This window comes from Candidatus Planktophila sp. (assembly GCF_040402315.1).
Lineage (GTDB): Bacteria > Actinomycetota > Actinomycetes > Nanopelagicales > Nanopelagicaceae > Planktophila.
Genome location: NZ_JBBAMU010000001.1, coordinates 1 through 57,033 on the forward strand (window position 1 = coordinate 1; position 57,033 = coordinate 57,033).

Here is a 57,033-nt window from a genome sequence, read left to right on the forward strand (position 1 = left end):
TTGTGAAGGAAGTTTCACTCATCGAGCAGGCTTTTGCTAAGGATGCCAAGAAGACCGTGAAGCAGATCCTCGATGAGGCAGGAACCGCCGTCAAGGCCTTCCACCGTTTCCGCGTAGGTCAGTAAACTAAATCTCAAGGATTTAAAACGAAGTAGAGCGAGGGGAGCACCAATGCCAGGTACAAGAGGAACGTATCAGCGGGTGCTCCTTAAGCTTTCTGGCGAAGTTTTCGGAGGTAAGAAGGGCATCGGTGTTGATCCCGATGTCTTGGCAGATGTTGCAAAACAGATTGCCGACGTTGTTCGAAGCGGAATTCAAGTAGCCATTGTTGTCGGTGGCGGTAATTTCTTCCGGGGCGCTGAACTATCTGAGCGGGGCATGGAGCGCTCAAGGGCTGACTACATGGGAATGCTCGGCACAGTGATGAACTGTTTAGCACTGCAAGATTTCCTTGAAAAAGAGGGCGTTGATACTCGCGTTCAAACAGCTATTGCGATGGGTCAAGTTGCTGAGCCATATGTTCCACGCCGCGCCATTCGTCACCTGGAAAAGGGGCGGGTTGTGATTTTTGGTGCAGGTGCCGGAATGCCGTTCTTCACAACAGATACTGTTGCCGCTCAGCGCGCACTAGAAATCGGAGCTGGCGCACTCTTGCTCGCAAAATCTGGCGTCGATGGCGTATATAACGCAGATCCACGTAATGATAAGAGCGCAAAAATGTTTGACACTATTTCATATGACGAGGTCTTGCAAAAGTCACTGGCGGTAGCTGATGCTGCCGCATTTAGCTTATGTCGCGAGAACCACCTACCTATCGTGGTCTTTGACTTGATGACCAATGGAAATATTGGCCGCGCAGTACGTGGTGAAAAGATTGGAACTCTCGTTTCTTAGAACGAGAGATACATAAGGAGTACAGACCATGGCAGATGTAACCAGCGCTCTTTCTGAGGCGACAGATAAAATGAATAAGGCAGTTGAAGTGGCCAAAGATGACTTTGGCGCTATTCGCACAGGTCGCACTCACCCTGCCATGTTTAACAAGATCATGGTCGATTACTACGGAACCTACACTCCACTTTCACAACTTGCATCAATTCAGATCCCTGAATCACGGATGGCGATCATCTCTCCCTTTGATAAAGGAGCAAGTGCCTCAATTGAAAAAGCAATCCGGGAATCAGATCTAGGCGTTAACCCCGCATCTGATGGCGCAGTTATTCGTGTTAGCTTTCCGCAGTTAACGGAAGAACGCCGTAAGGATTACATCAAGGTGGCAAAGACCAAGGCAGAAGATTCAAAGATTTCAGTACGCAACATCCGCCGCACCGCGAAAGAGCTGATGGAGAAGTTAGAAAAAGATGGCAATATCGGAAAAGATGATTTAAGTCGTGGTGAAAAAGAACTTGAGAAGATCACATCAGATCATGTGGCCAAGATTGACGACCTTTTAAAGCACAAGGAGGCTGAGCTTCTAGAAGTCTAAGACTTCACCGAGGTTCACTTACCGTGTCTGATTTACATTCGATTAACGAGGCAATTAATAAGCGCGCTGGTCGAAAACTTGGACCCTCAATTCTTGTCAGTCTCGGAATTCTTCTCCTTGTTTGGTTATCACTTTCTACCTACCGAGTTCTATTTGCAGTTCTAGTTACTGGCGCAGTCATTCTCGGAATCCGTGAGATCAATCGCGCCTTTACCGCTGTCGATATTCACATTCCACTCTGGTCGCTAACTACCGCCTCGATTGCACTTTGTGCATCAACCTGGTTTGGTGGAGTATCTGGTTTAGCTGTTGCTACCGCAATCTCCTTCCCGGCACTTCTTGTTCTTCTCTTGCCGCGCGGTACCGAAAACTTCGTCAAAACCGCTTCCGCTTCAGCACTTGCCTTGATCTATCTGCCATTTCTTGCAGGATTTCTCATTCTTCTAGCTCGCCCCTATAACGGACTTGAGCGCGTGATGACCTTCGTCATTCTGGTTTCATGCAACGACACCTTTGCCTATCTGACCGGCGTTCTGATTGGTAAGCATCCACTTGCACCGAAGATCAGCCCTAAGAAAACTATTGAAGGTTCTATCGGTTCACTTATTTTCACCATTCTTGGTGGTTCACTCGCTTTTCACTACATCATGGATTCAGATTGGTGGCTAGGTGCAGCCGCAGGTGTACTTACTGTATTTGCGGCAACTGCTGGCGATCTCATTGAATCTGCGTTAAAACGAGATGTTGCCATTAAAGATATGGGAACTCTTCTGCCTGGACATGGGGGAGTGATGGATCGCCTAGATTCTGTTCTCTTTGCTGCCCCTGCCTTGTGGCTCGCACTTGAAATTGTGCGCCGCGCACAAGACTCAGGGCTGTTATGACAACTAATTCAGAGTTGAAATTGGTTTTTGATGAACCAGTTCAACGCAAAAAAGCACCCAAGCATCTTGCAGATTTTGCACCAGCAGATCGCAAGGCATGGGCAAAGGAACTTGGCTTCCAACCATTTCGCGCTGCTCAAGTAGCAACTCACTACTTCACTCATCTTTCAAATACACCCGAAGATTGGTCTGATATCCCAGCGGCTGAACGGCAAGTGATTGCAGATGCACTGACCCCCAAGCTGATTGAACTAGTCACCACTCGCACGACAGACGGCGGAATGACTCGGAAAGACTTGTGGAAGCTCCACGATGGCGTGCTCGTTGAATCAGTCTTAATGCGCTACACCGATCGCACAACAGTCTGTATTTCATCGCAAGCCGGATGTGGCATGAACTGTCCATTCTGCGCTACGGGCCAAGCTGGTCTTACCCGCAATTTATCGGCCGCAGAAATTACCGACCAAATAGTTGCAGCAGCTCGTGCCTGTGCCAATGGTGAGCTGCCAGGAGGACCCACAAGACTTTCCAATATTGTCTTTATGGGAATGGGTGAACCACTGGCCAACTACAACTCAGTTGTGCGCACACTTCGCAACATTACAGATGCAAACCCTGATGGGCTCGGAATCTCTGCTCGTTCAGTAGTTGTCTCTACCGTTGGCCTTGTTCCAGGAATCGAAAAGTTGACGGATGAAGGAATTAACTGCACCTTAGCTGTTTCACTTCACACACCTGATGATGAACTCCGCGATTCACTCGTTCCGATTAATAATCGGTTTAATGTTCGCGAAGTACTTGCAGCAGCCGATGCCTATGAGAAGAAGACGGGCCGCCGCTACTCGATTGAGTACGCACTTATCCGCGATATCAACGATCAATCTTGGCGTTCAGATTTATTAGGAAGATTGCTTAAGAATCGAAATGCTCACGTGAATTTGATTCCGCTGAATCCAACCCCCGGATCTAAGTGGACCGCTTCCAGGCGGGAAGATGAAGCTGAATTTGTGCGAATTCTTGAGTCCTACGGTGTTCCGGTAACGGTCCGTGATACTAGAGGTCGTGAGATTGATGGGGCATGTGGTCAATTGGCTGCTAGCGAGAAGGAAAAGATTTAACTAGTATCTCTATATGGAGATGAAGGAAGCCGCAGCGGCATATGGAGCTGCAACACAGTATTTTCTTAATTTAGCGAGGGCAATCACCCCAGATTTGATGGATGTGCACGCAGAAAATGAATGGTCTGCTCGCCAATGTATTCATCACATGGCAGATTCTGAAGCACAGTCTTATGCCCGCTTGCGCAGGCTCATTGCAGAGCCAGAAGGTTCAATCATTCAGGGTTATGACGAATCGGCATGGGCTAATGAAGTAAAGCTTGGTTATGTCGCTGCTCCAGTTGAAAATGCAATTGCTGTTTATGCGGCCGTTCGGGCAAGTTCACTGGATTTAGTTAAGCGCTTAGAAGAAAGCGATCTCGATAAATTTGGTGAGCATAGCGAGTCCGGTAAATTCACTGTGGCTAGATGGCTAGAGGCATATACCAAGCATCCATATGATCATGGTGATCAGATGGTTAGGGCAACGAAGGGTCAGGCATAAGAAGTGAAGAAGTTACAGAATTTTATCAATGGTAAATCAGTTGATAGTGCATCGGGTGAAGTCACCACCCTAATTAATCCGGCAACTGCTCAGCCTTTTGCCACGGCACCGAAGTCCAATTCTGCAGATATTGATAAGGCGATGAAGGCGGCCAGTAGCGCTTTTCTTGATTGGCGAGATTCCACACCCTCTGAGCGCCAGAAAGCTTTGCTCAAGATTGCTGATGCAATTGAATCTAGAGCTGATGAGTTTGTTGCTATTGAGTCAGAGAACTGTGGCAAGCCAGTGGGGCTCACCGCTTCGGAAGAAGTTCCACCGATGGTCGATCAGATTCGCTTCTTTGCCGGTGCTGCACGTAATTTAGAGGGTAAATCAGCTGGTGAATATATGAAGGGGATGACCTCTTTTGTACGCCGCGAGCCTATTGGGGTGTGTGCACAAGTAACTCCGTGGAATTACCCAATGATGATGGCGGTCTGGAAATGGGCACCAGCTATTGCTGCCGGAAATACTGTTGTGCTTAAGCCAAGTGATACCACACCGGCATCCACAGTATTTATGGCACAGATCATGAGTGAGTTCTTACCTGATGGTGTTATTAATGTTGTTACCGGAGAGCGCGAAACAGGTGCGCTACTAGTAGACCATGCAACACCTGCCATGGTCTCTATTACCGGTTCGGTGCGGGCGGGTATGGAAGTTGCAGCAGGTGCGGCAAAGTCACTCAAGCGCGTTCACCTAGAACTCGGTGGCAAAGCCCCCGTTGTTGTCTTTAACGATGCCGACTTAGCGGCGGCGGCAGAAGGAATTGCGATCGCAGGATTTTTTAATGCGGGACAAGATTGCACCGCAGCCACTCGTGTCTTGGTGCAAGCCGGTGTCTATGACGAGCTGGTTAAATTATTAGCTGATCAAGCAACAAATCACATTGCTATGGGTATGCCTTCAGAAGATGTCTTGGTGGGTCCGGTTAATAATAAGAACCAATTCGATCGCGTCAGTGGCTTTATCGCTCGCGTGCCATCACATGCTCGGGTAGTGGCAGGGGGAGCGCCCACTAATTTAGCTGGCTACTTCATCTCACCTACTGTGATTGCTGACCTCAAGCAGGGCGATGAGTTGATTCAATCTGAAATCTTTGGGCCGGTGATTACGATTCAGAAGTTTGCCGATGAAGCTGAGGCGGTGGCAATGGCCAATGGTGTTGATTACGGCCTGGCATCTTCGGTCTGGACCAGAGACCACGGGCGAGCGATGCGGATGGCTAAGGCCTTTGACTTCGGATGTGTCTGGATTAATACCCACATCCCGCTGGTGGCGGAAATGCCACATGGTGGTTTCAAGCGCAGTGGATATGGCAAGGATCTCTCCAGCTATGGCTTTGAGGATTACACCCGCATCAAGCACGTGATGAGCAACCTCAACGCTTAAGCATCAGGGGCTTAAATCGGGTGAGAAAATCACCAAAAATTAACCGATTTATATTTGGCCTAGGGGGCAAAGAGTTACATAATGGGCCCTGCTAAACCGTCCCTTATTCCGGCAATTCAAAAGGAGCCTCAACCATGGCTAAAAAACTGCTATCTCCAGAAGCACGTTCAATAATCAATTCTAAAGTTTCGCGTCGCGCTGTTTTAGCTGGCGCTGGCGCAGTAGCTGGTGCAAGTGCGCTCGCTGCATGTGGTTCCGGTGGTGGATCTTCTGAGAACGCCATTCGTTGGGGCAACTGGCCGCTCTACCTCGATGTTGATGACTCAGGTAAGAACTATCCAACGCTGCAGGCATTTATAAAAGAGAGTGGCATTGATGTTAAGTATCTTGAAGATTACAACGATAACGATGAGTTCTTTGGAAAAGTTCAAGCACAGCTTAAGTTAAAGAAAGATATTGGATATGACCTAGTCTGCCCAACAGATTGGATGGCTGGCCGCTGGATTCGCCTTGGCTATGCGCAGAAGTTTGATTCCGCAAATATTCCAAATAAGAGCAATATCGTCGACACACTTGCCGCACCTTCTTATGATGCAAACCGCGATTACTCACTTACCTGGCAAGGCATCATGGGTGGTTTTGGTTGGAACACCACCAAGAATCCAAAAGGCATTCGAACCCTTGATGATCTCTTCTCTCCAGCTAATAAAGGAAAGATTGTGGTGCTCTCTGAAATGCGCGACACCATCGGAATCATCTTGATGGCGCAAGGTGTCAACCTACAGACAGTGACCGAAGCACAGTTTATGAATGGCGTTGACTTCCTAGCGCAGAAGATTGCTGATGGTTGGATTCGCGGAGTTAAGGGCAACGAATACGCAGAAGATCTCACCTCCGGTGATGCAACTGCTGTTATTGGCTGGTCTGGTGATATGTTTATTCTGAAGTCAGAAAATGAAGGAAAGTTTGACTTTGCCATCCCAGAGTCAGGCGGAACTATCTCTGGCGATAATATGTTAATTCCATCAACTGCATCGGCTGAAGCCAAGGCGAGCGCTGAAAAGCTTATTAATTACTATTACGAGCCAGCAGTTGCCGCAGAAGTTGCGGCATATGTGAATTACTTCTGTCCGGTCAAGGGCGCACAAGCTGAGATGGAGAAGATTGATCCAGATTTAGCATCCAGTGAGTTCATCTTCCCAACTGCTAAGACCATGGCCAACCTTTCGGTATTTCGTGCTCTTACTCCAACTGAAGAGACAACCTGGACTGAAGCTTTCCAGAAGGCTGCCGGCAACTAAGTGTCAGATGCGGCAAGTTCTGCGCGAGGAGATCTAGGGCTCTCACACCTGACAAAGAGTTACGGTGATTTCACGGCCGTTAATGATTTGTCCTTGATCATTCCTAAGGGCTCTTTCTTTGCACTCCTTGGACCATCCGGATGTGGAAAGACAACGACGCTTCGCATGATTGCCGGCCTGGAGGAACCTACGCAAGGAACTATCTCACTGGGTGCTACCGACATTACTTACACCAAGCCGTATCAACGCCCGATCAATACCGTCTTTCAGAACTACGCCCTCTTTCCACACCTGACTATCTTTGAAAACATTGCCTTCGGCCTTCGCCGTCGCGGTATTAAAGATGTCGATGATGCGGTCAATAAGGCGTTAGATCTAGTGGAACTTCCACATCTTGCCCAACGCAAACCAACTCAGTTATCTGGCGGACAACAACAGCGCATCGCACTTGCTCGCGCAATTGTGAACCGGCCGGCGCTGCTTCTGCTTGATGAACCACTGGGCGCACTTGATCTTAAGCTCCGTCGTCAGATGCAGATTGAACTCAAGTGGATTCAAAAAGAAGTGGGAATTACCTTCGTGCACGTTACTCACGATCAGGAAGAAGCTATGACCATGGCTGACACCATCGCGGTGATGAACGAGGGCGAAATTGAGCAGATGGGATCTCCGGCATCACTCTATGACAATCCCAAGACTGCATTTGTGGCTAACTTTCTTGGGCAATCAAACCTGATTAAAGGAACTATCACTGGCTCCGATGGAGCTAACCAAATTGTTGATCTATTTGGTCAGAAGATTTCACTGCAGAAAGATCGCTCACACGCAGTTGATAACTCAATCTTGGCAGGCATCAGACCAGAGAAGTTCCGTATTTCACGTCTTGAAACATCAACTTCGGGAAATATTCTTACCGGTGGCAAAATTGAAGATGTTTCCTATATCGGCGTTTCTACTCAGTACCAAGTTCTGATGCCGTGGGGACAAGAGCTGATGGTCTTTGAACAAAACGATGATGGCGTTGCACCATTTAGTGTGGGTGAGAACGTGAACATCTCGTGGGAGCCTGTCTTTACCTTCGCCCTACGTGGCGATGATGATGCCGAAGCAGGAACTGAAGTAAATCCTGAAGAGGATTTAGAAGAAGAATGAAAAAGATCAGCACCCCGTATCTCCTGTTAATTCCGGGGATGGGGTTCCTCTTCATCTTCTTCATCCTTCCCTTATTTAATCTTGCTCAGACTTCTACCCAGACTCCAGTGGGTGGGGGAGATACAGGTCAGTACGAACAGACCTGGCGCTTTGCTAATTACTTCGATGCCTTTGTGGAAAATAGAGAGCAATTTGGTCGCTCATTTCTATATGCCCTAATTGCTACCGTTCTTGCGCTAGCAATTGCTTACCCACTTGCCTACACCATTGCCTTTAAGGGTGGAAAATTTAAGAATGTCATGCTGGTACTCGTCATCGCGCCGTTCTTTACCTCCTTCCTCCTTCGCACCATTGCTTGGAAACAAATACTTGGTGAAGAAGGCTTTGTAGTTCCCACACTTCGATCGCTGCAGATCATCTCCGAGAGCACGACTCTTACCTCCAGCGCCTTTGCGGTGGTGATGGGTATGACCTATAACTTCTTGCCTTTTATGACCTTGCCGCTCTATGCCTCCATTGATCGCATCGACCCGCGCACCCTTGAAGCATCAGGTGATCTCTATGCCAATGGCTTTACTACTTTCCGCCGCGTGACCCTTCCGCTATCAATGCCAGGAGTTGTTGCCGGAACGCTTTTGACATTTATTCCAGCAGCTGGTGATTATGTGAATGCGGCAATTCTGGGTAGCCCGCAGACAAAGATGCTGGGCAATGTGATTGAGTCCAGATACTTTAGAATTGTTGATTACCCAACGGCTTCGGCGCTCTCATTTACGCTCATGATCTCGATCTTGATCCTGGTTACCGTCTATGTTCGCAAAGCTGGAACCGAGGAGCTGGTATGAACACACTCTCTCGCTGGTTTGGCCGCAACTTACTGCGCATCTACGCCGTGGTTGCCTTTACCTACCTATTTATTCCAGTTGCCTACACATTTGCCTTCTCATTTAATGACTCTGGCAAGAGCAATCTCATCTGGAAGGGTTTTACCTGGGCTAATTGGCAGAATCCGTGTGGTGCACCTGAAGTATGTAATGCGCTAGGAAATTCAATCAAGATCGGTTTACTTGCCACAATCTTTTCCACAATCCTAGGAACAATGATTGCTTTTGCAATTGGTCGCCATAAATTTAAGGGTCGTTCATCAACGAACCTACTTATCTTCCTTCCTATGGCAACCCCCGAGATTGTTCTAGGAGCTTCACTGCTCTCACTCTTCCTGGTCTTTCAAATAAATCCAGGCTTCTGGCCGACAGTCATTGCCCATGTTCTTTTCTGTATGTCATTCGTTGTTGTCACAGTCAAAGCTCGTATTGCGAGTTTAGATCCACGGCTAGAACAAGCGGCGATGGATCTCTATGCAAATGAACGCGAGACATTTCGCAGAGTGACTCTGCCGTTGGTAGCTCCAGGAATCGCGGCGGCTGCGCTGTTGGCTTTTAGTCTTTCCTTTGATGATTTCATTATTACCAACTTCAACTCCGGCACCATGACAACTTTCCCCAAGTTCATCTATACATCTGCCGCCCGCGGAATTCCGGCACAAGCCAATGTGATTGGTTCAGCTATGTTCTTCCTCGCACTTGCCATTGTGATTGTTGGGCAACTAGTTACACGTAAACGCAAAGTTTCATGACCCGCGAACTTGTCATCCTGGGATCCACGGGCTCAATCGGCGGTCAGGCGCTGGAGATAGTTGAGGCTAATCCAGCGCTCCTTACCGTGGTTGCTATTACTTCGGCCGGAACTCATCCGCAGCTAGTCATTGATCAGGCGAAGAAGTTTGCGGTGAAGCTTGTGGGAGTTACTAAGAATGCGCAAATAATTCGTGAGGCACTTCCTGGAGCTCAAGTCATTGATGGCCCCCATGCATCTACTGAGATAGCGGCAATCACCTGCGATGTAGTTCTCAACGCCATTACCGGCTCTATCGGTTTAGCCCCCACACTTGCCGCCCTGAAAGCGGGCAATCGCGTTGCGCTAGCAAATAAAGAATCACTTGTTGCCGGTGGAGATTTAGTGATTGCGCACGCTAAAGCTGATCAGATTCTCCCGGTTGATTCTGAGCATTCTGCAATCTGGCAAGCGCTGATGGGCGAAAAGAAATCTGAAATATCTAAGTTAGTTCTCACCGCAAGCGGTGGTCCATTTCGCAATCGCACCGATTTATCAACTGTGACTTTGCAAGAAGCACTTGCACATCCCACATGGACGATGGGACCGGTTGTGACAATTAATTCAGCATCCCTGATGAATAAGGGGTTAGAGATTATTGAGGCGCATTATCTATTTGGTGTTGCCTACTCTCAGATAGAGGCAGTAATCCACCCACAATCTGTGGTGCACTCCATGGTTGAATTTGTCGATGGTTCAACTATCGCGCAAGCATCGCCACCAAATATGAAGGGGCCAATTTCGTTGGCGCTCAGCCATCCGCATCGCGTTGCTCATGCAACGAAGCCAATCGACTGGAGCACTTCTCACACTTGGAGTTTTGCTCCCATTGATGAGAGTCGTTTTCCAGCGGTGGCACTTGCTCGCACTTGCGGTGAAATTGGGGGAGGACTCCCAGCAATTTTTAATGCATCCAATGAGGTTGCCGTACAAGCATTTATTGATGGGCAGATCTCATTTACTGACATTTTTAAGATTGTCAGTCAGAGCGTGGATCACCTTCGGTCAGCTGCGGCTAAAACTCTGCGCGATTTGGAAGATGTCAGTGCGGCAGAAGATGATGCTCGTAGCAAGGCCAGTGAATTAGTCAAGAAGGGAGCGCTCTGATGAAGGTACTTGGAATATTAGCTTTTGCAGTTGCGCTACTTCTCTCTGTCATGGTGCACGAATTCGGGCACTACCTCACTGCCAAGAAATTTAATATGAAGGTCACTGAATTCTTCCTAGGGTTTGGTACCAAGTTGTGGTCCTTTAGAAAGGGCGAGACCGAGTTTGGCGTGAAAGCGATTCCGGCCGGTGGCTACTGTCGCATCGAGGGTATGACGCCAAGTGACCAGATGCCGGCAGGTGAGGAGTCACGAGCATTCTTTACCGCTTCATCAGGCAAGAAACTGATTGTTTTAGGTGCAGGATCTTTTGCCCATTTCTTGATTGGTTTCCTGCTCATCTTCTCCATCTTCTTTGGAGTTGGTTACACCGCACTCCTGTCTAACGTTGCCCAAGTTTCTCCCAACTCTGCCGCCTCTGAGGCAGGCTTTCTGGCAGGGGATAAAATCATTGAAGTAGATGGCCAGATTGTTAAGGATTGGTATCTTGATTCGCGCAAGATTGCAGAGTCGCAAGGGCAGCAGATGCGATTTACCATCAATCGCGCAGGTGAAATCCTCACTCTCACAGCCAGACCCCAATACCTGCAAGACCAGAAGCGGTATGTGCTTGGTGTGGTTACAGAAATAGGTACTAAACGCGAAAGTTTTATACCCGCGATAACTGGTTCAGCTCGCGCAACAGCTACCCTGACTAAAGAATCAGTTAAATCTCTCTTTGCTCTTCCTTCTAAGGTGCCACAACTTATTCGCCAAACATTTATGGGCGAAGAGCGCAATCCTGATGGACTGGTCGGAATAGTCGGTGCGGCCCGAGTATCTGGCGATGCGGTGAGCTCTCAGAAACTTAATAGCAATGAACGGGTATCCACCTTCATCCTTATCGTTGCCAGTTTAAATATTTTTGTCGGTCTCTTTAACTTACTGCCATTTCTGCCACTCGATGGTGGTCATATGGCCATTGCTATTGCCGATGAATTCCGCGCCCTCTTTGCACGTATTCGCAAGCAGCCTCGTCCGGCGGGCATCGATGTCAATGTCATGACACCAATCACTATGGCCGTCTTTGGCGTCTTAGCTGTGCTGACGTTAATACTTCTTGTGGCAGATATCATCAATCCAATATCACTCAACTTCTAGCGCACACCACTCACCACCAAGAGCAAGATTGTGCAAGATAGGGCAGAATAAGCAGCATGGTTGATCTCGGAATTCCAAGTGCTCCACCACCAACGCTGCACCCGCGTCGCAAGACCCGTCAGCTCAAAGTTGGCTCGGTTGGAGTTGGGTCCGAATCACAAGTGAGCGTGCAATCGATGTGCACCACCCTTACCTCTGATGTAGATGCAACTTTGCAGCAGATTGCAGAGCTCACAGCGTCTGGTTGCCAGATTGTTCGAGTAGCCGTGCCTTCGCAAGATGATGCTGATGCACTGGCACAGATTGCCAAGAAATCTCAGATTCCAGTGATTGCCGATATTCATTTTCAACCAAAATATATATTTGCCGCAATCGATGCCGGCTGCGCTGCAGTGCGTGTGAACCCTGGCAATATCAAGCAATTCGATGACAAGGTCAAAGAGGTTGCAAAGGCGGCAGGAGATGCTGGCATTCCAATTCGTATTGGTGTAAACGCTGGTTCGTTAGATCCACGACTACTTGCAAAATATGGGAAGGCAACTCCGGAGGCCCTTGCTGAATCAGCGCTCTGGGAAGCATCACTATTTGAAGAGCATGGCTTTGGTGATATCAAGATTTCGGTGAAGCATCATGATCCGGTCACAATGGTTAATGCCTATCGAATTCTTGCCGCCAAATGTGATTACCCGTTACACCTCGGGGTCACAGAAGCCGGTCCAATCTTTCAAGGAACAATTAAGTCGGCAACTGCATTTGGAATTTTGCTAGCCGAAGGTATCGGCGACACTATTCGCGTCTCACTATCTGCTCCTCCTGTGGAGGAAGTGAAGGTCGGAATTTCTATCCTTGAATCACTTAACTTGCGTCAGCGTAAACTTGAAATTGTTTCGTGCCCATCATGTGGTCGCGCTCAAGTGGATGTCTATACCTTGGCTGAGAAAGTACAAGCAGGTTTGCAAGGAATGACAGTTCCACTGCGTGTTGCGGTCATGGGTTGCGTCGTCAACGGTCCTGGCGAAGCTCGCGAAGCAGACCTTGGTGTGGCATCTGGAAATGGAAAAGGTCAGATCTTTGTGAAGGGTCAAGTCATTAAGACAGTGCCAGAAGCACAGATTGTTGAAACTCTGATTGAAGAAGCGATGCGCTTAGCCGAAGAGATGGAAGCCGCCGGCGTTGCATCAGGAGTACCTTCCGTCACTACTTCGTAATCCTCCGGTAGGGTTCCCTTCATGTTGCGAATGTCCACTCTTTTCTTGCGCACGCTTCGCGATGACCCAGCTGATGCTGAAGTTCCTAGTCATCGCCTTCTAGTACGCGCCGGATATATTCGCCGAATCGCGGCGGGCGTCTACTCATGGCTCCCACTAGGTGTGATCACACTTCGCAATATCGAAAACATTGTCCGCCAAGAGATGGATAAAGCTGGCTTCCAAGAAGTTCATTTTCCGGCACTGCTGCCTAAAGATGCATATGAACAGACTGGGCGCTGGACTGATTACGGGCCAGATCTTTTTCGTCTGCAAGATCGTAAAGGCGCTGATTATTTATTAGGCCCCACCCACGAAGAGATGTTCACGCTGATGGTTAAAGGTGAGTACTCCTCTTATAAGGATTTGCCGCTCTCGCTCTATCAAATACAGACCAAGTATCGCGATGAAGCTCGTCCACGTTCTGGAATTATCCGCGGGCGCGAATTTGTGATGAAAGATTCCTATTCATTTGACCTCACCGATGAAGGATTAGTTGATTCTTACATGCGCCATCGCGCCGCCTATATTGCAACCTTTGATCGCTTGCGTCTTAAGTACAACATCGTCAGTGCGGTATCAGGTGCCATGGGTGGCTCGGCATCAGAGGAATTCTTAGCACCGTGTGAGACAGGTGAAGATACCTATGTTCTCTGTGAAAAATGTGGTTATGCGGCAAATGTGGAAGCAGTCACAACAGTGATAGCACCCAGTGACGCTTCTGGTGTTACTGCGCAAGAAGTCTTTGATTCACCTAACACTCCCACTATCGACACGCTGGTTGAACTTCTTAATGCGAAATTTGGCGGGGGATACGACGGGGCAAAGACTCTTAAAAACGTGATGCTGATGGCTGATGAGAAAGCGATTTCGATACTTGTGCCGGGAGACCGCGAAGTTGATCTCAAGCGCTTGCAAGCAAATCTTGCTGGCGTCAATGACTTGCGAGTATTTGAAGAGGTAGATTTTGCGAAGTTTCCAGGACTTGTAAAGGGTTACATCGGACCGCAAGATGCAAAGAAGAATGGGATCACCGTCTATGCCGATCCACGCATTGCTCCTGGCACGGCGTGGGTAACAGGTGCCAATGCCAAAGATAAGCATGCACGCAATGTGGTGAGCGGTCGTGATTTCACCGTTGATCATTACGTGGAAGCGGCACAAATTCGTCAGGGTGATGCATGTCCAAAGTGTGCATCCCCAGTTGTTATTGATCGCGCTATTGAAATTGGTCATATCTTCCAGTTGGGTCGTAAGTATGCGCAGGCACTAAACCTGACCGTCCTTGATCAGAATGGAAAATCACAAGTTGTCACCATGGGCTCTTATGGCGTTGGCGTCTCGCGCGCTGTGGCAGCCATTGCCGAACAGAGCTATGACGAGATCGGACTTTCCTGGCCGGTAGAAGTGGCACCTGCCAAGGTGCACGTTGTTGCCACAGGCAAGGAAGATAATATTTTCGAGACTGCCGAGAAGATTGGTGCAGAGCTGGAAGCTCGCGGAATATCTGTGATGTTAGATGATCGACGCGGCACTAGCCCAGGGGTCAAGTTTAAAGATGCTGAACTGATTGGAATTCCAGTCATTGTCGTTGTGGGCAAAGCGCTGGAAAATGGCCAAGTTGAAGTTCGGGTGCGCAAGAGTGGCGAGAAGTCAGAGATTGCCGTAGCGGGCGCAGTTGATGCAATCGCAGCTCTTCTTCCAACCTTGCCCTAATTACCAGATTGCTTACATTCACTGATAAAATCTCTCTTACAACTTAAGAACAATTAAATATGAAGGGCTAGAAATGGCAATCACAGATCAAATAGTTAAACTAGTTACACCTGCAGTTGAAGCTCAAGGATTCTTCCTTGAAGAAGTCCTACTTGTATCACCCGGCAAACACCGCATAGTTACCTGCATCGTTGATGGCCAAAGTTCCTTAAATATGGATCAAGTCACTGCAGTCTCACGCGCCATCTCAGAACTTCTCGATGAAGCCACCTTTATGGGAGAAGCACCCTTTACGTTGGAGGTCACTTCTCCTGGCGTTGATCGCCCGCTAACTAAACCACGTCACTTTGCCAAGAACGTAGATCGCCTGCTGAAAGTCATGCGCCATGATGGTGAGGTCGTTACTGGCCGAATCTCTGGCAATACTGAATCTGAGCTCACGCTTTCGGTGACCGAGAAGAAGGAAATAAAGGAATTAGTAATAGCGCTAGCTGATATTAAGCGCGCAACAGTTGAAATTGAATTTAACCGGAAAGATAGTGATAAGTAATGGGCGTTGATATTGAGGCGCTTAAGCAACTGACCGATGCCAAGGCGATGCCACTAGAGCAATTGATTCAGGCAATCGAAGCAGGAGTTCTCACCGCGTATGCCGAGACGCTAGAGCCAAACCGTTACGCACGAGTGCAACTTGATCGCAAAACCGGAGATATTGCGATATTTGTTCCCGAATTTAATGAACTAGGGGAGCGAGTTGCAGAGAAGGTGCTCGAGGTAGAGGGCTTTAGTCGCACCGCAACATCTACTGCTCGCCAAGTAATTAAACTTCAGATGCGTGCAACTAATGATGCTGAAATCGTGGGAGAGTTCACCGCATCTGTGGGTGATGTTATTTCCGGGATCGTGCAACAGGGGCGCGATCCAAAGATGATCAACGTAAACCTGGGTCGAACAGAAGGTCGTATTCCGCCACAAGAGCAGGTTCCTGGGGAAGTCTTTAACCATGGCGATCGCATCAAATGTTTTGTAGTTGAAGTAAAGCAAGGACTCAAAGGTCCAGAGATAATGTTATCTAGGAGCCACCCAGCGCTGGTCAAGCAATTATTTGCACTAGAAGTTCCAGAAATACAAGATCGCATCGTTGAAATAATGGCGGTGGCACGAGAGGCAGGACATCGCACAAAGATTGCAGTGCGTTCTCATCGTGCCGGAGTTTCAGCGAAAGGTTCACTGATCGGTCCGATGGGTTCTCGAGCACAGGCTGTGATGAATGAGCTACATGGCGAGAAGATTGATATCGTCGATTGGGATGAAGATCCAGTCAAGTTTGTCGCTCATGCACTGGCTCCGGCCAAAGTAACGAGTGTGACTATCGTTGATGAATCAATTCGTTCCGCAAAAGTCATTGTGCCGGATTACCAACTATCGCTGGCCATCGGAAAAGATGGACAAAATGCCCGTCTTGCCGCGCGACTTACCGGCTGGCGAATAGATATTCACCCCGATACTCCCGCGTGAAATAGGGATTTCTCACCTCATTCGCTAGACTCTGACCTATCGCACAAGCGCATACGCGTGAGTGCAATTACTGAAATGGATGCGAAAGATATGAAACTCAAATGAGCTCGTTTACATCATGAGGTCGAACAACTAGGGCTCGCATCCCACAAATTTTAATGCGGGCCAAGACAGGAGAAATGTGTCAAAGGTCCGCGTACACGAGTTAGCAAAGCAGCTCGGTATGGAGAGCAAGGAAGTTCTTGCAAAGCTCCAAGAAATGGGCGAATTCGTTCGATCAGCATCATCAACAGTTGAAGCACCGGTGGTGCGCAAGTTAGTTGCGCTATACCCAGATGCTAAACCGGCTTCCGATGCGAAGCCTGTTAAGAAGGCTGCGGCAAAGAAGACTGCCGCATCTAAGAAAACCGCTGAAGTAAATCCAGAACTTGCAGCAGAGTTAGCTGCTGAACTTGGTGTGGATCTTGCAGCGCTGAAGGCATCGCGTGATGCTGCCGCAACTGCCCACGAAGAGGCAAAGAGTGCTGCAGCTGCAGAAACTCACGCACCTGTGGCACCGACTACTCCTGCTACACCTGGTGCACCACGTCCAGGAAATAATCCATTTTCATCAGGGACGGCAGTTCCACGACCACCACGTCCTGGTAATAATCCATTTTCAACAGGTGGCAGTGTTCCTCGCCCACCTCAAAGACCGGCAGGTTCAACTGGTGCACCACGTCCCGGTATGGCAGGTGCTCGTCCCGGTTCTGTTCGTCCAGGTTTTGCAGCACGACCTGGTGGTGCACGTCCGCCAGGTGCAGGCGCTGGAACTGGAACTGGAAACTATCCACCACGTACGGGTGGCGCACCAACGTCATCAGGTCCGTATCGTTCGCAAGGGAATGCTCCAGCAGGTGGCGCACCTGGTGGTCCACAACGCCCAGGCGGCGGTGCTCCTAATCGCGGTCCAGGTCGTGGCGGAACTGCAGGTGCATTTGGAAAGAATGCGAGTAAATCTTCCAAGCGTAAGCAGAAGTCACGTAAGGCGCTGCGCGAAGAATTCGACAATATGCAAGCTCCACAATTAGGTGGAGCAGTTGTTCCTCACGGTGATGGAAAGACAAAGATTCGCATGCGCCGTGGCTCATCACTTGCCGATTTTGCAGAGAAGATCAATGCAGATCCAGCAGCGTTGGTCTCAGCCCTATTCCACCTTGGTGAAATGGTGACTGCAACTCAATCTGTTGATGCTGATACATTTGAAATTCTGGGTGCACAGCTTGGATATGTCATCGAAGTTGTTTCGCCTGAGGAAGAAGATCGTGAACTCTTGCAGGGATTTGATATCGATCTCGCTGCCGAAATGAGCGACTACGACGAGGAAAATCTCACTGCCCGCCCACCAGTTGTTACCGTAATGGGACACGTGGACCACGGTAAGACTTCACTCCTTGATGCAGTTCGTAAGACTGAAGTAATTAAGGGTGAAGCCGGCGGCATCACACAGCACATCGGTGCCTACCAAATTCACCATGATCACGATGGCGTCAATCGCGCTATTACATTTATCGATACGCCAGGTCACGAAGCCTTTACCGCTATGCGTGCACGTGGTGCCAAAGTCACCGATATTGCAGTGCTCGTAGTTGCAGCAGATGACGGCATCATGCCTCAGACAATCGAAGCACTTAACCACGCACAGGCAGCTGATGTGCCGATCGTGGTTGCAGTGAACAAGATTGATAAGGAAGGTGCGAACCCAGATAAGGTCCGCCAGCAACTTACCGAATACAACTTGATTGCCGAGGAGTACGGCGGAGATACAATCTTCGTAAACGTCTCTGCTAAATCAGGTGTCGGAGTCAATGAACTGATTGATTCAATCTTGCTGACAGCCGATGCTGCTATTGATCTACGTGCTGTTGCACTCGATGTTGCTCGCGGTGTTGCCATTGAAGCGCACCTCGACCGTGGTCGTGGACCAGTTGCCACAGTTCTAGTCCAGCGTGGAACACTCAAAGTCGGAGATGCAATCGTTGCCGGAGGATCTTTTGGTCGCGTACGCGCAATGCACGATGAAGATGGAAATACGGTCGAAGAGGCAGGGCCATCACGTCCAGTGCAGGTTCTCGGATTCACATCCGTTCCTAATGCTGGAGATACCTTCCTGGTTGCAGAAGATGACCGCACATCTCGTCAGATTGCTGAAAAGCGTCAAGCTGCAGAGCGCAACGCGCAATTGGCGAAGGCGCGTAAGAAGGTATCGCTGGAAGACTTCATGGAGCAATCCAAGATTTCAACTCTTAACCTCATCCTCAAGGGTGACGTTTCTGGTTCGGTGGAAGCACTCGAAGATGCACTGATGCAACTCGATGTCGGTGCTGAAGTAGATCTACGAGTTATTCACCGCGGTGTTGGCGCAATCACCAAGAGTGATATCACGCTTGCATCTGCCTCAACTGCTGTTGTTATCGGCTTTAACGTTAAGCCAGAGCCACAGACTGCTATCTATGCTGATCAAGAAGGCGTCGAAGTCCGCTTCTACTCAGTTATTTATAACGCAATCGAAGAGATTGAACTTTCACTTAAGGGACTCCTTAAGCCAGAGTTTGAAGAGGTCATACTCGGCAGCGCAGAAGTACGCGATCTCTTTAAATCTTCAAAGGTTGGAACTATTGCCGGTTCTGTCGTCAGCGATGGAATCATTCGCCGAAATGCAAAGGCACGCGTCCTGCGTGGTGGAGCAGTTATTGCCGAAGAGGTCACTATTGAATCTCTCAAGCGATTTAAAGATGATGCCACTGAAGTTCGTGAGGGCTTTGAGTGCGGTATCGGCGTAGGCAAGGGTGCTGATCTTGCCGTGGGAGACATCATTCAAGTCTTTGAGATGCGTGAGAAGAAGCGCGCCTAACGCTTCGAAAAGAGAACAAATGGGAAATTCACACCGCAGCCACAAGGTTGCAGACCGCATCAAGGTAGTAGTGGCACAGCTACTTGAGACAAAGATTAAAGATCCGCGTCTTGGCTTTGTCACTGTTACCGATGCGCGTGTGACCGGAGATCTACAGAACGCCTCAATCTTCTATACCGTCCTTGGTGGAGATGATGAGCGCGCTGCAACCGCGGCCGCCCTGGAATCTGCAAAAGGTGTTATCCGTAGCGCTGTCGGAAAAGATTTAGGTACTCGAATTACGCCATCACTTGAATTCATTCTTGATGGACTTCCGGAATCTGCAAAAGCCCTGGATTCACTACTCGAGCGAGTGCATCAACTAGATGCTGAAGTTGCGAAGGCACGCGAGAATGCAAAGCCAGTGGTGGAAGATGCTTATAAAGTCCCACGCGTCGTAGAAAACAAATTTGATAACTAATGACAGATGGATTCCTAGTTGTAGATAAAGCTGGGGGAATGACCAGTCACGATGTTGTAGCAGTGGGCCGTAAAGCACTGGGCACACGCAAAGTAGGCCATGCCGGAACACTTGATCCGATGGCTACCGGAGTATTGGTCCTAGGTTTCGGAAATGGCACACGTCTTTTGCAATACATCACCAATGGCGATAAGTCTTACATAGCAACAATTGTACTTGGAAGCTCAACAATCACTGATGACAAAGAGGGCGAAGTACTTACCAGCACTGATGCCTCAAAAGTAAATGATGCGGACATTGAAAAGATTCTGAAGGGGATGATTGGCACCATTGCCCAGCGTCCATCCTCCGTCTCGGCCGTAAAAGTTGGCGGAGAACGTGCCTATAATCGCGTTCGCGCAGGTGAGACATTCGAACTTGCGGCTCGCAACGTAACCATCACTCAACTCGATATCTTGGCGATACGCCATCTGGATTCAACAATAGAAGTAGATATTGACGTGACCTGCTCTGCCGGAACATTTATACGAGCCATTGCTCGTGACCTAGGGGAGGCGTTAAAAGTTGGGGGACACCTCAGCGCACTTCGTCGCACCCGAGTTGCTGGCTTTACTGAAAGCGATGCGGTCTCATTTGAAGATCTTAAAAATGTGAAATTCACACCCTTAAACCTGGCAGATGTGGCTCGGACAACTTTTTCTGTGCGCGAGCTCACTCTGGAAGAAGTCAAAGAGTTATCTTTTGGTAGATCTCTCTCTGAGAATGGGCATACTTCCATCACTGCTGCGATGTCACCAGATAATCGATTAATTGCCCTGCTCAAAGACGATGGAGAGCGCGCAAAACCGATATCTGTCTTTGCGGCCGCGAACTAGGTAAGGCAAGATTGGTGCATGTCCGAGACTAACGTTGTACTCATAGGGGTATTTGACGGGGTACATAAAGGACATCAACAACTGCTTAATCGTGCAAAAGAGATTGCAGCTGGGCGGTCAATCGTTGCCCTGACCTTTGATCCACATCCAACAACTGTTTATGCCCCCACGAAGGTGCCCACTGCTCTGACAACCCTGGCTGATCGGGTTGAACTCTTAAAGATTCACAACGCTGATCAAGTTGCAGTCATGAAGTTCAATGAGAAGTTTGCCGCAATGTCGCCCGAAGATTTTGTAGCCAATGTCTTGGTGGGCCAACTTCATGCCAGCACCGTGGTGGTGGGCAAGAACTTCACTTATGGTCACAAGGCTGCTGGGAATGTTGAATCACTGATTGCCGAGGGCCGCACACATAATTTCACAGTGGATGTGCAGGAGCTAAAAGCAGATACTGAAGTAATCTCTTCTTCCCGTATTCGCGCACTTGTGATTGCCGGAAAAGTTGAGGAAGCGCGTGCGTTGCTATCGCGTCCACACCGACTAGATGGTGTGGTGGTTCATGGGGAAAAGCGCGGGCGGGAAATTGGTTATCCCACAGCTAATTTAGGAAACATTGATGGACAAACTATTCCTGCCGATGGCGTCTATGCCGGGTGGTTGACCGTGGGAATTAATTTCTGGCCAGCAGCAATTTCGATTGGTACCAATCCAACATTTGAAGGAGAGCGCGGAAGGCAAGTAGAGGCTTACGCACTTGATCAAGAGGGGCTAGAGCTCTATGACAAGAATGCATCTATTGAATTTGGTTGGTATCTGCGGCCCACTCTGAAATTCGATAGCTTGGAAGAGCTATTAGTCCAGATGAAGAAAGACTGCGATAAAGCGCGCGAATTAACCGAGAAATAAGGGCAATTCAGCCTCAATTTCACTTATCTACACCCCACAGGTAAACTTTGTCCTGTCCAACGAGAAAGTGATTTCCCGTGATTCAAACCGGGAAGCCTCTTGAACAGTACTGATGTACTTAACATGAAAAGGAATACAGCACAATGGCATTAACACCAGAAGTAAAGAAAGAAATCATTGCGAAGTACGGCTCATCAGCTACTGATACAGGAAGCCCTGAAGCTCAGATCGCTTTATTGTCACGTCGCATCGATGACATTACGACTCACCTTAAGACCAACCCACATGATCACCACAACCGTCGTGGTCTGTTGTTGCTCGTAGGTCAGCGTCGTCGAATCTTGCAGTACCTCGCAAAGACAGATATCAATCGTTACCGCGGAATTCTCGAGAAACTCGGAATCCGTCGCTAATTAAGTAAGAACTACCCGCCGGGGGACTAATGGTCCTCGGTAGTGGTTTCCAGATGTTTGCATCTGTGAACTTCGATCGAAGATTCATTTGTTTCGCCTTGCGAGTAGTTACCGCTTCCAAGCTGTGCTCATGCACCTTGGAATATGCAACAAACGAATCAAAGGAGGACCCATGGAGGGTCAAGACGTAAAGACAGCAGTAGCCGTTATCGATAATGGAAAGTATGGAAAGCGCGAGATCAAGTTCGAAACCGGACGCCTCGCAAAGCAAGCAGCAGGAGCTGCAGCTGTTTATCTAGATGATCAGACGATGATTTTCTCAGCAACAACAGCTTCAAAGACACCTAAAGATCAATTCGATTTCTTCCCACTTACAGTTGATGTAGAAGAGAAGATGTATGCAATTGGAAAGATCCCAGGATCATTCTTCCGTCGTGAAGGCCGACCATCAGAAGAGGCAATTCTTACCTGCCGTCTGATTGATCGCCCTTTGCGTCCATCATTTATCAAGGGACTTCGTAACGAAGTACAAATCGTTGTGACAGTAATGGCACTCGACCCTGATCACATGTATGACGTGATTGCTATTAACGCAGCATCAATGTCAACCCAACTTGCAGGTCTACCATTTTCAGGTCCTATCGGTGGAGTGCGTGTTGCACTTATCGAAGGCCAGTGGGTTGCATTCCCAAATCACTCACAGGTCGAGAACGCTGTTTTCGATATGGTCGTTGCAGGTCGCGTAACAGCTGACGATGTAGCAATCATGATGGTGGAAGCAGAAGCGACATCACGCACAATTGGTCTCATCGCCGATGGCGCAGCAGCACCTACGGAAGAAATTGTTTCGCAAGGACTCGATGCAGCTAAGCCATTTATTCGCATGCTCTGTGAAGCGCAGTCAAAGCTGGCAGCAGTAGCTGCAAAGCCAACTGCAGATTTCCCAGTCTTCTTGGATTACCAAGATGATGTCTTTGCCGCAGTTGAAAAGGCTGCAAAAGATGATCTTGCAAAGGCGATGACAATCGCAGGTAAGCAAGAGCGCGAAACAAAGATTGATGAAATCTCTGCCTCAACTAAGGAATCTGTCTCGGCTGCCTTTGAAGGTCGCGAGAAGGAAGTTCCAGCAGCGTTTCGCTCACTGACAAAGAAGCTTGTTCGTCAGCGCGTATTGCGTGACAAGATCCGTATCGATGGTCGCGGTCTTCGTGATATTCGTGCCTTGTCTGCAGAAGTTGAAGTTATTCCTCGCGTTCACGGATCTGCAATCTTCGAACGTGGAGAGACTCAGATTCTTGGAGTGACAACTCTTAATATGCTCAAGATGGAACAGCAGCTCGACACAATGAGCCCTGAGACATCAAAGCGTTATATGCACAACTACAACTTCCCACCATATTCAACTGGTGAGACCGGTCGTGTAGGAACTCCAAAGCGTCGCGAAATCGGCCACGGAGCACTTGCAGAGCGCGCACTTATTCCAGTACTTCCAACTCGCGAAGAGTTCCCTTACGCAATCCGTCAGGTCTCAGAAGCACTTGGTTCAAATGGATCCACATCAATGGGATCAGTTTGTGCATCAACACTGTCAATGCTCCAAGCTGGTGTGCCACTAAAGGCTCCAGTTGCCGGTATTGCAATGGGTCTTATCTCAGATGATGTTGATGGCAAGATTGAATACGTTGCCCTCACAGATATTCTCGGTGCCGAAGATGCATTCGGAGATATGGACTTCAAGGTTGCCGGAACGAAGGACTTTATTACCGCCCTTCAACTTGATACCAAGCTCGATGGAATTCCAGCTTCAGTTCTCGCTGGAGCACTTCATCAGGCAAAGGAAGCGCGTTTAGCAATTCTTGATGTCATGAATGAAGCAATCGATACCCCGGATGAGATGAGCCAATACGCTCCTCGCATCATCTCGGTAAAGATTCCAGTAGATCAGATCGGTGCAGTAATCGGGCCTAAGGGCAAGATTATTAACCAGATTCAAGATGAGACTGGCGCAGATATCTCCATTGAAGATGATGGAACTATCTACATCGGTGCCACCGATGGGCCATCAGCGGAAGCAGCTCGCGCGCAGATTAACGCGATTGCTAATCCGCAAATGCCAGAAGTGGGAGAGCGATACCTCGGAACTGTTGTGAAGCTTGCAACATTCGGTGCATTCATCTCATTGATGCCAGGTAAAGATGGCCTGCTCCACGTATCTCAGATTCGCAAGATGCATGGTGGAAAGCGCATTGAAAACCTAGAAGAGGTCATGAAGGTTGGCGACAAGATTCAGGTTGAAATCGGCGAGATTGATCCAAAGGGCAAGCTCTCTTTGGTTTCGGTTCTCGAAGATGGATCGACTCCAGCTGCTGAATAAGTAGATGTCAGTTAAACGCTCAGTTCACGCAAGTGGCCTGCGTATTGTTACGGAAGAAGTTCCGTCAGTACGCAGCGCTGCTGTGGGAATTTGGGTCAATGTAGGTTCTCGTGATGAAGCACCGGCTACGGCTGGTGCTTCTCATTTTCTGGAACATCTGCTCTTCAAAGGAACAACAAGTAGAACCGCGTTAGAAATTTCTTCATCCATTGAATCAGTCGGCGGTGAGATGAATGCCTTTACATCTAAGGAATACACCTGCTTCTACGCCCGTGTAATCGATACTGATTTGCCAATGGCAATCGATGTGGTCAGCGATCTCATCACTTCATCTGTTGTCTCAGCCCTAGATGTTGATGCCGAGCGCAAAGTAGTGCTTGAAGAAATTGCTATGCGCGATGATGATCCCAGTGATCTTGTGCACGATCTCTTTAGTGATACTTACTATGGCGATACCCCCATCGGGCGCCCAATTCTAGGAACGATTGATTCAATCAATGCGATGTCTCGCAGCACTGTATTTAATTACTACAAGAAGAAGTACTTACCGCAAGATCTGGTTGTTGCTGTGGCTGGCAATATCAAGCATAAGCGCGTGGTCGCCATGGTTGAACAAGCCCTGTCGCGCGATAACTTCCTTGATGTCATGGCCGCGCCTGTTATTCGCCCCAATATTCCGATTAAGAATTCAAAGCAGCAATCTGTTGGTCTGATGTATAAAAAGAGCGAACAAGCTCATATGTTCTATGGGATGGAAGCTGTTGCTCGAGCAGATGAACGTCGCTTTGCGATGGGAGTTCTCTCTGCGGCCCTCGGCGGCGGCATGTCATCGCGCCTCTTTCAAGAGATTCGCGAAAAACGTGGTCTTGCCTACTCTGTCTATTCATATGCGCAACAATTTGCCGGCTCTGGGCTGATTGGTTTTTATGCGGGATGTAACCCAGCCAAGGCGGTAGAAGTCGTCGAAATTATTCGCAGCGTCTTAAATGATGTTGCAGTTAATGGAATGACCCAAGAAGAAATTGATCGCGCCAAAGGCGCCGTACGTGGATCCCTGGTATTAAGTCAGGAAGATACCGGTTCGCGCATGAGCCGCATCGGCAAGAATGAGATTGTGTATGGCCAAGTGATGGATTTCGATGACATTCTCACCTCAATTGACCGGGTGAGCGCTCAAGACATAGGCGAAATTGCCAGCGAGTTCTTGGTCAAAACGCCTACCCTTGCTCTTGTCGGTCCATTTAAAAATGAAGCGAAATTTGAAAAGGTGTTAGAGCGATGATCAAAGTTGCAGTCATTGGTGCGCGTGGTCGCATGGGTTCAGAGGTCGTTAAGGCTGTCAACGAAGCTAAGGATCTAGAACTCGTTGCGCAACTTGATCTCGGAGATTCACTCGACGCTCTGCTTACCAGTGGCGCTGCGGTAGCAGTTGATTTCACAACACCTGATTCGGTTATGGCCAACCTCGAATTTTTGATCTCTCACAACATCAATGCGGTTGTGGGCACAACTGGTTTTGATGATGCACGCATTGCAAAGATTAAGGCTGCATTGGTCAACTCAAAGTCAGGGGTATTAATTGCTCCCAACTTTGCTATTGGCGCAGTGCTCATGATGGAGTTTGCAACAAAGGCAGCTGAGTACTTTGAATCTGCTGAAATCATTGAACTGCATCACCCTAACAAGGTAGATGCACCATCAGGCACCGCCGCCCGCACAGCCGAACTCATGTCAGCTGCGCGCAAAGAGGCAGGATTACCTGCAATGCCAGATGCGACAAGTACTTCTTTAGCTGGAGCACGCGGTGCCACTGTGGGAGATATTCCAGTTCACTCGGTTCGCGTGCGCGGATTGGTTGCACATCAAGAGGTATTACTCGGTGGAATTGGTGAAACACTTTCAATACGACACGACTCGATAGACAGAGTAGGTTTCATGCCAGGAGTACTCCTTGGAGTGCGAAAAGTTGTGACACATCCAGGGCTGACTTTCGGCCTGGAAAACTTTATGTAAGAAAGAGGGAACTCTCATGGCACTTGCAGATATCACGATGTATGGAGCCGACTGGTGCGGTGATTGCCGTCGTTCCAAGCGACTCTTAGAAGAGCTAGATATTCAGGTCAACCACATTGATGTCGAAGTAGATCAATCTGCAGCGGCTAAGGTCCGTGAAATCAACGGGGGAGCGCAGTCAATTCCGGTGCTTGTATTTTCAGATGGCACACATATGACAGAGCCTTCAGATAATGACTTGAAGGCAAAGCTCACTTCGCTCGGAATTATCTAAAAGCGATATAAAAGCGCGGAAGTAAAGGCTGCAGAGATCACCACAACAAAGTAAGGCGCCTTGAGCATCAGCGCTATGAGCGCAACAGCAACACCGGCAAGGCGCTGATCAATAACCCAGCTGCCTTTTTCAGTCACTGTTTGAACTCCGACCAAGGCGCTCAGGAGCGCAACTGGTATCAGGGTGTTAATACGCAACATTCGCGGGTTTGTCAGATATTTCTCTGGGATTAAGTAACCTGAATACCGCAGGGCAAAGAGTGCGATGCTGGAACCGATAACACCTATCCAGAGCGCGTTCATCTGCGCACCTTCCAGCCAAAGATCACGGCAAGTACGACGGTGGAGATAATTGGTAGACCGGCGCTGAGTACCGGACTAAGAAGGACTGCCACTACAAGTGCGCTAACGGCAAGTGCGCGTTCTAATTTATTTGTCAGCCTTGGCCACACAAGTCCTAAGAAGGCGGCTGGAACTGCAGCATCGAGGCCCCAGGCAGAGGGATCTCCCATTGCCTTCGCACCGAGTGCGCCTAATAGTGTGAAGATGTTCCAGAAGATATAGACGCCAAAACCGGTTAGCCAGAAGCCTTGCTTCATTGCCTCAGTGCCTAGCTTCTCCTGACTTAAGGCAACGCCGGTTGATTCATCAATAGTTACTTGCGCCGCAATGACTTTTTTGAAACCAGAGACACGCAATAACGGGGCCATGCGAAGTGCGTACAACATATTTCTCACACCAAGAAGTGAAGCTGTTGCGATTCCTGCAATGGCGCTTCCACCTGCGCCCATGACGCCCACGACTGCAAATTGAGATGCGCCAGAGAAAGTCAGAAGAGAGAGTAAACAAGTCTGCAGAACTGAGAACCCTGCGGCGATACTGGCGGCGCCAAATGCAGTTCCATAAAGGCCCACCGTCAGGGAGACGCTCAAGCTTTGGGATGCGGTGGTGCGGTTCACTCTGGACACGCGGACATTCTGCCCTAGATATGCAGCAAGTGGAGGGGGGTTGATAGATAAGGTGCGACCATGTCTGAGACCATAATTTATAGAGACGATGTATCGGTAGAGCTTGTTAAATCAAGTGCAAGTGATGCTGATGTCATTTGGGCCGCTCGAGTATCAACCGCCGGTGAGCAGTCACTTGATGAAATAGGTGAAGATCCAGCGCGATCTGCTGGGCTGATTAACTATCTTGCTCGCGAACGCCATGGATCACCTTTCGAGCACACCTCGATGACTTTCTTTGTTTCAGCGCCCATCTTCGTCTTCCGTGAATTTATGCGCCATCGCATTGCTTCCTATAACGAGGAATCAGGGCGTTATCGTGAACTCAAGCCAGTTTTCTATATCCCTTCTAAAGAGCGCAAACTTATTCAGGTTGGTAAGACTGGTGCCTACACATTTGAAGATGGAACAGCAGAACAATTTGAAATAACAGTCAAAGCGATGAAGGATGCCTATGTCATTGCCTATGAGTCATATGTGAAGATGTTAGAGGCGGGCGTTGCCCGCGAAGTTGCGCGAGTAGTTTTACCGGTCGCAACGTACTCATCTATGTATGTCACCATGAATGCCCGTGCATTGATGAACTTTTTATCCTTGCGTACCGCACGTGAAGGTTCGCACTTTCCAAGCTATCCGCAGCGAGAAATCGAGATGGTCGCCGAAAAAATGGAAGCCGAGTTCGCGAAATTGATGCCTTTGACATACGGAGCCTTCGAAAAATCTGGTCGTATTGCGCCTTAAGCGATAAGATGCGCGGATGAGTATCCAGCCTCCTTTTGGTCGATTAATCACCGCAATGGTGACCCCATTCAATAGTGATGGTGCAATCGATTGGGATGGCGTTGCAACGCTGGCGCAACATCTAGTTGATACCGGACATGATGGAATCGCAGTCAACGGCACAACTGGTGAAGCTCCAACAACAAAGTCATCCGAAAAGCTTGAGATCATCAAAGTCGTCAAGAGCGTCGTTGGTGAGAAAATCTGTGTGCTATCAGGTGCTGGCGATAATGAGACTGCTTATACGGTTGAACAAGCTAAACGTTCCCAAGATGCTGGTGCAGATGCGCTCCTGGTTGTTACCCCTTATTACAACAAACCTCCACAAGCTGGAATCGAAGCGCACTTTCGCGCAGTAGCCGCCGCAACCGATTTACCCATCATGATGTATGACATCCCAGGCCGGACCGGTGTTGAAATCGAATCTGACACGATTGTGAAACTCTTTGAAACTGTTGAAAATATTGTTGCGCTCAAAGATGCAAAGGGAAATGTCGCAGCGACATCATGGGTAATCAAGCGCTCGGCAATTCCGGTCTATTCCGGTGATGACATCCTCAACCTGCCTTTCCTTTCTGTTGGAGCTGTCGGCTTCGTCTCTGTCTGTGGTCATACCGTTGGCTTAGAACTCAAAGCGATGCTTAATGCCTGGTTCGCTGGAGATGCACCACGCGCTCTTGAAATTCACCAGAAGCTCCTTCCAGTCTTTACGGGAACATTTCGCACACAAGGTGCAATTTTGACCAAGGCAGCGATGTCTCTCCTGGGACTCCCAGGAGGAACTACTCGTCTGCCACTCGTTGATGCCACCAAAGCACAGATCGAACAATTACGTAAAGATCTTATTGCTGGTGGAATCACGTTGAAAAAATAATTTGGCTGTATGACTCAACACCCGCATCCAAACCTAGGAACTCCGAGCAAGCTCGTTGCTGGCGGAGTTCGCATCGTCGCCCTTGGTGGAATCTCTGAAATCGGTCGCAATATGACCGTCTATGAAACAAATGGAAAGCTACTGATCATCGATTGCGGGGTTCTCTTCCCGGAAGATAATCAGCCTGGAATTGATTTAATCTTGCCAGATTTCTCCTACATCAGAGATCGCCTTGCGGATGTGGTTGGAATTTTTCTAACCCATGGACATGAAGACCATATCGGGGCAGTTCCATACTTACTGCGCGAACGTGGTGATATCCCGGTCTATGGCTCGCCGCTGACTATCGCTCTCATTGCCGCTAAATGTAAAGAACATCGAATTTCACCACTGATGCGCGAAGTTCGGGAAGGGCTGCGCGAAGATGTCGGACCATTTGAATTAGAGTTTATTGCAGTTAATCACTCGATTCCGGACGCACTAGCAGTAGCGATTCACACACGTGCTGGAACAATTCTGCACACCGGTGATTTTAAAATGGATCAACTTCCCCTCGATGGTCGCATCACAGATCTGCGAACATTCGCCCGCTTAGGTGAAGAAGGAGTGGATCTCTTCCTGGTTGATTCCACCAATGCTGACGTTCCTGGCTTTACGCCATCTGAGCGTGAAATCATGCCCGCTCTTAATCGGGTAATTTCATCAACAAAGCGTCGAGTAATTGTCGCCTCATTTAGTTCACACGTGCATAGAGTTCAGCAAGTTATTGACACCGCAGCTCTTCACAATAGAAAAGTTGCCTTCATTGGTCGCTCAATGATTCGCAATATGAAGATTGCGCAAGAGATGGGTTATCTCACCGTTCCTTCAGGGATTTTATTTGATGCCCGAGAGCTAGAGAACTACGACGATAACGTGGTTCTCATCTGCACAGGTTCACAAGGTGAACCGATGGCGGCACTTTCGCGGATGGCAAACGGTGATCACCAGATTAGAGTGGGAGAAGGGGATACCGTCATCTTGGCATCCTCACTAATTCCAGGTAATGAAAATTCTGTCTTTCGGATTATTAATGAACTCACTCGATGGGGCGCCAAAGTGGTTCATAAAGCAAATGCCATGGTTCATGTGTCGGGGCACGCCGCAGCTGGCGAACTTCTCTATTGCTACAACATCGTCAAGCCTAAGTACGCCCTACCCGTGCATGGCGAATGGCGTCACCTGAAAGCTAATGCCGAGTTAGCTATTGAATCAGGTGTTCCGCGCGAGAACGCATTCATTATTGAAAACGGCATTGTTATCGACCTCATTGATCACCACGCTGAAGTTGTTGGCGCTGTGCCGTGCGGTTTTGTCTATGTCGATGGTGGCAGCGTTGGCGATATCACCGAATCTTCGCTGAAGGATCGCAGGATTCTGGGCGAAGAAGGATTCATCTCTGTCATTGTGGTGATCGAATCTCAAACCGGAAAAATTGTTGCGGGCCCTGACATTCATGCACGTGGTTTTAATGAGGACATCGCACTCTTCGATGAGGTTAAAGGACAGATCGAAAAAGCCCTAGCTGCTGCAGTTGCAGAGGGAGTCAATGGAACACATCAATTGTCACAAGTTGTGCGTCGCACCATTGGGGGATGGGTGGGCCAGAAACATCGCCGGCGCCCGATGATTGTTCCGGTAGTCATTGAGGTCTAGCGCGGCGCGCCTACGCTCGCTAAAAAAACTCTCCACCTAAGATTGAATGTGTGGCTAAGAAAAAGAAAAGCACATCCGCACGCTCAGTACTGGGCTCCATTGGTCGCGGCTTAGCCATACTCTGGCACTACCTAGCAAAATCCTTAGGCGCATCAGTTCGATTCGTTGCTCGCGGCGCCCGAGATTTAGATCCGGAACATCATCGAGATGGCGCAGCGCTGCTAGTTCTTTTAACTTCACTGGCAGCCTTTGCTGGAACCTGGTTTCAGGCAGATAACTATGTGGGACGTAATCTCTACTCATTTTTCTATGGCGCATTTGGTCGAATCGGTGTTTTAGCACCGCTTGTCCTGCTCTACTTTGCAGTGCGGTTATTTAGAAAGCCTGATGATGCTCACGTCACCGGTCGAATCACCATTGGAACACTCACGCTATTAGTTAGTACAACCGGGTTGGCACACCTGCTTAACGGATCACTAGGAGCGGTAAATGCAACTGGTGCTACTGCAATCAGAGAAGGTGGAGGCTTACTTGGTTACTGGGTAGCAAAGCCACTGGTTGCGCTGATGACATCACTGCTTGCATACCCAGTTCTGATTGCAATCTTTCTTTTTGGGCTTCTCATTATTACTGCCACCCCAATTTCAAAGGTGGGAATTAAATTTAAAATTATCTCGCTCTGGCTCTGGTCAAAAAAGCCATCACGGAGCAAGGATGAGTTTGAAATCGCAGATACGCCACCTTTTGAATCACCTGTTGTCGCCTGGAATCAGGAGGAAGGCGAGATTGATGAAGAAGAGTTCGACGAAGAATTCACCGTTGAGATTCCCCGCCCGCCTTTAGCGGCACAACTTAAAGATGCGCCTAAGAGCGATAGGCGTCCTGAGCAACTCTTGCTCACAAGTGATACCAAGTATGAACTTCCTTCACACGACCTGCTCAAGTTTGGGCCTGCCGCAAAGGCGAAGAGCAAAGCCAATGAAGTTGTCGTTGCCTCATTAACTGAAGTATTTAAACAATTTGAAATCGATGCCGAGGTAACCGGCTTCATGCGTGGGCCGACAGTGACGCGCTATGAAGTTGAGCTGGGAAATGCGGTCAAGGTCGAGCGAATTACCGCTTTATCGAAGAATATTTCCTATGCTGTTGCAAGCAGTGAGGTACGAATTCTTTCCCCTATTCCAGGTAAATCTGCGGTGGGTATTGAAATCCCCAATGCTGACCGTGAAATTGTCGCCCTCGGTGATGTCATGCGCTCTAGCGTTGCCGGTCAAGATCACCACCCGATGCTGGTTGCACTTGGCAAGGATGTTGAAGGTAATTTTATCTGTGCAAATCTGGCGAAAATGCCCCATCTATTAGTAGCTGGTGCCACAGGTGCAGGTAAATCTTCCATGATTAACGCCATGATTACCTCGATTTTAATGCGTGCTACACCTGATGATGTGCGCCTGATTTTAATTGATCCAAAACGTGTGGAACTCACCGCCTATGAAGGAATCCCGCATCTGATTACGCCCATCATTACAAATCCAAAGAAGGCAGCGGACGCACTCACCTGGGTTGTACGTGAGATGGATCTTCGATATGAAGATCTGGCCACCTTTGGCTTTAGACATATCGATGATTTCAATAAGGCGGTGCGTGCCGGGAAAGTGGTTACACCTCCGGGATCTGATCGCATCGTTGAGCCCTACCCATACCTACTTGTCATCATCGATGAGTTAGCTGACCTCATGATAGTTGCCGCGCGCGAAGTAGAAGAATCCGTAGTACGTATTACTCAGTTAGCTAGATCTGCTGGTATCCATTTAGTGCTAGCTACCCAGCGTCCGAGTGTGGATGTTGTCACAGGGCTGATTAAGGCGAACGTTCCTTCGCGTCTATCTTTTGCAACATCATCACTAGCTGACAGTCGCGTTATTCTCGACAGTCCTGGTGCTGAAAAACTTATTGGCCAAGGTGATGCGCTCTTCATCCCAATGGGAGCAAGCAGGGCAATAAGAATTCAAGGGGCTTATGTTTCAGAGCGCGAGATTGAAGCAGTTACAACCCACATTAAGAAACAACTTTCACCACGCTATCGCGATGACGTCACCCAAGTAGCGCAAGTAAATAAGAGCATTGATAAAGAAATTGGCGATGATTTAGAGATACTGATTCAAGCTGTTGAGTTAGTAGTCAGCACTCAATTTGGTTCAACTTCTATGTTGCAGCGAAAGTTGCGAGTGGGATTTGCAAAGGCCGGACGATTGATGGATCTGATGGAATCTCGGGGAATCGTAGGACCCTCTGAAGGCTCCAAGGCCAGAACCGTCTTGGTCAAACAAGATGAGCTTGAGTCTGTGCTCGCCACGTTGCGCGATTATTAACAGAAGGTAAATTTGGTGTGGTTTTTGCGGGTGAGAAATATTTTTACCGGCTGAACCTGTTCTCAACTGGGGCAGAAAGTTATTACAATTGTCTCCTTACCAGCATATTTAATGAAAGACCTTCATGAGCACAGGCAGCGAATTACGCGATCAACGCGAAGCTGCTGGCATTTCTAAAGATCAGTTAGCTTCGTTAATCAGCATTCGAGTTAATCTAATCTCGCAAATGGAGCTCAATGATTTTTCATATTGTGGAGGCGACACCTATGCGCGTGGACATCTCAAAAATATTGCCCTTCGTCTTGGTCTAGCGGCAGATTATTTTGTCGAAATGTATAACGCTGAACATTCGTTAGAGCACAGAGGTATTCACGCCCAACTCCTTGATAACAATGTTGGCACTATTCCTCGTGAGGCTCGAAAGATATCTTGGAAATTACCGGCACTCATCTCTGTTTCTATCTTGGTTGTGGCCAGTTCTATTCAGATTGTATTATCAAATCAATCCTCGATAACAACTCCAGAAGTTGCAGCAAAACCTTCGCCGGTTGTTTCATTGACACCGAAGGCCACACCTACTCCGGCGCCTGCTGTTTCCACCTCACCACCTACTTCAACGGGATCGGTGTCATTAATATTGGCTGCCACGCGAGGTAATTCATTTATCAATGTGGTCGTTGACGGCAAAAGCGTAATTAAAGGTTCAATATTTCAAGGTGAAACCAAGAATTACACCGGCTCTACCTCAGTCAGTCTTTATCTCAGTAACCCTGCAGGTGTAGATGTGACACATAATGGAAAATTATTGGGCCCGCTCGGTGGGCAGAATCAAGAAGTACGTCGCACCTTTCGCTAATTAAGAATTCTTTGCGATAACCCTGTAACATCACCTTCATGTCTCGCACCGTAGCTATTGTCACTATGGGGTGCGCCCGCAACGATGTTGACTCAGAAGAACTCGCTGGCAGGTTAGCAGCCGATGGCTGGACCCTAGTCTCTGATGTGGAGTCTGCCGAGGTGGCAGTTGTTAATACCTGTGGCTTTATTGAATCAGCGAAGAAAGACTCTATTGATGCACTTTATGCAGCGAACTCGCTCAAAGGTCACGGCACCACAAAAGTGGTTGTAGCCGTAGGGTGCATGGCAGAGCGCTATGGAAAAGAGCTAGCCGAAGCCCTTCCGGAAGCAGATGCAATTCTAGGTTTTGATGATTATCAGGATATTTCAGAGCGCTTGCAATCAATTATTAGCGGTAATGCACATACGCCTCACGTTCCCCGCGATCGTCGTGCACTACTTCCCATCGCACCTGTTGATCGCGCAGCTGCGCGCGATGAAAGTTTTGCATCTTCTGTCGGTGCTGGTGGTTCCCTCTTTCGCAAACGGCTAGGAGATGCTCCGTGGGCGCCACTTAAAATTGCCTCAGGCTGCGATCGTCGATGCTCCTTCTGTGCGATTCCATATTTCAGAGGTTCATTTATCTCGCGTAGACCCACCGAGATTCTGCAAGAAGCCGAATGGCTAGCAAATAATGGAGTGAGTGAACTCTTTCTAGTCAGTGAAAACACTACGAGTTATGGCAAGGACCTCGGTGATATCAAGTTGATGGAGAAGATCCTTCATGAATTTGCGGAAATCCCTGGAGTTGAGCGAGTGCGCCTTTCTTACCTGCAACCTGCCGAGATGCGACCATCACTGCTGCAAGCGATGATTGAGACCGAAAAGGTAGCTCCGTATTTTGATCTCTCTTTCCAACATACCAGCCCCACAGTGCTACGTCGGATGCGCCGTTTTGGTGATTCGGAAAAGTTTCTACATTTGATCACCCAAATCCGCGCACTATCACCCGCCGCCGGAATCAGATCGAATTTCATCGTCGGCTTTCCCGGTGAGACCGAAGCTGATTACAACGATTTAGCAGAATTTATTACGGAAGCAAAGTTAGATGCAGTGGGAGTATTTGGATACTCTGATGAGGATAATACCGAGGCGATAGATCTTTCGGATAAAGTCGCTGATGAAGTAATTCGCCAGCGAGTCGAGTCACTTTCCTCACTCGCCGATGAAATGGTTTCGGCTCGCGCCCAAGCTCGTATCGGTGAACATGTGCGTGTTCTTATTGAAGATGCCGAGCTACAAGAAGGGCGCGCAGCTCATCAAGGGCCAGAAGTAGATGGCACAACATCATTTATTGGTACTTCATTTGCAATCGGTGAGTATGTCGATGCGGTGATTATCGAATCAATGGGGGCAGATTTGGTGGCGCAGGCACAATGAGGATTCCTTCTTTCATCACACCGAACTGGCTCACCGTTACTCGGATACTTTTTATTCCAGTGGGTGTTTACTTTCTCTTTCTTGATGGGGGAGATAACGCTGGCAACCAAATAATTGCCTGGATGATTTTCTTTCTCTTGGGACTCACAGATATTGTTGATGGCAAGTGGGCGCGGCAATCTAACCGCATCACAGCCCTTGGCACCTTTCTCGATCCGGTAGCCGATAAAGCACTGATTGGGTCGGCGATGATTGCCCTCTCCATTCTTGATCGTTTCCCCTGGTGGATGACAATACTTATCCTCACTCGTGAAATTGGAATCACAATATTTCGCTTACTTGTTATTCGCGATGGAGTAATTCCTGCCAGCAGAGGTGGCAAGTTAAAGACCTTCTTCCAGGGTTTTGGTGTGGGCTTCTTCGTGCTTCCACTGCCAGCTTCACTTGATTGGTTTAAGTTCGGATTCATCTCAGTGGCAATTATTTTAACAATCACCAGCGCCTATGAATACATCAACGCCTGGCGCACAAGTGTGAGCAAGAGGCAGGTGGGATAGATGCCAACACAGACGCCTGCGCAATCAATTATTGAAACCTTGACTTCCCGTGGTCAAACACTTGCCGTTGCCGAATCCCTGACGGGCGGCGGGCTTGGTTTCGCACTCACGCAAGTTCCAGGTGCTTCCGCAGTTTTTCTGGGGGGCATAATTTCCTACACAACCGAAGTCAAAGTGCGCGAACTCAGTGTTGGTCAATCAATTATTGATCAATACAAAGTTGTCAGTGAAGAGGTTGCGATTGAAATGGCAGAGGGTGCAAAGAATAAGTTTGCAACTACCTGGGCGATTTCAACAACGGGCGTAGCCGGCCCCGGGGATTATCAAGGGGTGCGCGAAGGAACAGTTTGGATCGCAATTCGTGGGCCCATCAATCAAAGCCTGACGCTTACCCTGGATGGTGGGCGCGATGGAGTGCGCCAAGGGGCTATATCCAGCGCAATTGGTACCTTTGCGCGTATCCTTAGTCCTTAGTACCTCATGAGATTCGAAAGGAGCGTTGCCATGGTTCTTCTACGCCAAGCAGTTGGTCACACACTTCGTAACGCTCGCACAACTCAAGCTCGCACCCTTCGTGATGTCGCGCGCGAAGCTCGTGTCTCACTTGGTTATCTCTCTGAGGTAGAGCGTGGACAGAAAGAAGCGTCCTCTGAGCTTCTCAATGCAATCTGCGAAGCGCTCGGCCTGACTCTCTCTTCGGTCATGACCGGAGTGACTCACGAACTTGCATCTCGTGAAAGTGCAAAGCTCTCCGTTGTCGACGCAGCCTAAGTACTTATTGCAAGGCGGGATACACCGCCGCACTGAGAGTGCAATCCTGGAAGGCACAAAGAAACTCATCTCCCAGTCTGGTATTTCCAATATTTCAATGATTGAAATTGCAGATGCCTCTGAAGTATCTCGAGCCACTTTATATAACCACTACCGAGATAAGAGCGCAGTATTACTTGCCCTCTTGACTGCCGAAGTAGATCGACTGGTGGAGTTGGCCCAGCGTGCTGGAACTCCGGCTGATGCGCTGGAATCTTTGTCGCGTGAAGTCTCGACAGATTCCGCACTTGCTGCAATGCGCACCCACGATGCGCAGGTCCTAATTGCAATCATGTCCCATGCCGAAAATCCGCTTTATCTCACACTTGCCCAATGCATCTATAGTGCAACTAAATCTGAGGCTGGCACTGGAGTTACCATGCGCTGGCTGCTTGGCCAAGTAATGCAACCCATTACACCCAAGCAATCGCGCGAACAGGCAGAGCTACTCGTCGATCGCACATTGTTTTAAGAGATTTCGCTATGCGCATTTCAGATCTACGGGAACGCTTAACGCTCTCATTTGGTGAATCCTGGGCGCCATCTTTCGCACACGATATTGCCATCAGTGAACTTGCATCCATGACAGTAAATGAAGCACTCGCCGCCGGGCGGGAAGCCGATGAGATTTGGCGGGCGGTCTGTAAGCAGTGTCCGAATGAAACCCAGAAGTACCGGTATTAGCGTTCGCCGCACCTAAATGGCGATTACCTCTAAGACCCAGGGGTGCTGACCCTCGGCCGGTGTTAAGGCGCAGGGGTATTTCTCAGAGACTATGGCGTAGAGATCCTCCGGGGTCTGCGGCGTAGCGCGAGCTTGCAGCAGCCAGCGCGTGATTTCACCGCGGGTCTTTTTAGACATATGGGTGACCACCGTGCGCACACCATTGACCACCGTTGAAACCTTTACCTCCACCGTGATTTCAGGTGGAGCTGTCCACACGCCCTTATAAGTGGAGGAGCGGCAGTCGATAATCAACTGGCGCTCGCGGTTATCAAGGGCTGCGCCAACACTGGGCCGCATCGACTTGTTATCGATCTTGGCCTTGTAGCTCTCAATGCGATCACTTGGCCCGATAGCCCCGTATTTGGCAGAGATAATGGCGATCACTGATTCCCCCCGCCTCTTGGCAGCGGGGGTGAGCGTGGGCCAATCCAGCGCTTGATAGAGGACCCCGGTATAGACCGAGATCGCGGGGGTGGGTTTAGTGGTCGCAAGCTTCTTTTCGGACGGGGGAAGCAGGATCAACATGCGACACACCCTACTTGTCAGTGGCTGCTAATAAGGTTCGAACAGATGTTCGGATATAGTTTCCCTGCACAACCAGAGCGGTGCTCAGCCTTCGCCCACAGCGTCTCTATAACGCCACGGGCCGTAGCAGAGAATTCCGTACCTTCTGGGCCAACTACCAACGGTGGCGCTCGCCAACGTTCGAGATATAAGGAGAAGACAGTGGCTGCTGAAAAATCAAAGCCTGAAGATAACAAATCATCTGACCGTCAAAAGGCGTTAGATACCGCACTTGCCCAAATCGAACGTCAATTTGGTAAAGGCTCAGTAATGAAGATGTCAGATCGACAAGCACAGGTAATCGAAGTGATACCAACTGGTTCGATCGCATTGGATATCGCACTCGGAATTGGTGGACTACCACGCGGTCGTATCGTTGAAATTTATGGACCAGAATCTTCCGGTAAGACAACTCTTACCTTGCACGCGATTGCAAATGCCCAGAAAGCTGGCGGCATCTGCGCATTTATCGATGCCGAGCACGCATTTGATGCTGAGTATGCAAAGAAGCTTGGCGTTGATATCGACGCACTTCTAGTCTCACAGCCAGATACTGGCGAGCAAGCACTAGAAATTATGGACATGCTCATTCGTTCCGGAGCACTTGATCTTGTTGTAGTCGACTCGGTTGCAGCGTTGGTACCACGCGCTGAAATTGAAGGCGAGATGGGCGATTCCCATATGGGTCTGCAGGCACGCCTGATGTCACAAGCGCTGCGAAAGATTACTGGCGCACTGCATCAATCAAAGACCACTGCAATCTTTATCAATCAGCTTCGCGAAAAGATTGGCGTCTTCTTCGGTTCACCTGAGACAACAACCGGTGGAAAGGCGCTTAAGTTCTACGCTTCAGTCCGCCTTGATATCCGTCGTATTGAAACACTCAAAGAGGGAACAGAATCTGTCGGTAACCGTACTCGCGTTAAAGTGGTGAAGAACAAGATGGCGCCACCATTTAAGCAAGCAGAGTTTGACATCATCTACGGTGTGGGAATCTCACGCGAAGGATCAATCATTGACATGGGCGTAGAGCTCGGAATCGTGAAGAAGTCTGGTGCTTGGTACACATACGAGGCAGATCAACTAGGTCAAGGTAAAGAGAATTCACGTGCATTCCTTATCAATAACCCAGATCTAGCCAACGAGATAGAGTCGAAGATTCGTGCCAGCTTCGTGCCCGTAGAAGTCGATGCAGCGCTCATTGCTGAAATCGATGAAGCTGCAGCAGAGGTTGACTTCTAATTTCACTGCAATTTGCAAAGGTTGAGAGAGGCGAGGGCTCTGACCCTTACGAAGTAGCTCACGCAATTGCGCTCAACGCACTTGTGACTCGAGCAAAAAGTAAGGGTGAGCTGCTCGCTCATCTTAAAACCCGTGGCGTAGAAGATGATGTGGCGCATGCTGTCATCTTTCGTCTGCAAGAAAGTGGCCTGGTGAATGATCGCGAATTCGCCCTTGCCTGGGCCACCTCGCGCCATGATCATAAGAAGATTTCAAAGCGCATCATTGCGGGGGAGCTTCGTCAAAAAGGTGTTACCCAAGAGCAGATTGATGAAGCACTTGATGGCATCGATGACGAATCTGAATATCAATCAGCTTTTGAACTTGGCTTCAAGAAATACAACACGATGTCACGGCTAGCACCTGATGTGCAGGTTCGCCGCATTCAATCGCTTTTAGCCCGTAAAGGCTTTAACTTCACCATTATTTCTCGCGTGCTTAAAGAACTTGATTTATTAAATAACTAACTACTTACCTGATTTCAAATGCTCGCTTAGTCGTTCCGCTGTTGCGACAACTGCGGCAGCGTGTAGTCGGCCAGGCTGACGGCCCAGTCTTTCAATGGGTCCGCTAATAGAGACAGCTGCAATAACTTTTCCGTTTGGTCCGCGCACGGGGGCGGAGACAGAGGCAACGCCGGCTTCACGTTCGCCTACAGATTGGGCCCAACCGCGTCTGCGATCTGCAGCTAAATGTGCCGCTGTGTATCTGGCATTTTTTAGCCCGCGATGAATTTTCTCTGAATCTTCCCAGGCCATCAAAATTTGCGCCGCAGATCCTGCCTGCATGGTTATCGATGCACCGATTGGCACCGAGTCGCGAAGTCCGGATAAACGCTCTGCTACAGCGACACAGATTCGAATATCTCCTTGGCGACGATAAAGTTGGGCAGATTCTCCGGTGGCATCGCGCAGGGCAGCAAGTGCCGGAGCGGCCACAGCAATCAGGCGATCTTCACCGGCTGCAGCTGCTAATTCACCTGAACGAGCTCCGATAATGAAGCGACCATTGAGATCGCGTGATACAAGATGATGAAATTCCAAGGCAACGGCGAGCCTATGAGCTGTGGGACGGGCAATTCCAGTGGCGGCTACGAGTTCAGACAAGGAGTGAGGCCCTGATTCCAGCGTGGCCAGGATGTATACGGCTTTATCTAAGACGCCGACTCCGCTATTCTTCTTATCCACAGAGTGATATTAGCATCCCATTCTGTGAGACGCAATTTAGTTAACGCAAAGATTAGGAGCACCAGAGATTATGGGTAAAACACTCGCGGAGAAGATTTGGGATGACCATATTGTTCGGAGCGCAGAAGGTGAACCTGACCTGCTCTATATCGATCTGCATCTGATTCATGAAGTAACAAGTCCACAAGCTTTCGATGGTCTGCGTCTTGCGGGTCGGCCAGTGCGTCGTGCTGATCTGACAATTGCAACCGAAGATCACAACACGCCAACGCTAGATATTCTCAAGCCGATTGCTGATCCGGTTTCAAAGTTGCAGATCGATACTTTGCGTAGCAATGCGAAAGAATTTGGTGTCCGTCTTCACTCACTGGGAGATGCCGACCAAGGCGTAGTTCACGTTGTTGGCCCGCAGCTTGGAATTACCCAGCCAGGCATGACTATTGTTTGTGGAGATTCACATACTTCCACCCATGGTGCATTTGGCGCAATCGCATTTGGTATTGGTACCTCAGAGGTAGAACACGTTCTTGCAACACAGACGCTGCCATCACGTCGACCAAAGACAATGGCTATCAATGTTGAGGGAACACTCAAAACTGGCGTGAGTGCGAAAGATATTATTCTTGCAATTATTGCCCAGATTGGTACCGGCGGTGGCCAGGGATACATCATTGAATACCGCGGTTCTGCCATTCGAGCACTGTCTATGGAAGGCCGCATGACAGTCTGCAATATGTCCATTGAAGCTGGAGCGCGCGCGGGTCTGATTGCACCAGATCAGAAGACATTTGATTACATCAAGGGTAAGCCACATGCACCGGAGGATTTCCAAGGTGCGCAAAGCTATTGGCAGAGCTTGTTTACTGATGCCGATGCAAAATTCGATGTTGAAATCACAATCAATGCAGATGAGCTAGAACCATTTGTCACATGGGGTACTAACCCAGGACAAGGGTTGCCACTAAATGCATCAGTACCAAACCCGGCCGAAATCAAAGATGCCGAAGAGCGTGGAGCTGCCGAGCGCGCTCTGCAATACATGGGACTTGTGGCTGGAACACCACTGAAGAAGATAGCTATTGACACTGTTTTCTTGGGTTCTTGCACCAATGGCCGTATCGAAGATTTACGTGCCGCCGCTTCAGTTCTGGAAGGCAAGAAGATTGCATCGACGCTACGCATGCTGGTAGTCCCTGGCTCTGAGCGAGTACGTCAGCAAGCGATGCAGGAAGGGCTAGATAAAGTCTTTATCGATGCGGGTGCTGAATGGCGAAATGCTGGTTGTTCGATGTGCCTTGGCATGAATCCAGATCAACTTGCCGTCGGTGAGCGTTCGGCATCCACATCAAATAGAAACTTTGAAGGCCGCCAAGGAAAAGGTGGACGCACCCACCTTGTGAGTCCATTAGTAGCTGCAGCAACTGCAATTCGCGGCACACTTTCATCACCGGCAGATTTGTAAGAGAGGTTCAAGAAAAATGGAAAAATTCATTAAACACACAGGAAGTGGAGTTCCGCTTCGCCGCAGCAATGTTGATACTGATCAGATCATTCCGGCTGTGTATTTAAAGCGCGTAACACGTAGCGGCTTCGAAGATGGTCTCTTCTCAGCCTGGCGCTCAGATCCTGAATTTGTGCTCAATAGAAAAGAGTTCAAGAGCGGTACCGTGCTTGTGGCCGGACCAGAATTCGGAACTGGGTCATCACGCGAACATGCAGTATGGGCGCTACAAAATTATGGTTTCAAGGTAGTGATCTCAAGCCGCTTTGCAGATATTTTCCGGAATAACTCCCTGAAAGGTGGATTATTGACCGTCATTGTCCCGCAAGCGGTCGTTGACGCCCTCTGGGATGCGATCGAGAGTGAGCCCACTACCTCAATTACCGTCGACCTAGAGGCGCGCAGAGTTTCCTACAACGCCATCACGGTGAGCTTTGAACTCGATGATTACACCCGCTGGCGCCTCATGGAGGGCCTAGATGACATCGGATTAACCTTGAAGCACACTGATTCCATTGACGCCTTTGAAGCAAAACGCCCTGCATTTAAGCCAAAGACGCTACCTATACGAATTTAAACCCACTTAAGGTATGAAAATGAGCGTGCAGTAATGCTTTTTTGGAAAGGGTGAGTGGGACGTACTAAACCCTCAATATCCGAATGAGAGTTTTTTACACATGAATATGTGTTTTTTATTGAAATAATTCGTTGCGACACGCGCGCGTTAATAACGCTCTCACCCCATGAATAGGTTTATGTTTTACGCAGTTAGGCAAAAGCTTAATTATTTAAGCGTAAAACTTCTCATTAAGGGGAAACTGAATGAATAAGGCCCAGTTCATCGCTGCGTTGGCCCCACACTTCAACGGCAGCAAGAAAGATGCAGCACACGCTGTAGATGTAGTTTTTGACACAATCGTTCGTAACATGTCAGCCGGAAACGACGTCATGATCAACGATTTCGGTAAGTTTAAGAAGGTTGATCGCAAGGCACGTATGGGGCGTAACCCATTCACCGGCGAGACAATCAAGATCAAGGCGTCAAAGAAGGCACGTTTCCTTCCTGCAAAGGCACTCAAGGAAATCATTGCTGGAGATCGCAAACTTGGTCCAGCACCTAAGCCAGAAGTTAAGGCAGCTCCAAAGCCAGCAGCGAAGAAAGCTGTAGCTAAGAAGAAGGTTGCAAAGAAGGCTCCTGCGAAGAAGAAGCCAGCAGCTAAGAAGAAGGTTGCAAAGAAGGCTCCGGCAAAGCGCAAGCCAGCAAAGAAGGCAGTTAAGAAGCGTTAATTCTTAGCACTTTTATCAAGAAGGAGTCTTGCAAAAGCGGGGCTCCTTCTTGCTTTCCCCGTTACCATAGCGAACATGGCAGAGTTCAAGCTTTCTTATGAACCGCCGCGCGGTTTTCCACTAGGCACAAATCTCACCTATAAAGTCTTTGCAGCTATTTTGATTCCAATTTTTAATCTCTTCATGAGTCGAGATTGGAAGGGCGCGCAGAACATTCCGGCCAGTGGCAGAGTCATCGTCGCAAGCAATCACATGTCTTATCTCGATGTCCTGGTCTTCACGCACTTTCTTTTTCGAAATGGCAGAGCACCTCGATATCTTGGCAAAGTTGAGGTTTTTCGAGTTCCTGTAGTTGGCAAGATTCTTTTAGCCTCTGGTCAGATTCCGGTCGAACGAGAAACTATCGATGCTAAAAATGCGGTTGATCACGCAAAGATTCTGCTGGAGTCCGGACATATGCTCGGGGTTTACCCAGAAGGAACTCTTACCCGAGATGCCCAGATGTGGCCCATGATTGCCAAGACGGGATGTGCTCGCCTTGCGCTGGAAACAGATACGCCCGTCATCCCGATTGCGCAGTGGGGCTCACAACTTGTCGTTCCGAATTACACCAAGCGAGTAAGACTTTTTCCGCGCAAGACAATCATCGTGCGGGCGGGTAAGCCGGTCGATCTCTCGCCCTGGAAAGGAAAGCACGAGGACTCCCAGGCGCTGATTGAAGCAACAGCTAAAATCATGCGAGAAATTACCGTTCTTCTCGAAGATATTCGTGGTGAGAAGCGACCTGAAGTAATCTTTGACCCGCACACATCAGATCTTCCACGGATAGGTAACTTTAAGAAGAAGAGAGCATGAGCAAAGTAACTGTTTTCGGTGCCGGCGCCTGGGGTTCAACCATGGCGCAGGTCTTAAGTGATGCGGGAAATGAAGTACTCCTTTGGGGCCGTAGTGAATCTGTGATCACAGAAATCACCACCGCTCACACCAATGTGAAGTATCTAGGTAACCACGTACTTCCCGATAATATCATCGCGACTACCAGTCTGGACGATGCATTTGCGTTCTCACAGATGTATGTTCTTGCCATACCTGCGCAAGAAATTCGGGCAACGCTGGAAGATTGGAAAAATCGCTTTCCATCAGACTGCACGATTGTAAGCACGTTAAAGGGAATTGAAATAAACACCCAAATGCGAATGACCGAGGTCATTGAAGATGTTATTGGTGTGCACAAGATGGCAATTATTACCGGACCTAACTTGGCTGATGAACTTGTTCTTCGTCAGCCCGCCGGCGCTGTTGCTGCAGCAACTTCGCAAGTGTTAGCCGATCAGATTAGAGAGCTATTTCGTACTCCCTACTACCGCGTCTACACCTCAACTGATGTCATGGGCTGTGAACTTGCCGGCGCTATAAAGAGTGTTATTGCGTTAGCGGTTGGGCTATCTATTGGCATGGGCTTTGGCGAAAATACCCAAGCCATGTTAATTACCCGCGGGTTAAATGAAGTCGCACGATTATGTGCAGCTCACGGGTCTGATCCATTATCTGCCGCCGGCTTAGCTGGAATGGGAGATCTCGTTGCTAGTTGTGGCTCACCCCTTTCTCGCAATCGAACATTTGGTGAAGTTATAGGTCGAACAGGTTCGATGAGCGCTGCGCGTGCACAGATGGATAAAACTGTCGAAGGCGTTGCATCATCAAGTGCGGTACTTGAAATTGCCCATCGCGTGGGCATTGAAGTTCCGGTGATTGAAGCAGTAGCTGACATTGTGAGCGAAAAGCTCACACCGGAAGCGGCGCTACAAAGGCTGATGGAGATTACAACTAAGGCCGAAAACTTCATCCGATGACAGAGCGCGTTGCGATTATTTGCGGTGGGCGAAGCAGCGAGCATGAAATCTCGTGTATCTCTGCTGGGGGAGTACTTGCTGCTATTGATCGCAGAGCCTATGAACCCATTCTGATTGGGATTACCAAAGAGGGTTCGTGGGTGCTAATTCCAGAAAATCACAACATGACTATCGTTAATGGCGTTCTTCCATCCGTTCCACAAGGTGCCCCGACGGTTGTTGCCGATATTGCCGGATTTTCTAGCGGTGGAAAAGATTTGAAGATTGATATCGTTTTTCCGTTATTGCATGGTCCATATGGTGAAGATGGAACTATTCAAGGACTTCTGGAAATGGCAGATATGCCTTATGTGGGTTCCGGAGTTCTGGCATCGGCTGTGGCAATGGATAAATCATTTGCCAAGCCAATATTTGCATCGCACGACATTGCAACTGTGCCGGGAATAGTGGTCAAAGCAGGTGCCTGGGAGTCTCACTCGGCTGTTATTACAAAAGAGATCGCAGGTCTTGGTTATCCGGTATTTGTTAAGCCGGCACGTGGCGGATCTTCGCGTGGGACAACTAAGGTGAAAAGCGCCGACCAATTACCAGCTGCAGTTGCCGAAGCGCATCGCTTTGACTCAAAAGCAATGGTGGAAAAGGCAATAATTGGCTCCGAGATTGAATGCGCTGTCCTTGAAATCAACGGCGCCCCGCAAGCATCGGTAGCTGGAATGATTCATATCGATTCCAGATTTGAGTTCTACGACTTTGAAGCAAAGTACTTAGATGGTGCAACCTCGATAGAACTTCCAGCACCTATTGATAGTGCAATCGCAGATAAAATCCGTGACTCTGCAATCAAGGCATTTTTAGCACTCGGCTGCTCAGGCCTAGCCAGGGTGGATTTTTTCCTGACTGAAAAAGGTGAAGTGATTATCAATGAGCTCAACACGATGCCTGGATTTACAGCGACTTCAGTATTTCCAAAGATGTGGGCTGCAACGGGAATTGATTACTCAGAAGTTATTACTCATTTATTACAAGGTGCAAAAAAGCGCACAAATGGCGTGCTCGGTAATTAATTAGTTCTAGATTAATTAGTTACAGGACAGGTAAGTGTGCGAGTAATACCGGGAACCGCTTGCACCTTAGACAAGATTGCGCGTCCGAAATCTTCCATCGATGGCGCCTCCGCGCGCATAATGACATCGTATGGACCAGTAACGCCTTCCGCGAGTGAAACTCCTGGAATCGTTTTAATGACGTTAGCAACGGATGAGGCCTTGCCTACCTCAGTTTGAATCAGGATATAAGCCTGTATAGACATATAAGTTCCTTTCGCTTCGACCTAACGTTATCTCATGTCCTAGGCTTATGGCTATGGGGTTTAGCGAAGCGGATGTGATCTCGGTATTAAAGGAAGTCTTCGCAACCAACGACCCTCGTCTTCTTGTCGGAATAGGCGATGATGCTGCTGTAATCCAGGGCGCTGGACGTCAAGTAATTACAACCGACGTGGCAGTTGCAGGCGTACATTTTCGAACTGATTGGTCATCGCCCTTTGATATTGGGCGCAAAATTACTGCAGCTAATGTTGCCGACGTTTTATCTATGGGTGCTAGCTGTGATTACTTAGTTGCTGCGCTCACGCTCACCGGTGCCGAAGATTTACTATGGATAGAACAACTCGCTCATGGCATGAAAGCTGAGGCAGATCGTGCGGGCGCACTTATTGTTGGTGGGGATATTGCACGCTCATCAGTGATTACCATCGCTATGACGGCAGTGGGACGCTGTGATGCTCCCATACTTCGCAGTGGCGCCGGCGCTGGTGATGAAATCTTCATCTCTTCCCTCACCGGGTGGTCTGCTGCAGGTCTTGCTCTTCTGTCGAAGGCGAAGCCCTCGACAGGAGCGAGTGTAACGAAAGCGATTGCAGAATTTTCTGCTCCCACACTTGATTACGATTTGAATTTTTCTGCTGCAACTGCGCTCTGCGACATCAGCGATTCACTTCTCATTCAGGCTCAGCAATTGGCAGCGGCATCAGGTGTTTGCTTGCATTTCGACTCTGAGCTCATTCAATCGTCGGTAGAGTTTGCCGAGTTGCAGAAATTGGCGATAGATAGCGGCTGTGATGTGTGGGATTGGGTCTTGGGTGGCGGAGAAGATCATGTGTTTCTTGCTACGGGTAAAGACTTACCCGGAGTGCGCGTAGGAAGAGTTATGTCAGGATCTGGAATTTCGGGGATAGAAATGAAAAAGGCCCCAGTTTCCTGGAGCCATTTCAATTAAAAAAATTTAGCGGGTGACTTTGCCGGCTTTAAGGCATGAAGTGCAAACGTTCTGACGCTTTGATGATCCGCCTACCAAAGTCTTCACACGCTGAATATTTGGATTCCAACGGCGACGTGTCTTCACCTGTGAGTGTGAAACGTTGTTGCCAAAGCTTGGTCCCTTGCCACAGATGTCGCATGAAGATGCCATGGGTGGTTCTCCTTCTAGATTAAACGCTCGTAATCGAACAGAGCGTAAGGGTAGCAAGAGGGGCGCCTTTGGGCGAATCCGATGAAATTTATGCTCAAAGCACGCGCTCTTAAAGCAAGGCGGATTGCAACCAAGGCGAGAGAATGTCGCCATGGCAACCCTGGACTCGAAACTAGTTGGAGTACTGGGTGATCGCACAACAAAGGTACTGCGAGACTTATATGGCTATCTCACGGTCGGGGATTTACTCCATCACTATCCGCGTCGCTATTTAGTGCGTGGGGAACTCTCTAATATTTCAGAGCTTAATGAGGGCGATGAGGTAACAATTCTGGCTGAAGTATTTAGCGCCAGCAGCCGGCGACTGCAGGGAAGAAAGGGGAACATTCTTGAAGTTATTGTCACTGATGGAAGTGCGAAGTTATCGCTTACATTCTTTAACCAAGCATGGCGTGAGAAAGATTTAAAGGTAGGAAAGCAAGGACTCTTTGCCGGCAAGGTAGGGGTCTTTAACGGCAAACGCCAGCTTTCTCATCCAGATTATGAGCTCATTGCCGATGGCAACGATGTAGATGCTGCCGTGGAAGGTTTTGCAGGCAAGTACCTGCCTATGTATCCGGCGAGTTCAAAGATGCCATCCTGGAAGATAGCCCAATGCATTGAATTAGCGATAGGTGCACTCGATGAAGTTCCTGATTACCTGCCAGAATCAATACGCGAAAAGTATGGATACCCAACGCTCCATCAAGCTCTGGTGCAGCTACATAATCCGGCAGATCTCGATAGCGCAGAGAAAGCGCGAGAAAGACTTACCTACGATGAAGCGTTCTTGCTTCAATTGTTACTACTTACACGACGGAAAGAACTCAAAGGTCTGGATGCAGTAGCACGAGCAGTCACACCAGATGGACTCCTGAAAGATTTTGATGCATCTCTGCCCTTCGAACTTACCGCAGGTCAGCGCTCCGTTTCGGCAGAAATTGAAAATGATTTAGCGCAGCCGCATCCGATGAATCGGCTGCTACAAGGTGAAGTAGGTTCAGGAAAGACGATTGTTGCGCTGCGAGCAATGCTGACTGTGATTGATAACGGGGGACAGGCGGCGCTGCTTGCACCCACTGAAGTCTTAGCTGCGCAACATCTGCGAACCATTCAGAGCCTACTTGGCCCACTTGCTCTTGGCGGAATGTTGGGTGGATCCGAGAAAGCAACTCATGTCACGCTAATCACTGGATCACAGAGTGCGGCTTCGCGCAAAGAGTCGCTAGCGCAAGCAGCATCAGGTGCGGCCGGAATTGTGATTGGTACCCATGCACTTCTAGGCGAAAGCCTTGAGTTTAACGATTTAGGTTTAATTGTGGTCGATGAACAGCATCGTTTCGGAGTTGAACAACGCGATGCGCTTAAAGGCAAGGCTGTAACTCCACCACATTTATTGGTCATGACGGCAACACCAATTCCACGCACAGTTGCCATGACGGTTTTCGGAGATCTCGATATATCAACTCTGCGCGAGCTTCCACTAGGACGACAACCGATTACCACTCATGTTGTGCCAGTCTTAGAAAAACCTGGCTTCCTGGAACGTGCGTGGGAGAGAATCCGGGAAGAAGTCACACAAGGGCATCAGGCCTACGTTGTCGCACCTCGTATCGCAGCGGGCACATCAGAGGATGCGGATATCGATTTTCTTATGGGAGAAAGTTCATCCATCTTGGCATCAGTTGAAGACCTTGGCCCACTTCTTTCGGGCGGGGCGCTGCAGGGACTTCGTGTGGCGCCCTTGCATGGAAAGCAGGCCTCAGAACTTAAAGACGCCACCATGAGGGCATTTAGCAATAGAGAGATTGATGTTCTAATTTCAACGACTGTTATAGAAGTAGGTGTGGATATTCCCAATGCCACAGTGATGGTCATCATGGATGCCGACCGTTTTGGTGTCTCACAACTCCACCAATTGCGTGGTCGTGTGGGGCGAGGAACTTCACCTGGGCTGTGCCTGCTTGTGACATATGCCATTGCTGAAACTCCAGCACGTGAGCGATTAGAGGCGGTAGCTGGTACTACTGACGGCTTTGAACTCTCGCGGATTGACTTAGAGCAAAGACGTGAGGGAGATGTATTGGGTGCAAGTCAATCTGGATCACGATCACATCTGCGATTACTGCGCGTCTTGCGTGATGAATCAATGATTGAGCAGGCACGGGAAGATGCATCTAGAATTCTTGATGAAGATATCAAGAAGTATCCACTTCTTGAGGCTGAACTTTCGCAGATACAAGCAGATGCCGCTGCTGAATTTATAGATAAGGCTTAATCATGAGAATCATTGCCGGCCGGGCAAAAGGGCGAAATATTGATTCAGTCGCATCTGCCACGCGCCCTACATCTGACCGTGCGCGCGAAGCGCTCTTCTCAACGCTGGCTTCAGAATTCGGAGATTTTGCTGGATTGCATGTCCTTGATTTATACGCCGGTACAGGTGCGATTGCGCTAGAGGCGCTGTCTCGAGGCGCCTTAGTTGTGCACGCGGTAGAAAAAGATGAGCCCGCAGCGCAGGCGATTGAGAAGAATTATGAGAATATCAAAAGCGCGCAGTGCCCCGGAATGTTTCATCTTTACACGATGGGCGTGAATCGATTCTTGCAAGATAAGGCGCAGTTGCAATATCACTTTGTATATGTCGACCCTCCTTATGATCTAGCTGACCTTGATGTGATTGAAACCCTGATCCAGCTTGTTTCTGGCGGTTTCTTACATCCACAAGCACTGATTGCAGTAGAGAGAAATAGCAGAGTGCGTGAGATTTCCTGGCCTGATGGGCTCGAGCAAGTGCGTGAAAAGAATTACGGCCAAGCAACTATTTTCTACGGTTCTCCCACGCCTGTAGATGCGGAAAATGGATAACAACTCGAATCATTGCTAGCGTTTGCACTATGAGACGCGCCGTTTGTCCCGGGTCATTTGATCCCATCACCTTCGGGCATTTAGACATCATCGAGCGCGCCAGTCATCAATTTGATGAGGTAATCGTGACAGTATTTGTTAACCGCAAGAAATCGAGCCTGTTTACGATCCAAGAGCGGATGCAGATGATTCAGGAAAATGTTGCCAAGTTTAAGAATGTTCGAGTTGATTCCGGAGACGGGCTTCTTGTTGAATATTGCAAAGCCAATAACGTTCAGGCGATTGTGAAGGGATTGCGTGCGGTAACAGATTTTGATTATGAGTTGCAGATGGCACAGGTTCACACCCAAGCATCAGGTGTGGAAACTATGTTTATGGCAACTTCGCCGACGCATTCGTTCTTATCCTCATCAATTGTTAAGGAGCTTGCTCACTTTGGTGGCGATGTTTCAAGCATGGTTCCAGATAATGTTCATCAAGCACTGAAGGCAAGAGTAGGAGTATCAGAATGACAATGGATTCGATAGAAAAACTCAATACTGCTATTGCGATGATTGAAGAGGCGCGCGGCGTGCCACTTTCTGCTTCTTGCGTTATCCATCGTGGTGAGATGCTTGAAATTCTAAATAGCGCGCGTAATTTTCTCCCAGTTGATTTCCTAACAGCCGAAGCTATTCTTCAAGATCGCGATCAGATTATTGATGAAGGTCGAACAAGTGCCGAAGCAATGATTGCAACCACTCGTGAAGATGTTTCACGGATGATTGAGCAGACTTCAATTGTGCAGGCAGCGCGCGATGAAGCCAAGAGAATCCTGGTAGATGCTCGCGCAGTTGCCGAAGAAGAACGACATGAGGTCGAGGCATATATAGATTCTCGCCTTGCAACCCTTGAAGTGATTCTCAACAAAACCCTAGATGCAGTGGCTCGTGGACGTGAACGCCTTGAAGGTGCCGGCGATAACGACGTCCTATCTCAGCTCAACTCTGATCGCTAGTTAGCAAGAGGACTGATTTTTATGAATAGAGACGCGCAACCTTTCCTGCTCAATACTTACGAGCTTGGTCGTCGCGCTGGTGAGATGAAGGAATATCAACTAGATATTGCGGCTAATGCGCGTATTGGAGTGCCGCTTATTGCGGTTCCAGAAGGGGATGTCATTGAAGTCGATGCCCGTCTTGAGTCAGTGACTGAAGGAGTTCTACTCAGCGCGCAAATCTATGCAGTAGCTCAAGGGGAATGTATTCGCTGCTTGGATCCAGTTGAGATTGTGATTGACCGAAAAATTCAAGAGCTTTATCGATACGAACCCACCAATGAAAAAGGACGGAAGAAAAAGCTCGAGGAAGAAGATATTGATTTAGAAGATGTGGAAGAGTTGCAGATGGAAGGTGACCTCATGAATCTTGAGATTCCTATCATCGATGCAATCATTCTCACGCTGCCGGTTAACCCACTCTGCTCCAAGGAGTGCCTGGGCCTCTGTCCTGATTGCGGGGAAAAGTGGGAATCCCTTCAAGAGGACCATGCCCATGAAGTCATCGATGCCCGCTGGTCTGGTCTCGGAAGCCTAGATTTTGGCAATTAAGGAGATATGGGCGATACTTAGCCCTATCGCCACACCAGCTAGCAAATCTAGATTTGCAGCAATCAAGTAGCCATCAAGATTAAGGAAGATTACCGTGCCAGTACCAAAGCGAAAAATGTCTCGTTCAAAGACACGTTCCCGTCGAAGCATGTGGAAGACAACTGCAGCGGCTCTTTCAACTTGCCCACAGTGTCAGCAACCAAAGCTCAACCACGTTGCTTGCCCAACATGTGGCACATACAACCGCCGTCAGGTTCTAGAGGTCTGATCTGTACTCAAACCTTCTTAAGCAATTAGGGGTAGAACTTTCTCCAGAACTGCTTGAGTTAGCCTTTACCCACCGTTCCTTTGCATATGAAACTGGAATATCAACGACCAATGAGCGCCTGGAATTCTTAGGTGACTCGGTTTTAGGCCTGATCGTCACCGAAGAGCTCTACGTTAAATACCCAGATCTTGATGAAAGTCGCTTATCTCCGCTGCGTTCAGGCATAGTCAATATGCGCGCACTTGCAGATATCGCGCGAACTCTCGAACTTGGGAAATATATCCGTTTGGGCAAAGGCGAAGAAGTAACAAATGGCAGAGACAAAAACTCTCTCTTAGCCGATGCACTAGAAGCCTTAATTGGCGCCATCTATCTTGAGTGTGGATTTGAAAAATCAACGATGGTAGTTCGCCATTTGATTAAAGAGACTCTCGATAACGCAATGTCGAGAGGTGCCGGCCTTGATGGAAAGACAGCGTTGCAAGAGTTGTTAGCCGCACAAGGCAAGGGATCTCCTGAATATCAAGTCAGTGAAACAGGTCCAGATCACGATAAGAGTTTTACTGCAGTAGCACTTGTTGCAGGTGCGCCAATTGCAGAAGGAAGAGGAAAAAGTAAGCGCGAAGCAGAACAATCAGCAGCGCGCACCGCTTTGGAAATACTTTCTCTACTTGAGCCTTAAACCCTCAAGTTCAACTTTAACCGAGTCGCTTTTATACCAATGGCGCACACACCGGTAGGTTTACCGCGTGTATTTGAAGAGTCTGACACTCAAAGGATTTAAATCCTTTGCCTCTGCCACCACTCTTCGACTCGAACCCGGAATCACCTGCGTGGTGGGTCCTAACGGCTCTGGAAAATCAAATGTCGTTGATGCGCTCACATGGGTGATGGGCGAGCAGGGCGCAAAATCTCTGCGCGGTGGAAAGATGGAAGACGTAATCTTCGCCGGAACGTCTGGCCGGGCACCGCTTGGTCGCGCTGAAGTTGCAGTGACCATAGATAACACCGATGGCGCGCTACCGATTGAATATACCGAAGTAACTATTTCGCGCATCCTCTTTCGTAATGGACAGAGTGAATACCAGATCAACGGCGAAGCATCACGACTTCTCGACATTCAAGAGCTCCTCAGCGATTCAGGTATTGGCCGTGAAATGCACGTCATCGTTGGACAGGGCCAACTGGATGCAATTTTGCTGGCAACACCGGAAGAGCGTCGAGGATTTATTGAAGAGGCTGCCGGTGTTCTTAAACATCGTAAACGTAAAGAGAAGGCGATTCGCAAGCTTGACTCCATGCAAGCAAATCTGGCGCGCGTTAATGACCTCACCGTTGAACTCAGGCGTCAGCTGCGTCCACTTGGCAAGCAGGCAGAGGTCGCCAAGAAGGCGGCCACGATCCAGGCAGATCTGCGCGATGCTAAGTTGCGATTGCTGGCAGATGATTACATTGCAATGTCTAAGACTCTCGATGCTGAAGTTGCAGATGAGAACGCTCTACGTGAACGTCGTGCACTAGTTGAGACAGAGCTCGACACTGTTCGCCGCCGGGAACAGGAACTTGATGCCACCTCAGCTTTTGAGAGTCCACTTTTAATAAGTGCGCAAGAGAATTTCTATTCATTGAGCGCCCTGCGTGAAAAATTTAGGGGCACGCAATCTTTGGCGCAGGAGCGCTCACGATTCTTGGCAGAAGAAGCCGAAGAAGCTCGAAGCGCTGGTCGAGATCCCGAAGCTCTCGACCAAGAAGCTGCAGCCCTGCGCGTTGAAGAATCTCGACTTCGTGCAGAAGTTGTACAAGCGCAGAGTGCACTAACACAAGCAACAACATTTTTAGGAACTACCGAGGCCGAGCTCAAGGCCGAGGAAGACACCATTGCCGCTGCGATGAGAGCAATCGCTGATCAACGAGAAGGCACAGCGCGGCAAGAAGGACACATCAAATCTCTTGCGGCACGACTGGAAGCAATCACGGAAGAAATTTCACGTCTGGCAGCAGCACGCACTGAAGCACAATCCCGTTTAGATATTGCAAAGGTAGATTATTCTAGATTTGAAATGGAAATTGGTAGCGCCGATGCCGGTGAACAGGGCCTAGATTTTCAGTTCGAAGTCGCTAAGAGCGCACTTGATACCGCAAAAAAATCCTTCGAGGAACTCATTGATGCAGAGCGAGCCGCTGACCGTGAGCGAAACGGCCTTGAATCAAAGCTAGAGGCAATACGCATTACCTCTGAATCACGCGATGGTGCCGCAGAGTTGGTTCGCGATTCCCGTGGGGTACAGATCCTTGGAAGTATCGCTGCACTCATTGAGATCGATAAAGGATGGGAGGCAGCAACGGCTGCCGCACTCGGGGGACTTGCAGATGCGGTAGTCGTAAAAGATCTCTCTTCTGCCGTGAGCGTGCTGACAACACTTCGCCGCGAAAATCTTGGGAGAGCGGATGTGCTGGTCTATGAGCCAGGCCAACAATCTGTGACTTCTACCCCTAGCGGACTGACCTCTCTTCTCAGCCATGTACGCTCGAACCAAATTTCTGAACTCTTAACATCACTTCTTTCGATAACAGTGGTGGCCAATAACGCATCTGAAGCCGAAGGAATTTTGCGCCAGCACAAGTCAGTCACTGTGGTCACTCGAGATGGGGATGTATTTACATCACACCGGGCACGAGGCGGCTCGGCATCTTCACGTTCACTGATTGAAATATCCGCACTTGTTGCCGATTTGGGCGCAAAGTTAGAGGATATAAATCATAAGAGCGACCGATTTAAATTTGAGATTTCTACTGCGGTCACTGAGGTAGAAAATAGGCAATCTAATTTTGATTCAGCGCTAGCTAAGCTAAACGAATCAGATGCTCGTATTGCAGCGCTGACCGAGCAACTAGCAGTTTCAGGTCAGAACATTAAGTCGGCTGGTGCAGAAGTAGATCGCCTCACAGTTGCTATTAATGAAGCTACCTCTGCTAAGTCTCGCGACGAGAATGAACTGATGATTGCTCGCACTCAGATGCAACACCATGGTGAGATAACCGAACCTGATCATTCAAGTGCGGAGGAGATCCGCAACTCTGTTTCACAAGCTCGAACTGCAGAAGTCGAGGCACGTTTAGCTGTGCGTACATCTGAAGAGCGAGTCACATCGATTTCAGCCCGTGCGCTGGCACTTGAGGAATCAGCGCAAACAGAGCGAGATGCATCTGAACGCGCAGTATCGCGTCGCGGAGCCCGAGCCCGAGGTGCCATTATTTCTCAAGCAATCGCTGAAGCCGCCTATGAAGTTCTCATTAAAATTGAACGTTCTATTGCGAAGGCTCAGACGGAACGTTCCCGGTTGGAGTCAAACCGTTCAGATAGAGAAGGTGAAACTCTGACAGTACGCGCGCGAAATCGCGAGCTAACATCCGAACTAGACCAGCTCACATCCAGCGTTCACCGCGATGAAATAGCGCGCGCGGAACAACGTATGCGAGTAGAGGCACTTAAGATTAAGGCAGTTGAGGAACTCGGTATAGATATTCCAACTCTAATCAACGAATATGGTCCCGATAAGGATGTGCCTACATTCATCGAAACTGAATCAGGTGAAATTGTTGCAACTGAACTCATTCCATACCGCCGTGATCAGCAAGAGAAGCGGTTAGCCGCAACTGAGCGTTCTCTCACGCTGCTTGGCAAGATAAATCCATTGGCTCTTGAAGAATATGATGCCCTGGAAGAACGTCTTAAGTTCTTAGCTGAGCAACTAGAAGATTTAAAGAACACTAAGAAAGATTTGCTGGATATCATCAAGGAAGTTGATGATCGCGTGCAAGACATATTTATGCAGGCATACGAGGATGTCGCTGAGCACTTCAAGGATATTTTTGCTCGTCTATTCCCAGGGGGAGATGGTCGACTCTTCCTGACTAACCCTGATGATTTACTCAATACGGGAGTCGATGTTGAAGCACGCCCGCCAGGCAAGCGAGTCAAGCGCCTCTCACTCCTATCAGGAGGCGAGAAGTCACTTACCGCAATTGCAATGCTCATCGCCATCTTTAAATCACGCCCGAGTCCTTTCTATGTGCTTGATGAAGTCGAGGCCGCACTTGATGATACGAACTTGGGTCGACTGCTGACAATTTTTGAAGAATTACGCCAAAGTTCACAGCTGATCATCATCACCCACCAGAAGCGCACGATGGAGATAGCTGATGCACTCTATGGCGTGACCATGCGTGGAGATGGCGTGACGGAAGTTATTTCACAGCGTTTACGTGAATCTGAAAATGCGTAATCTTTTAGTCGGTTAACGATGGGTCTATTTAATCGTTTAGTTGCCAAAGTTCGAGGAATTTCCACAGCATCAGCACTTGATTGGGCTGAAATCCAGACCGAGCTACTCTCATCAGACCTAGGCCCATCTCTTGTGACAGAGCTGTTGGAAGCAGCGAAGAAGATACGCGGAGATGATGCAGAAGGTGCGATTGAAGAGATTCTGCGAAGTAAATTCTCGAAGAAACCGCGGGCGCTAGCCAAAGGAGATGGTCTTCAGATCATTGTGATTGTTGGCGTTA

Annotated in this window: 61 protein-coding genes and 1 pseudogene (1 of these 62 only partly in view); 55 read left to right on the forward strand and 7 right to left on the reverse strand. The window is 48.9% G+C overall.

What is annotated here, in order from left to right; all coding sequences use genetic code 11:
• From AC9UEP_RS00005 to AC9UEP_RS00130, 26 genes and pseudogenes are all read left to right on the forward strand, one after another.
• Window positions 1–125, forward strand: a pseudogene (locus tag AC9UEP_RS00005) (translation elongation factor Ts); the annotation flags it as partial.
• Between the two features lie 46 nt (window positions 126–171).
• Entirely contained in the window at window positions 172–894 is a 723-nt protein-coding gene (gene pyrH / locus AC9UEP_RS00010; RefSeq protein ID WP_509542863.1) for a UMP kinase, read from the forward strand.
• 28 nt (window positions 895–922) lie between these two features.
• Window positions 923–1,486: a ribosome recycling factor gene (gene frr, locus AC9UEP_RS00015; protein WP_509542864.1), complete on the forward strand. Its 564-nt coding sequence runs from the start codon at window positions 923–925 to the stop codon at window positions 1,484–1,486.
• A 23-nt stretch (window positions 1,487–1,509) separates the two neighbouring features.
• On the forward strand, window positions 1,510–2,370 hold the full coding sequence (locus AC9UEP_RS00020; protein WP_509542866.1) for a phosphatidate cytidylyltransferase: 861 nt from the start codon (window positions 1,510–1,512) through the stop codon (window positions 2,368–2,370).
• Window positions 2,367–3,488, forward strand: a complete 1,122-nt coding sequence (gene rlmN / locus AC9UEP_RS00025; RefSeq protein ID WP_509542867.1) for a dual-specificity RNA methyltransferase RlmN — start codon at window positions 2,367–2,369, stop codon at window positions 3,486–3,488. The genes AC9UEP_RS00020 and rlmN overlap by 4 nt, the downstream gene beginning before the upstream one ends.
• A 13-nt stretch (window positions 3,489–3,501) precedes the next feature.
• Complete coding sequence (locus tag AC9UEP_RS00030; RefSeq protein ID WP_509542869.1) at window positions 3,502–3,972, forward strand: DinB family protein; 471 nt, start codon at window positions 3,502–3,504, stop codon at window positions 3,970–3,972.
• Window positions 3,973–3,975: 3 nt separating this feature from the next.
• Window positions 3,976–5,403, forward strand: a complete 1,428-nt coding sequence (locus AC9UEP_RS00035; RefSeq protein ID WP_509542871.1) for a gamma-aminobutyraldehyde dehydrogenase — start codon at window positions 3,976–3,978, stop codon at window positions 5,401–5,403.
• A 134-nt stretch (window positions 5,404–5,537) separates the two neighbouring features.
• On the forward strand, window positions 5,538–6,704 hold the full coding sequence (locus AC9UEP_RS00040) for an ABC transporter substrate-binding protein (RefSeq protein WP_509542872.1): 1,167 nt from the start codon (window positions 5,538–5,540) through the stop codon (window positions 6,702–6,704).
• On the forward strand, window positions 6,705–7,856 hold the full coding sequence (locus AC9UEP_RS00045) for an ABC transporter ATP-binding protein (protein ID WP_509542874.1): 1,152 nt from the start codon (window positions 6,705–6,707) through the stop codon (window positions 7,854–7,856).
• Window positions 7,853–8,701 carry an ABC transporter permease gene (locus tag AC9UEP_RS00050; RefSeq protein WP_509542876.1) on the forward strand — a complete coding sequence of 283 codons (849 nt, stop codon included), beginning with the start codon at window positions 7,853–7,855 and terminating at the stop codon, window positions 8,699–8,701. Before AC9UEP_RS00045 ends, AC9UEP_RS00050 begins: the two co-directional genes overlap by 4 nt.
• Window positions 8,698–9,492, forward strand: coding sequence for an ABC transporter permease (locus tag AC9UEP_RS00055; RefSeq protein WP_509542878.1), 795 nt, complete (start codon window positions 8,698–8,700; stop codon window positions 9,490–9,492). The genes AC9UEP_RS00050 and AC9UEP_RS00055 overlap by 4 nt, the downstream gene beginning before the upstream one ends.
• Window positions 9,489–10,637 carry a 1-deoxy-D-xylulose-5-phosphate reductoisomerase gene (gene dxr, locus AC9UEP_RS00060; protein WP_509542879.1) on the forward strand — a complete coding sequence of 383 codons (1,149 nt, stop codon included), beginning with the start codon at window positions 9,489–9,491 and terminating at the stop codon, window positions 10,635–10,637. The genes AC9UEP_RS00055 and dxr overlap by 4 nt, the downstream gene beginning before the upstream one ends.
• On the forward strand, window positions 10,637–11,776 hold the full coding sequence (locus AC9UEP_RS00065) for a M50 family metallopeptidase (protein WP_509542881.1): 1,140 nt from the start codon (window positions 10,637–10,639) through the stop codon (window positions 11,774–11,776). The genes dxr and AC9UEP_RS00065 overlap by 1 nt, the downstream gene beginning before the upstream one ends.
• 56 nt (window positions 11,777–11,832) lie before the next feature.
• Entirely contained in the window at window positions 11,833–12,984 is a 1,152-nt protein-coding gene (ispG, locus tag AC9UEP_RS00070; RefSeq protein ID WP_509542883.1) for a flavodoxin-dependent (E)-4-hydroxy-3-methylbut-2-enyl-diphosphate synthase, read from the forward strand.
• Window positions 12,985–13,005: 21 nt separating this feature from the next.
• Complete coding sequence (locus AC9UEP_RS00075; RefSeq protein ID WP_509542884.1) at window positions 13,006–14,739, forward strand: proline--tRNA ligase; 1,734 nt, start codon at window positions 13,006–13,008, stop codon at window positions 14,737–14,739.
• Window positions 14,740–14,812: 73 nt separating this feature from the next.
• A complete protein-coding gene (rimP, locus tag AC9UEP_RS00080) occupies window positions 14,813–15,289 on the forward strand; it encodes a ribosome maturation factor RimP (RefSeq protein ID WP_509542886.1) in 477 nt (158 codons plus the stop codon).
• Window positions 15,289–16,257, forward strand: a complete 969-nt coding sequence (gene nusA / locus AC9UEP_RS00085; protein ID WP_509542887.1) for a transcription termination factor NusA — start codon at window positions 15,289–15,291, stop codon at window positions 16,255–16,257. Before rimP ends, nusA begins: the two co-directional genes overlap by 1 nt.
• A gap of 181 nt (window positions 16,258–16,438) precedes the next feature.
• The gene (gene infB / locus AC9UEP_RS00090) at window positions 16,439–19,150 is read left to right on the forward strand and encodes a translation initiation factor IF-2 (protein WP_509542888.1); all 2,712 of its coding nucleotides are present in this window, start codon (window positions 16,439–16,441) and stop codon (window positions 19,148–19,150) included.
• A 19-nt stretch (window positions 19,151–19,169) separates the two neighbouring features.
• Window positions 19,170–19,610: a 30S ribosome-binding factor RbfA gene (rbfA, locus tag AC9UEP_RS00095; RefSeq protein ID WP_509542890.1), complete on the forward strand. Its 441-nt coding sequence runs from the start codon at window positions 19,170–19,172 to the stop codon at window positions 19,608–19,610.
• Complete coding sequence (gene truB, locus AC9UEP_RS00100; RefSeq protein WP_509542891.1) at window positions 19,610–20,485, forward strand: tRNA pseudouridine(55) synthase TruB; 876 nt, start codon at window positions 19,610–19,612, stop codon at window positions 20,483–20,485. Before rbfA ends, truB begins: the two co-directional genes overlap by 1 nt.
• An 18-nt stretch (window positions 20,486–20,503) precedes the next feature.
• Window positions 20,504–21,391: a bifunctional riboflavin kinase/FAD synthetase gene (locus tag AC9UEP_RS00105; RefSeq protein WP_509542893.1), complete on the forward strand. Its 888-nt coding sequence runs from the start codon at window positions 20,504–20,506 to the stop codon at window positions 21,389–21,391.
• Window positions 21,392–21,534: 143 nt separating this feature from the next.
• The gene (rpsO, locus tag AC9UEP_RS00110; protein WP_095674990.1) at window positions 21,535–21,804 is read left to right on the forward strand and encodes a 30S ribosomal protein S15; all 270 of its coding nucleotides are present in this window, start codon (window positions 21,535–21,537) and stop codon (window positions 21,802–21,804) included.
• A 172-nt stretch (window positions 21,805–21,976) separates the two neighbouring features.
• On the forward strand, window positions 21,977–24,178 hold the full coding sequence (locus AC9UEP_RS00115; RefSeq protein WP_509542895.1) for a polyribonucleotide nucleotidyltransferase: 2,202 nt from the start codon (window positions 21,977–21,979) through the stop codon (window positions 24,176–24,178).
• Window positions 24,179–24,182: 4 nt separating this feature from the next.
• Window positions 24,183–25,460, forward strand: coding sequence for a M16 family metallopeptidase (locus tag AC9UEP_RS00120; RefSeq protein ID WP_509542896.1), 1,278 nt, complete (start codon window positions 24,183–24,185; stop codon window positions 25,458–25,460).
• A complete protein-coding gene (dapB, locus tag AC9UEP_RS00125; protein WP_509542898.1) occupies window positions 25,457–26,191 on the forward strand; it encodes a 4-hydroxy-tetrahydrodipicolinate reductase in 735 nt (244 codons plus the stop codon). Before AC9UEP_RS00120 ends, dapB begins: the two co-directional genes overlap by 4 nt.
• A gap of 16 nt (window positions 26,192–26,207) precedes the next feature.
• A complete protein-coding gene (locus tag AC9UEP_RS00130) occupies window positions 26,208–26,465 on the forward strand; it encodes a glutaredoxin domain-containing protein (protein ID WP_509542899.1) in 258 nt (85 codons plus the stop codon).
• Here the strand turns inward: AC9UEP_RS00130 and AC9UEP_RS00135 are convergent.
• Together AC9UEP_RS00135 and AC9UEP_RS00140 are read right to left on the reverse strand one after the other, a co-directional pair.
• Window positions 26,462–26,767, reverse strand: coding sequence for an AzlD domain-containing protein (locus AC9UEP_RS00135; protein WP_509542901.1), 306 nt, complete (start codon window positions 26,765–26,767; stop codon window positions 26,462–26,464). The two genes, AC9UEP_RS00130 and AC9UEP_RS00135, sit on opposite strands and share 4 nt — an antisense overlap.
• Window positions 26,764–27,432, reverse strand: a complete 669-nt coding sequence (locus AC9UEP_RS00140) for an AzlC family ABC transporter permease (protein ID WP_509542903.1) — start codon at window positions 27,430–27,432, stop codon at window positions 26,764–26,766. The genes AC9UEP_RS00135 and AC9UEP_RS00140 overlap by 4 nt, the downstream gene beginning before the upstream one ends.
• Window positions 27,433–27,492: 60 nt before the next feature.
• Here AC9UEP_RS00140 and thyX point away from each other — a divergent pair, with 60 nt between their 5' ends.
• From thyX to AC9UEP_RS00195, 11 genes are all read left to right on the forward strand, one after another.
• Window positions 27,493–28,212: an FAD-dependent thymidylate synthase gene (gene thyX / locus AC9UEP_RS00145; protein WP_509542905.1), complete on the forward strand. Its 720-nt coding sequence runs from the start codon at window positions 27,493–27,495 to the stop codon at window positions 28,210–28,212.
• A gap of 16 nt (window positions 28,213–28,228) precedes the next feature.
• Window positions 28,229–29,125, forward strand: a complete 897-nt coding sequence (dapA, locus tag AC9UEP_RS00150) for a 4-hydroxy-tetrahydrodipicolinate synthase (RefSeq protein WP_509542907.1) — start codon at window positions 28,229–28,231, stop codon at window positions 29,123–29,125.
• Between the two features lie 9 nt (window positions 29,126–29,134).
• Entirely contained in the window at window positions 29,135–30,820 is a 1,686-nt protein-coding gene (locus AC9UEP_RS00155; RefSeq protein ID WP_509542908.1) for a ribonuclease J, read from the forward strand.
• Between the two features lie 50 nt (window positions 30,821–30,870).
• The gene (locus AC9UEP_RS00160) at window positions 30,871–33,192 is read left to right on the forward strand and encodes an FtsK/SpoIIIE family DNA translocase (RefSeq protein ID WP_509542910.1); all 2,322 of its coding nucleotides are present in this window, start codon (window positions 30,871–30,873) and stop codon (window positions 33,190–33,192) included.
• 124 nt (window positions 33,193–33,316) lie between these two features.
• Window positions 33,317–34,048, forward strand: coding sequence for a helix-turn-helix domain-containing protein (locus AC9UEP_RS00165; protein WP_509542911.1), 732 nt, complete (start codon window positions 33,317–33,319; stop codon window positions 34,046–34,048).
• 38 nt (window positions 34,049–34,086) lie between these two features.
• Entirely contained in the window at window positions 34,087–35,469 is a 1,383-nt protein-coding gene (gene rimO, locus AC9UEP_RS00170) for a 30S ribosomal protein S12 methylthiotransferase RimO (RefSeq protein WP_509542913.1), read from the forward strand.
• On the forward strand, window positions 35,466–36,026 hold the full coding sequence (gene pgsA, locus AC9UEP_RS00175; protein ID WP_509542915.1) for a CDP-diacylglycerol--glycerol-3-phosphate 3-phosphatidyltransferase: 561 nt from the start codon (window positions 35,466–35,468) through the stop codon (window positions 36,024–36,026). The genes rimO and pgsA overlap by 4 nt, the downstream gene beginning before the upstream one ends.
• Window positions 36,027–36,500, forward strand: coding sequence for a CinA family protein (locus AC9UEP_RS00180; protein WP_509542917.1), 474 nt, complete (start codon window positions 36,027–36,029; stop codon window positions 36,498–36,500). It abuts the gene before it with no gap.
• 30 nt (window positions 36,501–36,530) lie between these two features.
• Complete coding sequence (locus AC9UEP_RS00185) at window positions 36,531–36,797, forward strand: helix-turn-helix domain-containing protein (RefSeq protein ID WP_509542919.1); 267 nt, start codon at window positions 36,531–36,533, stop codon at window positions 36,795–36,797.
• Window positions 36,781–37,308, forward strand: coding sequence for a TetR/AcrR family transcriptional regulator (locus tag AC9UEP_RS00190; RefSeq protein WP_509542920.1), 528 nt, complete (start codon window positions 36,781–36,783; stop codon window positions 37,306–37,308). Before AC9UEP_RS00185 ends, AC9UEP_RS00190 begins: the two co-directional genes overlap by 17 nt.
• A gap of 11 nt (window positions 37,309–37,319) precedes the next feature.
• A complete protein-coding gene (locus tag AC9UEP_RS00195) occupies window positions 37,320–37,520 on the forward strand; it encodes a DUF3046 domain-containing protein (RefSeq protein WP_095674974.1) in 201 nt (66 codons plus the stop codon).
• A gap of 12 nt (window positions 37,521–37,532) precedes the next feature.
• On the opposite strand, the gene yaaA is transcribed toward AC9UEP_RS00195, so the two are convergent.
• Entirely contained in the window at window positions 37,533–38,087 is a 555-nt protein-coding gene (yaaA, locus tag AC9UEP_RS00200) for a peroxide stress protein YaaA (RefSeq protein ID WP_509542922.1), read from the reverse strand.
• A 201-nt stretch (window positions 38,088–38,288) separates the two neighbouring features.
• Here yaaA and recA point away from each other — a divergent pair, with 201 nt between their 5' ends.
• Window positions 38,289–39,368, forward strand: a complete 1,080-nt coding sequence (gene recA / locus AC9UEP_RS00205; RefSeq protein ID WP_095674972.1) for a recombinase RecA — start codon at window positions 38,289–38,291, stop codon at window positions 39,366–39,368.
• Window positions 39,369–39,433: 65 nt separating this feature from the next.
• On the forward strand, window positions 39,434–39,874 hold the full coding sequence (locus AC9UEP_RS00210; RefSeq protein WP_509543075.1) for a regulatory protein RecX: 441 nt from the start codon (window positions 39,434–39,436) through the stop codon (window positions 39,872–39,874).
• Here the strand turns inward: AC9UEP_RS00210 and AC9UEP_RS00215 are convergent, their stop codons facing one another.
• Entirely contained in the window at window positions 39,875–40,594 is a 720-nt protein-coding gene (locus AC9UEP_RS00215; RefSeq protein WP_509542924.1) for an IclR family transcriptional regulator, read from the reverse strand.
• Between the two features lie 70 nt (window positions 40,595–40,664).
• On the opposite strand from AC9UEP_RS00215, the gene leuC reads away from it, so the two are divergent.
• The 6 genes from leuC (at window position 40,665) to AC9UEP_RS00245 (ending at window position 46,299) form a co-directional block, all read left to right on the forward strand.
• Window positions 40,665–42,056: a 3-isopropylmalate dehydratase large subunit gene (gene leuC / locus AC9UEP_RS00220; RefSeq protein ID WP_509542925.1), complete on the forward strand. Its 1,392-nt coding sequence runs from the start codon at window positions 40,665–40,667 to the stop codon at window positions 42,054–42,056.
• 16 nt (window positions 42,057–42,072) lie between these two features.
• On the forward strand, window positions 42,073–42,672 hold the full coding sequence (leuD, locus tag AC9UEP_RS00225; RefSeq protein WP_509542927.1) for a 3-isopropylmalate dehydratase small subunit: 600 nt from the start codon (window positions 42,073–42,075) through the stop codon (window positions 42,670–42,672).
• Between the two features lie 245 nt (window positions 42,673–42,917).
• Window positions 42,918–43,382 (forward strand): HU family DNA-binding protein, encoded by a 465-nt coding sequence (locus tag AC9UEP_RS00230; protein ID WP_509542929.1) that lies wholly within the window; start codon window positions 42,918–42,920, stop codon window positions 43,380–43,382.
• A gap of 75 nt (window positions 43,383–43,457) precedes the next feature.
• The gene (locus tag AC9UEP_RS00235; protein WP_509542931.1) at window positions 43,458–44,237 is read left to right on the forward strand and encodes a lysophospholipid acyltransferase family protein; all 780 of its coding nucleotides are present in this window, start codon (window positions 43,458–43,460) and stop codon (window positions 44,235–44,237) included.
• Window positions 44,234–45,235: an NAD(P)H-dependent glycerol-3-phosphate dehydrogenase gene (locus AC9UEP_RS00240; RefSeq protein ID WP_509542933.1), complete on the forward strand. Its 1,002-nt coding sequence runs from the start codon at window positions 44,234–44,236 to the stop codon at window positions 45,233–45,235. The genes AC9UEP_RS00235 and AC9UEP_RS00240 overlap by 4 nt, the downstream gene beginning before the upstream one ends.
• On the forward strand, window positions 45,232–46,299 hold the full coding sequence (locus tag AC9UEP_RS00245) for a D-alanine--D-alanine ligase family protein (protein ID WP_509542935.1): 1,068 nt from the start codon (window positions 45,232–45,234) through the stop codon (window positions 46,297–46,299). Before AC9UEP_RS00240 ends, AC9UEP_RS00245 begins: the two co-directional genes overlap by 4 nt.
• 11 nt (window positions 46,300–46,310) lie before the next feature.
• Here the strand turns inward: AC9UEP_RS00245 and AC9UEP_RS00250 are convergent, their stop codons facing one another.
• Window positions 46,311–46,544, reverse strand: coding sequence for an Lrp/AsnC family transcriptional regulator (locus AC9UEP_RS00250; RefSeq protein WP_509542937.1), 234 nt, complete (start codon window positions 46,542–46,544; stop codon window positions 46,311–46,313).
• A 53-nt stretch (window positions 46,545–46,597) separates the two neighbouring features.
• On the opposite strand from AC9UEP_RS00250, the gene AC9UEP_RS00255 reads away from it, so the two are divergent.
• Window positions 46,598–47,512: a thiamine-phosphate kinase gene (locus AC9UEP_RS00255; protein WP_509542939.1), complete on the forward strand. Its 915-nt coding sequence runs from the start codon at window positions 46,598–46,600 to the stop codon at window positions 47,510–47,512.
• A gap of 6 nt (window positions 47,513–47,518) precedes the next feature.
• Here AC9UEP_RS00255 and rpmB read toward each other — a convergent pair whose 3' ends face one another.
• On the reverse strand, window positions 47,519–47,704 hold the full coding sequence (rpmB, locus tag AC9UEP_RS00260) for a 50S ribosomal protein L28 (RefSeq protein WP_095674961.1): 186 nt from the start codon (window positions 47,702–47,704) through the stop codon (window positions 47,519–47,521).
• Between the two features lie 151 nt (window positions 47,705–47,855).
• Between rpmB and recG the strand changes: the two genes are divergently transcribed.
• The 5 genes from recG to AC9UEP_RS00285 are packed head-to-tail and all read left to right on the forward strand — an operon-like array spanning window position 47,856 to window position 52,199.
• Window positions 47,856–50,021, forward strand: a complete 2,166-nt coding sequence (recG, locus tag AC9UEP_RS00265) for an ATP-dependent DNA helicase RecG (protein ID WP_509542941.1) — start codon at window positions 47,856–47,858, stop codon at window positions 50,019–50,021.
• A gap of 2 nt (window positions 50,022–50,023) precedes the next feature.
• Window positions 50,024–50,611 carry a 16S rRNA (guanine(966)-N(2))-methyltransferase RsmD gene (gene rsmD / locus AC9UEP_RS00270; protein ID WP_509542943.1) on the forward strand — a complete coding sequence of 196 codons (588 nt, stop codon included), beginning with the start codon at window positions 50,024–50,026 and terminating at the stop codon, window positions 50,609–50,611.
• Between the two features lie 29 nt (window positions 50,612–50,640).
• Complete coding sequence (gene coaD / locus AC9UEP_RS00275; RefSeq protein WP_509542944.1) at window positions 50,641–51,123, forward strand: pantetheine-phosphate adenylyltransferase; 483 nt, start codon at window positions 50,641–50,643, stop codon at window positions 51,121–51,123.
• Between the two features lie 2 nt (window positions 51,124–51,125).
• Complete coding sequence (locus tag AC9UEP_RS00280) at window positions 51,126–51,608, forward strand: ATP synthase subunit B family protein (RefSeq protein ID WP_509542946.1); 483 nt, start codon at window positions 51,126–51,128, stop codon at window positions 51,606–51,608.
• Window positions 51,609–51,629: 21 nt separating this feature from the next.
• Entirely contained in the window at window positions 51,630–52,199 is a 570-nt protein-coding gene (locus AC9UEP_RS00285) for a YceD family protein (RefSeq protein WP_509542948.1), read from the forward strand.
• On the opposite strand, the gene AC9UEP_RS00290 is transcribed toward AC9UEP_RS00285, so the two are convergent.
• Window positions 52,182–52,349 (reverse strand): hypothetical protein, encoded by a 168-nt coding sequence (locus AC9UEP_RS00290; protein WP_509543083.1) that lies wholly within the window; start codon window positions 52,347–52,349, stop codon window positions 52,182–52,184. The two genes, AC9UEP_RS00285 and AC9UEP_RS00290, sit on opposite strands and share 18 nt — an antisense overlap.
• Here AC9UEP_RS00290 and rpmF point away from each other — a divergent pair.
• From rpmF to ftsY, 4 genes are all read left to right on the forward strand, one after another.
• Window positions 52,294–52,467, forward strand: a complete 174-nt coding sequence (gene rpmF / locus AC9UEP_RS00295; protein WP_095674956.1) for a 50S ribosomal protein L32 — start codon at window positions 52,294–52,296, stop codon at window positions 52,465–52,467. The two genes, AC9UEP_RS00290 and rpmF, sit on opposite strands and share 56 nt — an antisense overlap.
• A 49-nt stretch (window positions 52,468–52,516) precedes the next feature.
• Window positions 52,517–53,149 carry a ribonuclease III gene (rnc, locus tag AC9UEP_RS00300; RefSeq protein WP_509543076.1) on the forward strand — a complete coding sequence of 211 codons (633 nt, stop codon included), beginning with the start codon at window positions 52,517–52,519 and terminating at the stop codon, window positions 53,147–53,149.
• Window positions 53,150–53,216: 67 nt separating this feature from the next.
• Entirely contained in the window at window positions 53,217–56,753 is a 3,537-nt protein-coding gene (gene smc / locus AC9UEP_RS00305; RefSeq protein WP_509542950.1) for a chromosome segregation protein SMC, read from the forward strand.
• Window positions 56,754–56,771: 18 nt separating this feature from the next.
• Window positions 56,772–57,033, forward strand: the 5' portion of a protein-coding gene (gene ftsY, locus AC9UEP_RS00310; protein WP_509542952.1) for a signal recognition particle-docking protein FtsY. The gene runs 575 nt beyond the window's last position; only the first 262 of its 837 coding nucleotides appear in the window; its start codon is at window positions 56,772–56,774; its stop codon lies off the right edge, out of view.

Excerpts from the sequence above, each read along its gene's own strand:
- AC9UEP_RS00055 (WP_509542878.1), top strand. The coding sequence starts at position 8,698 with ATGAACACACTCTCTCGCTGGTTTGGCCGCAACTTACTGCGCATCTAC.
- rbfA (WP_509542890.1), top strand. The coding sequence starts at position 19,170 with ATGGGAAATTCACACCGCAGCCACAAGGTTGCAGACCGCATCAAGGTA.
- AC9UEP_RS00165 (WP_509542911.1), top strand. The coding sequence starts at position 33,317 with ATGAGCACAGGCAGCGAATTACGCGATCAACGCGAAGCTGCTGGCATT.
- AC9UEP_RS00280 (WP_509542946.1), top strand. The coding sequence starts at position 51,126 with ATGGATTCGATAGAAAAACTCAATACTGCTATTGCGATGATTGAAGAG.
- rlmN (WP_509542867.1), top strand. The coding sequence starts at position 2,367 with ATGACAACTAATTCAGAGTTGAAATTGGTTTTTGATGAACCAGTTCAA.
- AC9UEP_RS00130 (WP_509542899.1), top strand. The coding sequence starts at position 26,208 with ATGGCACTTGCAGATATCACGATGTATGGAGCCGACTGGTGCGGTGAT.
- AC9UEP_RS00050 (WP_509542876.1), top strand. The coding sequence starts at position 7,853 with ATGAAAAAGATCAGCACCCCGTATCTCCTGTTAATTCCGGGGATGGGG.
- AC9UEP_RS00065 (WP_509542881.1), top strand. The coding sequence starts at position 10,637 with ATGAAGGTACTTGGAATATTAGCTTTTGCAGTTGCGCTACTTCTCTCT.
- AC9UEP_RS00185 (WP_509542919.1), top strand. The coding sequence starts at position 36,531 with ATGGTTCTTCTACGCCAAGCAGTTGGTCACACACTTCGTAACGCTCGC.
- AC9UEP_RS00155 (WP_509542908.1), top strand. The coding sequence starts at position 29,135 with ATGACTCAACACCCGCATCCAAACCTAGGAACTCCGAGCAAGCTCGTT.
- rpsO (WP_095674990.1), top strand. The coding sequence starts at position 21,535 with ATGGCATTAACACCAGAAGTAAAGAAAGAAATCATTGCGAAGTACGGC.
- AC9UEP_RS00245 (WP_509542935.1), top strand. The coding sequence starts at position 45,232 with ATGACAGAGCGCGTTGCGATTATTTGCGGTGGGCGAAGCAGCGAGCAT.
- AC9UEP_RS00290 (WP_509543083.1), bottom strand. The coding sequence starts at position 52,349 with ATGCTTCGACGGGAACGTGTCTTTGAACGAGACATTTTTCGCTTTGGT.
- AC9UEP_RS00195 (WP_095674974.1), top strand. The coding sequence starts at position 37,320 with ATGCGCATTTCAGATCTACGGGAACGCTTAACGCTCTCATTTGGTGAA.
- AC9UEP_RS00135 (WP_509542901.1), bottom strand. The coding sequence starts at position 26,767 with ATGAACGCGCTCTGGATAGGTGTTATCGGTTCCAGCATCGCACTCTTT.
- AC9UEP_RS00250 (WP_509542937.1), bottom strand. The coding sequence starts at position 46,544 with ATGTCTATACAGGCTTATATCCTGATTCAAACTGAGGTAGGCAAGGCC.
- pgsA (WP_509542915.1), top strand. The coding sequence starts at position 35,466 with ATGAGGATTCCTTCTTTCATCACACCGAACTGGCTCACCGTTACTCGG.
- AC9UEP_RS00030 (WP_509542869.1), top strand. The coding sequence starts at position 3,502 with ATGGAGATGAAGGAAGCCGCAGCGGCATATGGAGCTGCAACACAGTAT.
- AC9UEP_RS00240 (WP_509542933.1), top strand. The coding sequence starts at position 44,234 with ATGAGCAAAGTAACTGTTTTCGGTGCCGGCGCCTGGGGTTCAACCATG.
- AC9UEP_RS00285 (WP_509542948.1), top strand. The coding sequence starts at position 51,630 with ATGAATAGAGACGCGCAACCTTTCCTGCTCAATACTTACGAGCTTGGT.
- coaD (WP_509542944.1), top strand. The coding sequence starts at position 50,641 with ATGAGACGCGCCGTTTGTCCCGGGTCATTTGATCCCATCACCTTCGGG.
- dxr (WP_509542879.1), top strand. The coding sequence starts at position 9,489 with ATGACCCGCGAACTTGTCATCCTGGGATCCACGGGCTCAATCGGCGGT.
- recG (WP_509542941.1), top strand. The coding sequence starts at position 47,856 with ATGGCAACCCTGGACTCGAAACTAGTTGGAGTACTGGGTGATCGCACA.
- AC9UEP_RS00105 (WP_509542893.1), top strand. The coding sequence starts at position 20,504 with ATGTCCGAGACTAACGTTGTACTCATAGGGGTATTTGACGGGGTACAT.
- truB (WP_509542891.1), top strand. The coding sequence starts at position 19,610 with ATGACAGATGGATTCCTAGTTGTAGATAAAGCTGGGGGAATGACCAGT.
- pyrH (WP_509542863.1), top strand. The coding sequence starts at position 172 with ATGCCAGGTACAAGAGGAACGTATCAGCGGGTGCTCCTTAAGCTTTCT.
- dapB (WP_509542898.1), top strand. The coding sequence starts at position 25,457 with ATGATCAAAGTTGCAGTCATTGGTGCGCGTGGTCGCATGGGTTCAGAG.
- rimO (WP_509542913.1), top strand. The coding sequence starts at position 34,087 with ATGTCTCGCACCGTAGCTATTGTCACTATGGGGTGCGCCCGCAACGAT.
- nusA (WP_509542887.1), top strand. The coding sequence starts at position 15,289 with ATGGGCGTTGATATTGAGGCGCTTAAGCAACTGACCGATGCCAAGGCG.
- dapA (WP_509542907.1), top strand. The coding sequence starts at position 28,229 with ATGAGTATCCAGCCTCCTTTTGGTCGATTAATCACCGCAATGGTGACC.
- AC9UEP_RS00075 (WP_509542884.1), top strand. The coding sequence starts at position 13,006 with ATGTTGCGAATGTCCACTCTTTTCTTGCGCACGCTTCGCGATGACCCA.
- AC9UEP_RS00115 (WP_509542895.1), top strand. The coding sequence starts at position 21,977 with ATGGAGGGTCAAGACGTAAAGACAGCAGTAGCCGTTATCGATAATGGA.
- rimP (WP_509542886.1), top strand. The coding sequence starts at position 14,813 with ATGGCAATCACAGATCAAATAGTTAAACTAGTTACACCTGCAGTTGAA.
- AC9UEP_RS00120 (WP_509542896.1), top strand. The coding sequence starts at position 24,183 with ATGTCAGTTAAACGCTCAGTTCACGCAAGTGGCCTGCGTATTGTTACG.
- rsmD (WP_509542943.1), top strand. The coding sequence starts at position 50,024 with ATGAGAATCATTGCCGGCCGGGCAAAAGGGCGAAATATTGATTCAGTC.
- AC9UEP_RS00235 (WP_509542931.1), top strand. The coding sequence starts at position 43,458 with ATGGCAGAGTTCAAGCTTTCTTATGAACCGCCGCGCGGTTTTCCACTA.
- AC9UEP_RS00230 (WP_509542929.1), top strand. The coding sequence starts at position 42,918 with ATGAATAAGGCCCAGTTCATCGCTGCGTTGGCCCCACACTTCAACGGC.
- leuC (WP_509542925.1), top strand. The coding sequence starts at position 40,665 with ATGGGTAAAACACTCGCGGAGAAGATTTGGGATGACCATATTGTTCGG.
- leuD (WP_509542927.1), top strand. The coding sequence starts at position 42,073 with ATGGAAAAATTCATTAAACACACAGGAAGTGGAGTTCCGCTTCGCCGC.
- ispG (WP_509542883.1), top strand. The coding sequence starts at position 11,833 with ATGGTTGATCTCGGAATTCCAAGTGCTCCACCACCAACGCTGCACCCG.
- thyX (WP_509542905.1), top strand. The coding sequence starts at position 27,493 with ATGTCTGAGACCATAATTTATAGAGACGATGTATCGGTAGAGCTTGTT.
- AC9UEP_RS00040 (WP_509542872.1), top strand. The coding sequence starts at position 5,538 with ATGGCTAAAAAACTGCTATCTCCAGAAGCACGTTCAATAATCAATTCT.
- frr (WP_509542864.1), top strand. The coding sequence starts at position 923 with ATGGCAGATGTAACCAGCGCTCTTTCTGAGGCGACAGATAAAATGAAT.
- AC9UEP_RS00180 (WP_509542917.1), top strand. The coding sequence starts at position 36,027 with ATGCCAACACAGACGCCTGCGCAATCAATTATTGAAACCTTGACTTCC.
- rpmB (WP_095674961.1), bottom strand. The coding sequence starts at position 47,704 with ATGGCATCTTCATGCGACATCTGTGGCAAGGGACCAAGCTTTGGCAAC.
- yaaA (WP_509542922.1), bottom strand. The coding sequence starts at position 38,087 with ATGTTGATCCTGCTTCCCCCGTCCGAAAAGAAGCTTGCGACCACTAAA.
- AC9UEP_RS00255 (WP_509542939.1), top strand. The coding sequence starts at position 46,598 with ATGGGGTTTAGCGAAGCGGATGTGATCTCGGTATTAAAGGAAGTCTTC.